This window comes from Gordonia sp. VNK21 (assembly GCF_046098115.1).
In the GTDB taxonomy this organism is placed as follows: domain Bacteria; phylum Actinomycetota; class Actinomycetes; order Mycobacteriales; family Mycobacteriaceae; genus Gordonia.
In genome coordinates, this window is sequence record NZ_JBJURU010000008.1 from 118,079 (window position 1) to 174,730 (window position 56,652).

The 56,652-nt window shown below is 71.5% G+C and carries 54 protein-coding genes and 1 riboswitch (1 of these 55 running past the window's edge); of the genes, 34 read left to right on the forward strand and 20 right to left on the reverse strand.

What is annotated here, in order from left to right:
- The 3 genes from ACJMNC_RS10480 to ACJMNC_RS10490 form a co-directional block, all read left to right on the forward strand.
- Window positions 1-1,101 (forward strand): vitamin B12 dependent-methionine synthase activation domain-containing protein (locus ACJMNC_RS10480; protein ID WP_408947890.1); only part of this gene is annotated, 1,101 nt, incomplete at its 5' end.
- Between the two features lie 81 nt (window positions 1,102-1,182).
- Complete coding sequence (locus ACJMNC_RS10485; RefSeq protein WP_408947891.1) at window positions 1,183-2,112, forward strand: DMT family transporter; 930 nt, start codon at window positions 1,183-1,185, stop codon at window positions 2,110-2,112.
- A complete protein-coding gene (locus tag ACJMNC_RS10490; RefSeq protein WP_408947892.1) occupies window positions 2,109-2,807 on the forward strand; it encodes an HAD family hydrolase in 699 nt (232 codons plus the stop codon). The genes ACJMNC_RS10485 and ACJMNC_RS10490 overlap by 4 nt, the downstream gene beginning before the upstream one ends.
- Here ACJMNC_RS10490 and ACJMNC_RS10495 read toward each other — a convergent pair.
- Both ACJMNC_RS10495 and ACJMNC_RS10500 read right to left on the reverse strand, forming a co-directional pair.
- Window positions 2,783-3,838: a polysaccharide deacetylase family protein gene (locus ACJMNC_RS10495; protein ID WP_408947893.1), complete on the reverse strand. Its 1,056-nt coding sequence runs from the start codon at window positions 3,836-3,838 to the stop codon at window positions 2,783-2,785. The genes ACJMNC_RS10490 and ACJMNC_RS10495 overlap by 25 nt on opposite strands.
- A complete protein-coding gene (locus tag ACJMNC_RS10500; protein ID WP_408947894.1) occupies window positions 3,825-4,595 on the reverse strand; it encodes a class I SAM-dependent methyltransferase in 771 nt (256 codons plus the stop codon). The genes ACJMNC_RS10495 and ACJMNC_RS10500 overlap by 14 nt, the downstream gene beginning before the upstream one ends.
- Window positions 4,596-4,759: 164 nt before the next feature.
- On the opposite strand from ACJMNC_RS10500, the gene ACJMNC_RS10505 reads away from it, so the two are divergent.
- Both ACJMNC_RS10505 and hisG read left to right on the forward strand, forming a co-directional pair.
- A complete protein-coding gene (locus tag ACJMNC_RS10505) occupies window positions 4,760-5,023 on the forward strand; it encodes a phosphoribosyl-ATP diphosphatase (RefSeq protein WP_408947895.1) in 264 nt (87 codons plus the stop codon).
- A gap of 32 nt (window positions 5,024-5,055) precedes the next feature.
- On the forward strand, window positions 5,056-5,904 hold the full coding sequence (gene hisG / locus ACJMNC_RS10510) for an ATP phosphoribosyltransferase (RefSeq protein ID WP_408947896.1): 849 nt from the start codon (window positions 5,056-5,058) through the stop codon (window positions 5,902-5,904).
- A gap of 40 nt (window positions 5,905-5,944) precedes the next feature.
- Here the strand turns inward: hisG and ACJMNC_RS10515 are convergent, their stop codons facing one another.
- Window positions 5,945-6,823 carry a thioesterase family protein gene (locus tag ACJMNC_RS10515; RefSeq protein WP_408947897.1) on the reverse strand — a complete coding sequence of 293 codons (879 nt, stop codon included), beginning with the start codon at window positions 6,821-6,823 and terminating at the stop codon, window positions 5,945-5,947.
- A 71-nt stretch (window positions 6,824-6,894) separates the two neighbouring features.
- Between ACJMNC_RS10515 and ACJMNC_RS10520 the strand changes: the two genes are divergently transcribed.
- From ACJMNC_RS10520 to ACJMNC_RS10585, 14 genes are all read left to right on the forward strand, one after another.
- Window positions 6,895-7,725 (forward strand): tRNA (adenine-N1)-methyltransferase, encoded by an 831-nt coding sequence (locus ACJMNC_RS10520; protein WP_408947988.1) that lies wholly within the window; start codon window positions 6,895-6,897, stop codon window positions 7,723-7,725.
- A 44-nt stretch (window positions 7,726-7,769) separates the two neighbouring features.
- The gene (arc, locus tag ACJMNC_RS10525; RefSeq protein ID WP_408947898.1) at window positions 7,770-9,458 is read left to right on the forward strand and encodes a proteasome ATPase; all 1,689 of its coding nucleotides are present in this window, start codon (window positions 7,770-7,772) and stop codon (window positions 9,456-9,458) included.
- 105 nt (window positions 9,459-9,563) lie between these two features.
- Window positions 9,564-12,173: an ATP-binding cassette domain-containing protein gene (locus ACJMNC_RS10530; protein ID WP_408947899.1), complete on the forward strand. Its 2,610-nt coding sequence runs from the start codon at window positions 9,564-9,566 to the stop codon at window positions 12,171-12,173.
- Between the two features lie 47 nt (window positions 12,174-12,220).
- The gene (gene dop, locus ACJMNC_RS10535; RefSeq protein WP_408947900.1) at window positions 12,221-13,723 is read left to right on the forward strand and encodes a depupylase/deamidase Dop; all 1,503 of its coding nucleotides are present in this window, start codon (window positions 12,221-12,223) and stop codon (window positions 13,721-13,723) included.
- 61 nt (window positions 13,724-13,784) lie between these two features.
- Complete coding sequence (locus ACJMNC_RS10540) at window positions 13,785-13,976, forward strand: ubiquitin-like protein Pup (protein WP_408947901.1); 192 nt, start codon at window positions 13,785-13,787, stop codon at window positions 13,974-13,976.
- Window positions 13,973-14,815, forward strand: coding sequence for a proteasome subunit beta (gene prcB, locus ACJMNC_RS10545; protein WP_408947902.1), 843 nt, complete (start codon window positions 13,973-13,975; stop codon window positions 14,813-14,815). The genes ACJMNC_RS10540 and prcB overlap by 4 nt, the downstream gene beginning before the upstream one ends.
- On the forward strand, window positions 14,812-15,534 hold the full coding sequence (gene prcA, locus ACJMNC_RS10550) for a proteasome subunit alpha (RefSeq protein ID WP_408947903.1): 723 nt from the start codon (window positions 14,812-14,814) through the stop codon (window positions 15,532-15,534). The genes prcB and prcA overlap by 4 nt, the downstream gene beginning before the upstream one ends.
- 5 nt (window positions 15,535-15,539) lie before the next feature.
- A complete protein-coding gene (pafA, locus tag ACJMNC_RS10555) occupies window positions 15,540-16,898 on the forward strand; it encodes a Pup--protein ligase (RefSeq protein WP_408947904.1) in 1,359 nt (452 codons plus the stop codon).
- 73 nt (window positions 16,899-16,971) lie between these two features.
- Window positions 16,972-17,922, forward strand: a complete 951-nt coding sequence (locus ACJMNC_RS10560) for a helix-turn-helix transcriptional regulator (RefSeq protein ID WP_408947989.1) — start codon at window positions 16,972-16,974, stop codon at window positions 17,920-17,922.
- Complete coding sequence (locus ACJMNC_RS10565) at window positions 17,919-18,890, forward strand: helix-turn-helix transcriptional regulator (protein WP_408947905.1); 972 nt, start codon at window positions 17,919-17,921, stop codon at window positions 18,888-18,890. Before ACJMNC_RS10560 ends, ACJMNC_RS10565 begins: the two co-directional genes overlap by 4 nt.
- Before the next feature lie 51 nt (window positions 18,891-18,941).
- Window positions 18,942-19,190: a Sec-independent protein translocase subunit TatA gene (gene tatA, locus ACJMNC_RS10570; RefSeq protein ID WP_408947906.1), complete on the forward strand. Its 249-nt coding sequence runs from the start codon at window positions 18,942-18,944 to the stop codon at window positions 19,188-19,190.
- A gap of 93 nt (window positions 19,191-19,283) precedes the next feature.
- Window positions 19,284-20,222 carry a twin-arginine translocase subunit TatC gene (tatC, locus tag ACJMNC_RS10575; RefSeq protein ID WP_408947990.1) on the forward strand — a complete coding sequence of 313 codons (939 nt, stop codon included), beginning with the start codon at window positions 19,284-19,286 and terminating at the stop codon, window positions 20,220-20,222.
- A gap of 3 nt (window positions 20,223-20,225) precedes the next feature.
- Window positions 20,226-23,042, forward strand: a complete 2,817-nt coding sequence (locus tag ACJMNC_RS10580) for a DEAD/DEAH box helicase (RefSeq protein ID WP_408947907.1) — start codon at window positions 20,226-20,228, stop codon at window positions 23,040-23,042.
- Window positions 23,043-23,092: 50 nt separating this feature from the next.
- Window positions 23,093-23,953 carry a DUF4333 domain-containing protein gene (locus ACJMNC_RS10585; protein WP_408947908.1) on the forward strand — a complete coding sequence of 287 codons (861 nt, stop codon included), beginning with the start codon at window positions 23,093-23,095 and terminating at the stop codon, window positions 23,951-23,953.
- 13 nt (window positions 23,954-23,966) lie between these two features.
- Here the strand turns inward: ACJMNC_RS10585 and ACJMNC_RS10590 are convergent, their stop codons facing one another.
- Window positions 23,967-24,893: a 5'-3' exonuclease H3TH domain-containing protein gene (locus ACJMNC_RS10590; RefSeq protein ID WP_408947991.1), complete on the reverse strand. Its 927-nt coding sequence runs from the start codon at window positions 24,891-24,893 to the stop codon at window positions 23,967-23,969.
- Between the two features lie 66 nt (window positions 24,894-24,959).
- On the opposite strand from ACJMNC_RS10590, the gene ACJMNC_RS10595 reads away from it, so the two are divergent.
- Entirely contained in the window at window positions 24,960-26,090 is a 1,131-nt protein-coding gene (locus ACJMNC_RS10595) for a M24 family metallopeptidase (protein WP_408947909.1), read from the forward strand.
- Between the two features lie 39 nt (window positions 26,091-26,129).
- On the opposite strand, the gene ACJMNC_RS10600 is transcribed toward ACJMNC_RS10595, so the two are convergent.
- Entirely contained in the window at window positions 26,130-26,531 is a 402-nt protein-coding gene (locus tag ACJMNC_RS10600; protein ID WP_408947910.1) for a PPOX class F420-dependent oxidoreductase, read from the reverse strand.
- A gap of 70 nt (window positions 26,532-26,601) precedes the next feature.
- Here ACJMNC_RS10600 and ACJMNC_RS10605 point away from each other — a divergent pair, with 70 nt between their 5' ends.
- The 5 genes from ACJMNC_RS10605 (at window position 26,602) to ACJMNC_RS10625 (ending at window position 31,435) form a co-directional block, all read left to right on the forward strand.
- Window positions 26,602-27,351, forward strand: a complete 750-nt coding sequence (locus ACJMNC_RS10605) for an SDR family NAD(P)-dependent oxidoreductase (protein WP_408947911.1) — start codon at window positions 26,602-26,604, stop codon at window positions 27,349-27,351.
- Window positions 27,348-28,550, forward strand: a complete 1,203-nt coding sequence (gene cbiE, locus ACJMNC_RS10610; protein ID WP_408947912.1) for a precorrin-6y C5,15-methyltransferase (decarboxylating) subunit CbiE — start codon at window positions 27,348-27,350, stop codon at window positions 28,548-28,550. Before ACJMNC_RS10605 ends, cbiE begins: the two co-directional genes overlap by 4 nt.
- Entirely contained in the window at window positions 28,547-29,323 is a 777-nt protein-coding gene (locus ACJMNC_RS10615; protein WP_408947913.1) for a cobalt-precorrin-4/precorrin-4 C(11)-methyltransferase, read from the forward strand. The genes cbiE and ACJMNC_RS10615 overlap by 4 nt, the downstream gene beginning before the upstream one ends.
- Window positions 29,316-30,068, forward strand: coding sequence for a cobalt-precorrin-6A reductase (locus tag ACJMNC_RS10620; protein ID WP_408947914.1), 753 nt, complete (start codon window positions 29,316-29,318; stop codon window positions 30,066-30,068). Before ACJMNC_RS10615 ends, ACJMNC_RS10620 begins: the two co-directional genes overlap by 8 nt.
- A gap of 209 nt (window positions 30,069-30,277) precedes the next feature.
- Window positions 30,278-31,435: an NADP-dependent malic enzyme gene (locus ACJMNC_RS10625; protein ID WP_408947992.1), complete on the forward strand. Its 1,158-nt coding sequence runs from the start codon at window positions 30,278-30,280 to the stop codon at window positions 31,433-31,435.
- A gap of 7 nt (window positions 31,436-31,442) precedes the next feature.
- Here the strand turns inward: ACJMNC_RS10625 and cobJ are convergent, their stop codons facing one another.
- Genes cobJ through ACJMNC_RS10645 form a run of 4 tightly spaced genes read right to left on the reverse strand, consistent with a single transcriptional unit; the run spans window position 31,443 to window position 35,515 of the window.
- Entirely contained in the window at window positions 31,443-32,966 is a 1,524-nt protein-coding gene (gene cobJ, locus ACJMNC_RS10630; RefSeq protein ID WP_408947915.1) for a precorrin-3B C(17)-methyltransferase, read from the reverse strand.
- Complete coding sequence (locus tag ACJMNC_RS10635) at window positions 32,963-33,586, reverse strand: precorrin-8X methylmutase (RefSeq protein WP_408947916.1); 624 nt, start codon at window positions 33,584-33,586, stop codon at window positions 32,963-32,965. Before ACJMNC_RS10635 ends, cobJ begins: the two co-directional genes overlap by 4 nt.
- A 52-nt stretch (window positions 33,587-33,638) precedes the next feature.
- Entirely contained in the window at window positions 33,639-34,775 is a 1,137-nt protein-coding gene (gene cobG / locus ACJMNC_RS10640) for a precorrin-3B synthase (RefSeq protein ID WP_408947917.1), read from the reverse strand.
- A complete protein-coding gene (locus ACJMNC_RS10645) occupies window positions 34,772-35,515 on the reverse strand; it encodes a DUF6319 family protein (RefSeq protein WP_408947918.1) in 744 nt (247 codons plus the stop codon). The genes cobG and ACJMNC_RS10645 overlap by 4 nt, the downstream gene beginning before the upstream one ends.
- Window positions 35,516-35,521: 6 nt before the next feature.
- Window positions 35,522-35,656, forward strand: a riboswitch (cobalamin riboswitch).
- A 36-nt stretch (window positions 35,657-35,692) separates the two neighbouring features.
- Between ACJMNC_RS10645 and ACJMNC_RS10650 the strand changes: the two genes are divergently transcribed.
- Entirely contained in the window at window positions 35,693-39,313 is a 3,621-nt protein-coding gene (locus ACJMNC_RS10650; RefSeq protein ID WP_408947919.1) for a cobaltochelatase subunit CobN, read from the forward strand.
- Window positions 39,314-39,328: 15 nt separating this feature from the next.
- Here the strand turns inward: ACJMNC_RS10650 and ACJMNC_RS10655 are convergent, their stop codons facing one another.
- Window positions 39,329-39,598, reverse strand: a complete 270-nt coding sequence (locus tag ACJMNC_RS10655; RefSeq protein WP_408947920.1) for a hypothetical protein — start codon at window positions 39,596-39,598, stop codon at window positions 39,329-39,331.
- Between the two features lie 85 nt (window positions 39,599-39,683).
- Here ACJMNC_RS10655 and ACJMNC_RS10660 point away from each other — a divergent pair, with 85 nt between their 5' ends.
- The 4 genes from ACJMNC_RS10660 to ACJMNC_RS10675 are packed head-to-tail and all read left to right on the forward strand — an operon-like array spanning window position 39,684 to window position 44,252.
- On the forward strand, window positions 39,684-40,244 hold the full coding sequence (locus tag ACJMNC_RS10660; protein ID WP_408947921.1) for an FxsA family protein: 561 nt from the start codon (window positions 39,684-39,686) through the stop codon (window positions 40,242-40,244).
- Between the two features lie 24 nt (window positions 40,245-40,268).
- Window positions 40,269-41,894: an amidohydrolase gene (locus ACJMNC_RS10665; RefSeq protein WP_408947922.1), complete on the forward strand. Its 1,626-nt coding sequence runs from the start codon at window positions 40,269-40,271 to the stop codon at window positions 41,892-41,894.
- Complete coding sequence (gene lnt / locus ACJMNC_RS10670) at window positions 41,891-43,477, forward strand: apolipoprotein N-acyltransferase (RefSeq protein ID WP_408947923.1); 1,587 nt, start codon at window positions 41,891-41,893, stop codon at window positions 43,475-43,477. The genes ACJMNC_RS10665 and lnt overlap by 4 nt, the downstream gene beginning before the upstream one ends.
- Entirely contained in the window at window positions 43,467-44,252 is a 786-nt protein-coding gene (locus ACJMNC_RS10675) for a polyprenol monophosphomannose synthase (protein ID WP_408947924.1), read from the forward strand. Before lnt ends, ACJMNC_RS10675 begins: the two co-directional genes overlap by 11 nt.
- Before the next feature lie 71 nt (window positions 44,253-44,323).
- Here the strand turns inward: ACJMNC_RS10675 and ACJMNC_RS10680 are convergent, their stop codons facing one another.
- A complete protein-coding gene (locus ACJMNC_RS10680) occupies window positions 44,324-44,668 on the reverse strand; it encodes an RNA polymerase-binding protein RbpA (RefSeq protein ID WP_408947925.1) in 345 nt (114 codons plus the stop codon).
- Window positions 44,669-44,822: 154 nt separating this feature from the next.
- Here ACJMNC_RS10680 and ACJMNC_RS10685 point away from each other — a divergent pair, with 154 nt between their 5' ends.
- Genes ACJMNC_RS10685 through ACJMNC_RS10700 form a run of 4 tightly spaced genes read left to right on the forward strand, consistent with a single transcriptional unit; the run spans window position 44,823 to window position 47,362 of the window.
- The gene (locus ACJMNC_RS10685; protein WP_408947993.1) at window positions 44,823-45,104 is read left to right on the forward strand and encodes a hypothetical protein; all 282 of its coding nucleotides are present in this window, start codon (window positions 44,823-44,825) and stop codon (window positions 45,102-45,104) included.
- Window positions 45,101-46,231 carry a DUF475 domain-containing protein gene (locus tag ACJMNC_RS10690; RefSeq protein WP_408947926.1) on the forward strand — a complete coding sequence of 377 codons (1,131 nt, stop codon included), beginning with the start codon at window positions 45,101-45,103 and terminating at the stop codon, window positions 46,229-46,231. Before ACJMNC_RS10685 ends, ACJMNC_RS10690 begins: the two co-directional genes overlap by 4 nt.
- A gap of 10 nt (window positions 46,232-46,241) precedes the next feature.
- Window positions 46,242-47,075, forward strand: a complete 834-nt coding sequence (locus ACJMNC_RS10695; RefSeq protein WP_408947927.1) for an adenylate/guanylate cyclase domain-containing protein — start codon at window positions 46,242-46,244, stop codon at window positions 47,073-47,075.
- Window positions 47,072-47,362, forward strand: coding sequence for a hypothetical protein (locus ACJMNC_RS10700; RefSeq protein ID WP_408947928.1), 291 nt, complete (start codon window positions 47,072-47,074; stop codon window positions 47,360-47,362). Before ACJMNC_RS10695 ends, ACJMNC_RS10700 begins: the two co-directional genes overlap by 4 nt.
- Window positions 47,363-47,438: 76 nt before the next feature.
- On the opposite strand, the gene ACJMNC_RS10705 is transcribed toward ACJMNC_RS10700, so the two are convergent.
- The 9 genes from ACJMNC_RS10705 to ACJMNC_RS10745 form a co-directional block, all read right to left on the reverse strand.
- Entirely contained in the window at window positions 47,439-47,630 is a 192-nt protein-coding gene (locus ACJMNC_RS10705) for a hypothetical protein (protein ID WP_408947929.1), read from the reverse strand.
- 61 nt (window positions 47,631-47,691) lie between these two features.
- Window positions 47,692-48,483 (reverse strand): ABC transporter ATP-binding protein, encoded by a 792-nt coding sequence (locus tag ACJMNC_RS10710; RefSeq protein ID WP_408947930.1) that lies wholly within the window; start codon window positions 48,481-48,483, stop codon window positions 47,692-47,694.
- Window positions 48,480-49,517 (reverse strand): FecCD family ABC transporter permease, encoded by a 1,038-nt coding sequence (locus ACJMNC_RS10715; protein ID WP_408947931.1) that lies wholly within the window; start codon window positions 49,515-49,517, stop codon window positions 48,480-48,482. The genes ACJMNC_RS10710 and ACJMNC_RS10715 overlap by 4 nt, the downstream gene beginning before the upstream one ends.
- A complete protein-coding gene (locus tag ACJMNC_RS10720; protein ID WP_408947932.1) occupies window positions 49,517-50,695 on the reverse strand; it encodes an ABC transporter substrate-binding protein in 1,179 nt (392 codons plus the stop codon). The genes ACJMNC_RS10715 and ACJMNC_RS10720 overlap by 1 nt, the downstream gene beginning before the upstream one ends.
- Before the next feature lie 10 nt (window positions 50,696-50,705).
- Entirely contained in the window at window positions 50,706-51,737 is a 1,032-nt protein-coding gene (locus tag ACJMNC_RS10725) for an LLM class F420-dependent oxidoreductase (RefSeq protein ID WP_408947933.1), read from the reverse strand.
- A 27-nt stretch (window positions 51,738-51,764) separates the two neighbouring features.
- The gene (locus ACJMNC_RS10730) at window positions 51,765-53,039 is read right to left on the reverse strand and encodes a competence/damage-inducible protein A (RefSeq protein ID WP_408947934.1); all 1,275 of its coding nucleotides are present in this window, start codon (window positions 53,037-53,039) and stop codon (window positions 51,765-51,767) included.
- A gap of 99 nt (window positions 53,040-53,138) precedes the next feature.
- On the reverse strand, window positions 53,139-55,352 hold the full coding sequence (gene katG / locus ACJMNC_RS10735; RefSeq protein WP_408947935.1) for a catalase/peroxidase HPI: 2,214 nt from the start codon (window positions 55,350-55,352) through the stop codon (window positions 53,139-53,141).
- A gap of 125 nt (window positions 55,353-55,477) precedes the next feature.
- Window positions 55,478-55,939: a Fur family transcriptional regulator gene (locus tag ACJMNC_RS10740; protein ID WP_408947936.1), complete on the reverse strand. Its 462-nt coding sequence runs from the start codon at window positions 55,937-55,939 to the stop codon at window positions 55,478-55,480.
- Window positions 55,936-56,652: the 3' portion of a phosphotriesterase gene (locus tag ACJMNC_RS10745; RefSeq protein WP_408947937.1), read on the reverse strand. 315 nt of this gene lie beyond the right edge of the window; 717 of the gene's 1,032 nt are visible here — the last part of the coding sequence; its start codon lies off the right edge, out of view — the gene reads right to left on this strand; its stop codon occupies window positions 55,936-55,938. Before ACJMNC_RS10745 ends, ACJMNC_RS10740 begins: the two co-directional genes overlap by 4 nt.

A 56,652-nucleotide genomic window follows, 5' to 3' on the forward strand; every position in this document is an offset into this window, starting at 1 on the left:
GTCAGGGAGCTTCCGCAGCGCCCGGTCTATCAGGGCGACGTCCGCTACGCCCGCGACGCCTTCGAGGGACTGACCCTGATGGACGAGCTGATGGCCATCAAGCGCGGCGAGGGGCCCGATCCGGACAGCGAGGAGGCCAAGGCGGCCGCGGCGAAGGTGGCCGAGCGCAAGGCGCGCCGGGAGCGGTCCCAGCGCATCGCCGCCAAGCGCAAGGCGGCGGAGGCTCCGGTGGAGGTGCCGGCCCGTTCGGATGTGGCCGCCGACAACGAGATCCCCAAGCCGCCGTTCTGGGGGACCCGCATCGTCAAGGGCATTCCGGTGGCCGACTACGCCACCATGCTCGACGAGCGGGCGCTGTTCCTGGGGCAGTGGGGACTGCGCGGGACCCGCGGCACGGACGGACCCGACTACGACGAGCTGGTGGAGACCGAGGGCCGTCCGCGGCTGCGGTACTGGCTCGACCGGCTCGCCACCGAGGGGATCCTGGCGCACGCCGCCGTGGTCTACGGCTACTTCCCGGCGGTCAGCGAGGGTGACACGGTGCACGTGCTCACCGAACCCGACCCGGCGGCACCGGTGCGGCACAGCTTCACCTTCCCGCGCCAGCAGCGTCCGCGCTTCCTGTGCATCGCCGATTTCATCGCGTCCCGCGAGGCGGCCGTGGCCGCGGGCCGGGTGGACGTGCTGCCCTTCCAGCTGGTCACCATGGGCAGCCCGATCGCCGACTTCGCCAACGCGCTCTTCGCCGAGAACGCCTACCGGGACTACCTGGAGGTGCACGGCATCGGCGTGCAGCTCACCGAGGCGCTGGCCGAGTACTGGCACCAGCGGGTGCGCAGCGAACTGGCCTTCGCCGGCGGCGCGGTGGCCGACGAGGATCCGGACCGGCCGCAGGGCTTCTTCGATCTCGAATACCGCGGTGCCCGGTACTCCTTCGGCTACGGCGCCTGCCCGGACCTCGAGGACCGGGCCAAGATGATCGATCTGCTCGAACCCGAGCGCATCGGCGTGGAGCTGTCCGAGGAGCTGCAGCTGCATCCGGAACAGTCGACCGACGCCTTCGTCCTTCACCACCCCGAGGCGAAGTACTTCAATACCTAGACTGCGGGGTAATCTTCTGCATGCTGCCGCGTATGCGGCATATGCGGGGCGATCGTCGCCCGGAAGGGGAGAGGGTCGATCGTGCATGTGACGGGGACCTCGGTACTGGCCGTCGTCTTGGCGCTGCTGGCAGCGCTGCTGTTCGCCGTGGCCGCAGTGCTGCAGGAGAAGGGGACCGAGGGCATCGCCGACGCCGGACCCGGCGGACTGGGATTCATGAAGACCCTGGCCACCCGCAAGGTGTGGATCGCCGGGATCGTCGCCGACATCCTCGGCTTCGCCGTCCAGGCCGGCGCGCTGGCTCTGGGCAGCCTGCTGCTGGTGCAGCCGCTGCTGGTGACCACGCTGCTGTTCGCACTGCCGCTGGCCGCCCGGACGCAGCGGCGCCGGCTGACCGCGTGGGAGTGGTTCTGGGCGGCGGTGCTGATGGTTTCGCTGATCATCTTCATGGTGCTCGGTGAGCCGACGGAAGGCATCAATCAGCCGTCGGGGCGCGCCTGGATCATCCCGATCGCCGTGCTGGTGCCGGTGGTGGCCCTGTGCGTGTGGCGCGGTGGCCGGATGGCCAACGGGACCGGGCGGTCCCTGGTGCTCGCCCTTGCCGCGGGTCTGTTGCTCGGCTATTCGGCACCGTTCACCAAGACCGGCATGGATGCGTTCGGGCAGAGCTTCCTCACCGGCCTGTCCAGCTGGGAGTTCTGGGCGATGGCCGTCACCGCCACGCTGGGCACCCTCTGGCAGCAGTCCAGCTACCAGGCCGGTGACGTCCAGACCAGCCTGCCCGCGGTGACCGTTCTCAAACCGGTGGTGGCGATGGCGCTGGGCCTGACGATCTATCAGGAACATCTGCGCGTCAACGACATCGGGGACACCGTGGTGATCGCCGCGATGCTCATCATGTTCGTCGCGACCTTCGCGCTCGGACGGCTCGGGGCCCCGGCCGACACCCAGCAGGCTCGGCCGGACGCCGGCGATGCCGCCGACGCCGTAGGGGACGGGAGACCGGCGTGACCGGCCCAGAGGTCGCCGCGGTCGAGTCGCCCGCCGCGGTGCTGTGGGACATGGACGGCACCATCCTCGACACCGAACCGATCTGGGACACCGCACTCGAGGGACTGGCCCGGCGCCACGGCATCGAGATGACGGCCGACCTGCGCAAGGCGACGATGGGCAACAACAGCGTCGACGCCCTCACCAAGGTCTTCGACGCGGCCCGCGTCCCCGAGTCGGGCCGCGACTTCGACGGCGAGGAAGCCTGGATGGTGGAGCTGGTCACCGGGCTCTTCCGCGAAGAGCTGCCCTGGCGCCCCGGTGCCGAGGCCCTGCTGACGCTGATCGCCGGCGCCGAGATCCCGATGCTGCTGGTGACCAACACCATGCGCGAGGTGGCCGACGTGGCCATCGAGACCATCGGCCGCGAGCGCTTCCTGGCCACGGTCTGCGGCGACGAGGTGGCGGTCGGTAAACCGGCCCCGGACATCTATCTGCGCGCCGCGGAACTGGCCGGGGCGCATCCGCACCGCTGCCTGGCCATCGAGGATTCGCCCACCGGCGCCGCTGCCGCGCACGCCGCCGGCGTGCCGACGCTGGTGGTGCCGTCGTTCATCCCCGTCCCGCAGGCCTCCCATCAGGTCTTCCGGGACAGCCTCGAGGGGCTCACCCTGGCGGGCCTGGCCGGGTGCTACCGGGCCGCCCGCGAGACCTGACCGGGCTTGCGGGTGCCGGTGAGCCGGTGCCGCACGCTCAGCATCCGGTCGAACTCGTCGCCGTCGACGTCGGGCACCTGAATCCGGGGCAGCGCGAACGGATCGTCGCCGCCGATCGTCGCCTCCGGTCTGCTGGTGCAGGCGAAGTCCAGGCCGAGTCCGGCCACCGCTCGCCGGGCCGAGGCGTCGTGCCGTCCGTACGGATACGACAGCCGGGTCACCGGTGCCCCGGTGAGCTCGGTGAGCCGGGCGTTGCCGGCGGCGATCTGCGCGTGCTGGCGTTCCGCAGGCCAGTCGATCAGAGACGGATGGTCGAGGGTGTGGCCGCCGATGGTGATCAGCGGATGCCCGGCCAGCTCGAGGAATTCGTCGACGGTCAGCGAGCGGCGGTGCGGGTCGGGGGTGCTGTCGGCCCCGGCCCACCGGGTCAGATGCGCGGTGGCGTCGTCCTGCGCGGCCGGCTCGAGGACGACGATCTCGTCCCACAGGTCGCGGAAGAGCTGCTGGCGGGCGGTGACCGGCGGCTGTTCGTCGGCGCGCCAGCCGGCGAGGCCGGCCGGGTCGTCGTCGACGTGCACCGGCCGGATGCGGGCGCCGGTCCCGAAGGGGAAGTGCAGACGGTCGGGGAGACGGCGGGGCAGCAGGACGGCCCGTTCGAGGGCCTCCCACCAGAAGTCGCGAGGTCGCCCGACGGCGTTGCCGATGACGAAGACCGTTGCCGGGATCTCGTACTTCTCCAGCAGCGGCAGCGCTGCGGTCAGATTGTCGGCGTAACCGTCGTCGAAGGTGACCGCGACGGCGCCGCCGTCGGGTGCGTAGACCTCTCCGGCGGCGATCGCGCCGGCGTCCACCACGCGCCGGCGCTCGGCGAGCACGGCGAGCTGATCGTCGAAGTGTTCGGGCCGCACGCAGATGCCCCACGGGTCGGGATCCTGACGCCGGATCGCGTGATACATGAGGATGCCGGCGCGCGGCCGCCGGCGGCGCACCGCGGACCGCAGCCGGCGGCGCACCAGGTCAGCTCTGTGCACGGGCCCCGGCGTCTTTCCTGGCCGCCACGGTGATGATCATCGGGTACTCGGGATCGGTGACGGCCAGCTCGGCGGAGGTGAGCTCCCCGGCGGCCAGCCCCTGCAGGAAGGCGGTGGCGGCCAGCACGTTCCCGGCGGTGCGCACCGTGACGCCCGCGGCGCCGAAGGCCGTGTCGAAGAGCCGCTGGGCCGAGAGCTCGGTGAACGACCAGTACCAGGTGGGGCCCCACACCGGATCGGAGATCTGGCTGATGCCGGGGAGGGTGCACAGCACCACGCCGCCGGGTTTGAGGATCCGGTGGAGGGTGGCCACCGCGGCCGGCACGTCATAGATGAACTGGAGGGTCTGGGTGATGATCACCGCGTCGTAGCGGTCGTCCGGGATGACCGGCGCATCGGTCAGGTCGGCCACGTAGGTGGCCTCCGGCACGTCGTGGACGTGCAGCATGTCCGAGCCGGTCACGTCGCTGCCGAAACGCTCGGTGTAGGTGCGTTCGCCGATCTCGAGCACCCGGCCGGTGATCAGCTCGCCGTGCCGGCCGAGGAAGTCCTCGATGTAGTGCCGGTCCACCGGTCCGCCGCGCAGATAGCCGTACTCCCGGCAGACCGGTTCGAGGCGCCGCAGGTCGCCGAAGCGGACCTTGCCGATCCGCGGGCGCTGGCGGCGCAGCGCGAGGCGGCGGATGGTCCGCTCGTATCCGTCATCGCCGAGCACACGCCGGGCCAGGGCGGTGCGGGTCTGTTGCAGTCGGGTCATCGACATCCTTCGATCGCAGTCGGCGTCGGCGTTCCTGGGAGAAGCCGGGAGACTAGCAATTAGGGTAACCTAACCTTACGTACGTCTCCGGGGCGGGTCCACCGGGCGGGTTGGCGCCACCCGAGGCGCCCGGCCGACAGCCGCGCATGAGAACATGGACAATCGTGAAAACCTTCGACGAACTCTTCGCGGAGTTGACTGAGAAAGCCGCCTCCCGTCCGGAGGGCAGCGGCACCGTCGCCGCCCTCGACTCCGGGGTGCATACCCTGGGCAAGAAGATCATCGAAGAGGCCGGCGAGGTGTGGCTGGCCGCCGAGCACGAATCCGGTGAGGCGCTCGCCGAGGAGATCTCGCAGCTCGTCTACTGGCTGCAGGTGATGATGCTCAAACGCGGGCTCACCACCGACGACGTCTACCGCTACCTGTAGCCCCACAGCCCACCGCAGAAGGAGTGCCGCACATGCTGCGCGTCGCCGTGCCCAACAAGGGCGCCCTGTCCGAAGCCGCCGCCGGCATCCTCTCCGAGGCCGGTTACCGCAAGCGCGCGGACCCCAAGGACCTCAACGTGATCGACGTCGCCAACGACGTCGAGTTCTACTTCCTGCGCCCCAAGGACGTGGCCATCTACGTCGCCTCCGGCCGCCTCGATCTGGGCATCACCGGCCGCGACCTGGCCGCCGACTCCGGTGCCGAGGTCGACGAGGAGGTGGCCCTGGGCTTCGGCTCGTCCACCTTCCGCTACGCGGCACCGGCCGAAGAGACCTGGACCCCGGCCGATCTGGCCGGCAAACGCATCGCCACCTCGTACCCGAATCTGGTGCGCCGGGATCTGGCGCAGCGCGGCATCGAGGCCGAGATCATCCGGCTCGACGGTGCGGTGGAGATCTCCATCCAGCTCGGTGTGGCCGATGCCATCGCCGACGTGGTGGGCTCGGGGCGCACCCTGCGGCTGCACGGTCTGGCCGCCTTCGGCGAATCTCTCTGCGACTCCGAGGCGGTGCTCATCCGCGGCCAGGACCGGGGGGAGCCGGACAAGGCCGCCAAGCGGTTCATCGCCCGCGTCCAGGGCGTGGTCTTCGGTCAGCAGTACGTGATGATCGACTACGACTGCCCGCGCACGCTGCTCGACCGGGCGGTCGAGATCACCCCGGGCCTGGAATCGCCCACCATCTCGCCGATGGCCGACGACGCCATGGTCGCCGTGCGCGCGATGGTGCCGCGCAAGTCGCACCAGCAGCTGATGGACGAGCTCGCCGAACTCGGCGCCCGGGCCATCCTGGCCTCGGACATCCGGTCCTGCCGCTTCTGAGGGCCCGGCCATCGGCCGGACCCCGGTCGACGGCCGGCGCTCAGCCCTGGGCGCTGAGCAGGGCGGTCTGCGCCGAGCGGCCCAGGAAACCCGTCAGATCGTAGACATCGGTCAGGCTCGCCGCGTAGCCGTCGGCGCCCGCCGCCATATCCGCGTCCACGCCCAGCCACGGCCCGGCAGGCTGGCGCACCAGATGCACGGTGGTGTCGGTGTTCATCCAGCTCCACCGCCGTGGATCGAGGGTGGTGCCCACCCCGTTGGCCACATCGAGCACCGTCATCGCCGATTCCAGGTCGGTGGCCCGTTCACCGGCCACCAGCGGCAGCTGCGGACGCAGCCAGAACGCCGGCGGGGTGCCGCCGTTGCGCGACGGGACCGAGGCCACCGACAAGGTGCCGATGAAGCCGATCCGGCCCCAGGGCACCGCCTCGCCGCCGAGTTCCGGGAAACCGGTGGCCTGCGGAAGCTCGTCGGGGAGCGGGGTGAGCGGCGGCTGCGGCAGCGCCTGCACCGCCGACGAATCGGAGGCGCGCAGCCGCCAGGCACTGGCCCGGGCCGCGGCGCGGTAGGTGCCGTCGGTGCCGCGCACCTCGAGTTCGGCGGCCACCAGCGAGATCTGCCGGCCGGGCCGGGCCACCCAGGCGCGCACCCGGTTCACGTCCAGTCCGACGGCGCCGAGGATGTCGACGGTGATGCGCGAGAACGCCTGGCCGTCGCCGTCGCCGACCAGCCGGCTCATGGCCCGGGTGAGCAGCCCGCTCGGGGGACCGCCGTGCTGCAGCCGGGGCGACCACACGCTGATGGTGCCCTCGGTCGGCTGAAAGTACTCGTAACCGTGCTCGCCTCCGGCCGGCGGGTCGCCGGCGGGTGCCTCGATGGGCCGGTAGTAGCTGCCCGGAGCCGCCTCGTTCACTGCCATGACCGCACTCTATGACAAGCTTGAAGCCCGCGATCACCGCGGTCCGTCCGCCCGAGAGGAAGTACCACCACATGTCGCTCACCGGCCCGTTCGCCGTCGGGGACCGCGTCCAGCTCACCGACGCCAAAGGCCGTAAGTTCACCGTGGTGCTCGAACCCGGCAAGCTCTTCCACACGCATCGCGGGGCCATCGCACACGACGACCTGCTCGATGCGGACGAGGGCAGCATCGTGGCCGCCACCAGCGGCACCGAGTATCTGGCGCTGCGCCCGCTGCTCACCGACTACGTGGTGTCCATGCCGCGGGGCGCACAGGTGATCTACCCCAAGGACAGCGCCCAGATCGTCACCGAAGGCGACATCTTCCCGGGGGCGCGGGTCATCGAAGCCGGCGCCGGCTCGGGCGCCCTCACCCTGTCGCTGCTGCGTGCCGTGGGCCCCGACGGATCGGTGCTCTCCTACGAGATCCGCGAGGATCATGCCGAGCACGCGGTCAGGAACGTGGAGACCTTCCTCGGGCGGCGTCCGGACAACTGGGAGCTGCGCATCGGCGACCTTGCCGACCACGATCGCACCGAGCAGGCCGACCGGATGATCCTGGACATGGTCACGCCCTGGGAGTGTCTGGACACGGTGCGCGGCACGCTGCGCCCCGGCGGCGTGCTGGTGGTCTACGTGGCCACCGTCACGCAGCTGTCCCGGATGGTCGAGGCGCTGCGCGAGCAGGAGTGCTGGACCGAGCCGCGCGCCTGGGAGTCGATGGTGCGGGACTGGAGCGCGGTGGGTCTGGCGGTGCGCCCGGAGCATCGCATGCAAGGTCACACGGCCTTTCTGATCACCGCGCGCCGGCTGGCCGACGGTACGCAAACCCTTCGCGTGCAACGCCGTCCGACGCGCGGATAGAGTGGAGGGATACGAAACGCTCCACATGGGGAGAAGGTGCCAGCATGACTGAGTCGGATCGTTCGACGAACAGCCCCGCCGCACGGCCGGGGACTCCGGCCGAACTCACCGAGCGCGTCGAGCAGCTCACGGCGAGGAACGCGAAACTGCTGGACACCCTCAAGGAGGCGCGGCAGCAGCTGATCGCCCTGCGTGAGGAGGTCGACCGGCTGGGGCAGCCGCCCAGCGGTTACGGCGTGCTGATGGACGTGTACGACGACGAAACCGTCGACGTCTTCACCTCGGGCCGCAAGATGCGCCTGACCCTGTCGCCGAACGTGCCCGGCGCCGAGCTGGCGCAGGGCCAGACCCTGCGGCTCAACGAGGCGCTGACCGTGGTCGAGGCGCTCGGCCACGACACCGTCGGCGAGATCGGTGCGCTGCGCGAGATCCTGCAGGACGGCCGCCGCGCCCTGGTCGTCGGCCATGCCGACGAGGAGCGGGTGGTGCGGCTGGCCGACGCGCTGGTGCACACCGACGACGGCGGCGAGGCCACCCGCAAACTGCGGCCCGGCGATTCGCTGCTGGTGGACACCAAGGCCGGCTTCGCGCTCGAGCGCATCCCCAAGGCCGAGGTCGAGGACCTGGTGCTCGAGGAGGTCCCCGACGTCGACTACGAGGACATCGGCGGCCTGCGGCGGCAGATCGAGCAGATCCGCGATGCGGTGGAGCTGCCCTTCCTGCACGCCGAACTCTTCCGCGAATACGAGCTGCGTCCGCCCAAGGGCGTGCTCCTGTACGGCCCGCCCGGTTGCGGTAAGACCCTGATCGCCAAGGCCGTCGCCAACTCGCTGGCCAAGAAGATCGCCGAGGCCCGCGGCGATGATGCGCGTGAGGCCAAGTCGTACTTCCTCAACATCAAGGGCCCCGAGCTGCTCAACAAGTTCGTCGGCGAGACCGAACGGCACATCCGGCTGATCTTCCAGCGCGCCCGGGAGAAGGCCTCCGAGGGCACCCCGGTGATCGTCTTCTTCGACGAGATGGACTCGATCTTCCGCACCCGCGGGTCGGGCGTCTCCTCGGATGTGGAGACCACGGTGGTCCCGCAGTTGCTCAGCGAGATCGACGGCGTCGAAGGCCTGGAGAACGTGATCGTGATCGGCGCCTCCAACCGGGAGGACATGATCGATCCGGCGATCCTGCGGCCGGGCCGGCTGGACGTGAAGATCAAGATCGAGCGGCCGGACGCGGAGTCGGCGATCGACATCTTCTCCAAGTACCTGACCTCGGAGCTGCCGCTGCACCCGGACGATCTCACCGAGTTCGGCGGGGACCCGAAGGCCTGTGTGCGCGCGATGATCGAGCGCATCGTCGAGCGGATGTACGCCGAGTCCGAGGACAACCGGTTCCTGGAGGTCACGTATGCCAACGGCGACAAGGAAGTCATGTACTTCAAGGACTTCAACTCCGGCGCGATGATCCAGAACGTGGTCGACCGGGCCAAGAAGTACGCGATCAAGGAGCAGCTCGAGTCCGGCAAGCCGGGACTGCGGATCGGTCACTTCCTCGATTCGATCCTCGACGAGTTCGCCGAGAACGAGGACCTGCCCAACACCACGAACCCGGACGACTGGGCGCGGATCTCTGGCAAGAAGGGGGAGCGGATCGTGTACATCCGCACCCTGGTCACCGGCAAGAATGCGGGGGCGGCCCGGGCCATCGACACCGAATCGAACACCGGCCAGTACCTGTAGACGCCGGCGCGGCCGCCCGGGTGTGAGCACCGCACGCAACCGGGTGCGTCGTTCGGTCGGTTCTTCGACGGACCCGGGCGCAGGAGCCGGATAGAGTACCCGGTGATGAACACGACTGCGCCGACGCCGCTACGCATCCAGGTGGACCGGGGGACGCCCCAGGTCATCACCGTCTCTCCGGCCACCCTGGGGCGGACTCCGGAGAACTCGGTGGCCGTGATGCACCCGCTGGTCTCCCGGACCCACCTGGCGTTCGAGTGGACGGCCACCGGCTGGACGGTCATCGACCGCGGCAGCACCAACGGCTTCTACCACGAGGGCACCCGAGTGGCCTCGCTGCAGCTGACCGGCCCCACGGTGATCCGGCTCGGCGACGCCGACACCGGACCACTGCTCGAACTCGCACCCCAGCCGGCCGCCCGGCCGTCGACCCCGCCGCCGTCGGCCCCCGTGCGGCCCGCGCCCCCGCCCGCGCCGGGTCCGGTGCGCCAGGGCCGGCCGCCGTCGTCCGGGCCGATGCGGCAGGGACCGCCGCCGTCGCATCCGGTGCCCGCGCAGCGTCCGGCCGGCCCTGCGCCCGACCGCCGGCTGCCCGCGACCGCCGGCCCGGGCGCGCAGGAGCTGGCCCAGGCGCCGCACCTGGCGGCGCTGCACCAGAACGTGTCCGCGGTCTTTCAGGTGCCCGGTCATCTGCGCGGGCGGGAATCGATCGCGCTGACCGGGGTGCAGACCATCGGCCGCACCCCCGACAACGACATCGTCGTCTCCGATGTGCTCGCCTCACGGCGTCACGCACGCCTGTCGACCGGGCCGCAGGGCCTGGTGATCGAGGACCTCGGCAGCGTCAACGGCACCTTCGTCAACGGCCAGCGCATCAGCCGGCGGGGGCTCACCGACAACGACATCGTCACCATCGGCAACAGCGACTTCGTGGTCGCCGGCGGCACCCTGCTGCGCGGCCAGGCCAAGGCCGTGGTCAGCGGCGGACTTGAGGTCGATGCGGTGGGTCTGACCGTGGACGGCGGCAAGCAGCTGCTGCAGGACGTGACCTTCCAGTCCGGGCCGGGCACGCTGACCGCCATCATCGGCCCGTCCGGTGCGGGCAAGTCCACCGTCTCCAAGATCGCGGCCGGTCTGAACAGTCCCACCTCGGGTCTGGTGCGCTTCGAGGGGCGCGGTGTGCACGACGAGTACGAGGCGCTGCGCACCCGTATCGGCATGGTTCCGCAGGACGACGTGCTGCACCGCAAACTGACCGTCCGGCAGGCACTCCGGTACGCCGCCGAACTGCGGCTGCCCGCCGACCTGAGCACCGCCGACCGCGATCAGGTGATCGACGGGGTGCTCGCCGAGCTCGGCCTGACCGATCACGTCGACACCCGCATCGACAAACTCTCCGGCGGCCAGCGCAAACGTGCCTCGGTGGCGATGGAGCTGCTCACCGGACCGTCGCTGCTCATCCTCGACGAGCCCACCTCCGGTCTGGATCCGGCGCTGGACAAGCAGGTGATGCAGACGCTGCGGAACCTGGCCGACGCCGGCCGCGTCGTGCTGGTGGTGACGCACTCGGTGGCGAATCTGGGGCTGTGCGATCAGGTGCTGATGCTCGCGCCGGGCGGCCGGACGGTCTTCTGCGACGATCCGCGCAAACGCCGCGCCGAACTGGGTACCGACGACTGGGCGGAGCTCTTCGCCCGGGCGGCCGAGCAGCCCGAGCAGATGTTCGCCGCCTACCGGGCCCGGCATCCGCATCAGCCGGCGCCGCCCGCCCCGCCGGCCGGACCGCCGGTGGTGGTGCATCCGGCCAGCGCTGTGCGGCAGACCTCCACGGTGGCCCGGCGCCAGGTCCGGCTGATCTTCAGCGACCGGGGCTACCTGGCCTTCCTCCTGGCCATGCCGATCGTGCTGGGCCTGCTCACCCTGGTGATCCCCGGCTCGGACGGCTTCGCGACCAAGATTCTCAACCCCGCGCTGCCACCGGGCGCCGTGCCCGACGATCCCACCGAGGGGCTGCAGCTGCTGGTGGTGCTGGTCATCGGGGCGGTCTTCATGGGCACCGCACTGACCGTCCGCGACCTGGTGGGCGAGCGGGCCATCTTCGAGCGCGAACGCGCCGTCGGCCTGCGCCCCAGCGCCTACCTGGGCGCCAAGATCGTGGTCTTCTTCGTGCTGGCGATCGTCCAGGCGGCCATCATGATCGGCCTGACCTTCGCACTGCGGGCGATGCCCGACGCCGGTGAGATGGGGGACGGCCTGGGCAAGGACGGGCCGGCGTGGCCGCCGGCGCCCATGCTCTTCGTGGCGATCGCCGTACTCGCCTGCGTGAGCACCCTGGTGGGGCTGGCGATCTCGGCCGCGGTCCGCTCCAACGAGCAGACCATGCCGCCGCTGGTGATCGTGGTGATGGTGCAGATGGTCTTCTGCGGCGGGCTCTTCCCGATCTCCACCGAGGGCGCCAAGCAGCTGGCCTGGCTGTTCCCGAGCTACTGGGGCTATGCGACGGCGGCGCAGGCGGTGAACCTGCCGGTCACCGCCGAGCAGGGCCGCGCACCGCAGGTGCAGCCGGTGGACGACGGCGACCAGAACAGCCCCATCCTGTACTCGATCTGGGAGCCCACCGTGGCCAACGCCGCGCTGGCCTACGGGGTGCTGCTGCTGATGAGTGTGCTGCTCATCCTGTTCATCTACAGCCGGCTGCGGCTCAAGCGGCGGTGACCGGGCCGGGCCGCCCGGCCCGGCCACGGCGGCACTAGGCTGAGGATATGGATCGCATCATCGGCACCGAGGTGGAGTACGGGATCTCCGCCCCCGGAGACCGCACCGCCAATCCCATCCTGACCTCCACCCAGGCGGTGCTCGCCTACGCCGCGGCCGCCAATGTGCCGCGCCGCGACAAGCGCACCCGCTGGGACTACGACGTCGAATCCCCGATGCGCGACGCCCGAGGCTACGACCTGGGCCGGAACACCGCGCAGGCGCCCATCATCGACGCCGACGAGATCGGTGCGGCCAACATGATCCTCACCAACGGGGCCCGGCTCTACGTCGATCACGCTCACCCCGAGTACTCGGCGCCCGAGGTGCGCGATCCGCTCGACGCGGTGATCTGGGACAAGGCCGGCGAACGGGTGATGGAACAGGCCGCCCAGTACGTGGCCAGCGTGCCCGGCGCACCGCGACTGCAGCTGTACAAGAACAACATCGACGGCAAGGGCGCCTCCTACGGCACCCACGAGAACTATCTGATGGACCGCAGCACGCCGTTCGAGTCCATCATCACCGGCCTGATGCCGTTCTTCGCCTCCCGCCAGGTGATCTGCGGTTCCGGCCGGGTCGGTCTCGGCCAGACCGGGGAGGAGGCCGGCTATCAGCTCTCCCAGCGCGCCGACTACATCGAGGTGGAGGTGGGGCTGGAGACCACCCTCAAGCGGGGCATCATCAACACCCGCGACGAGCCGCACGCCGAACCGGACAAGTACCGCCGGCTGCACGTGATCATCGGCGACGCCAACCTCGCCGAGACCGCCACGTACCTCAAGGTGGGCACCACGGCGCTGGTGCTGGATCTGATCGAGGCCGGTATCGACCTGTCGGACCTGGCGCTGGCCTGGCCGGTCCAGGCGGTGCACACCATCAGCCACGACCCCACGCTGACCGCGGCGGTGGCGCTGGCCGACGGCCGGGAGCTCACCGGGCTGGCCCTGCAGCGCGAGTACCTGGCCCGGGTGAGCGCCTTCCACGACAAGCACCACAGCGACGACGCGCGTGCCGCACATGTGATCGAGACCTGGGCGGACGTGCTCGACAAACTCGAACGCGACCCCGCCGAATGCGCCGGCATCCTCGACTGGCCGGCCAAACTCCGCCTGCTCGAAGGCTTCCGGCAGCGCGAGGGCCTGTCCTGGTCGGCGTCCCGGCTCGCCCTCATCGACCTGCAGTATTCGGACGTCCGCCTCGACAAGGGCCTGTACAACCGTCTGGTCAGCCGCGGCTCCATGCACCGGATGGTCACCGAGGAGCAGGTGATGCGGGCGGTCACCACCCCGCCGGAGGACACCCGCGCCTACTTCCGCGGTGAGTGCGTGCGCCGTTTCGGCGCCGACGTGGCCGCGGCCAGCTGGGATTCGGTGATCTTCGACCTCGGCGGCGACTCGCTCATCCGGATCCCCACCCTCGAGCCACTGCGCGGAACCCGCGAGATGGTCGGCGAGCTGCTCGAGGCGGCCGAATCGGCGGCCGAGCTGGTCGACTCGCTCACCGGCTAGGACCCGCCCGCACCGTCCACCCCGGTAGGGTGGACACCAGAACCGTTCCAGGAGGCGAACAATGGCGCAAGAGCAGACCACACGCGGCGGTGGCGGCGGCGACGACGAGGTGCCCGGCGGCGGTCCGGCCGGCCAGGAGCGCCGCGAGAAGCTCGCCGAGGACACCGACGATCTGCTCGACGAGATCGACGACGTGCTCGAGACGAACGCCGAGGACTTCGTGCGCGCCTATGTGCAGAAGGGCGGCCAGTGAGCGCCGCCCGGCGCGGCACCGAACCCAGCGACATCTCGTCGTTCAGCGAATTCCTGGCGCGCCATGCACCGGAGAAGTTGCCGCACACCATGATCCAGGCATCGGCGATCAGCCCGGAGGGGGCCGAGAGCATTCCGCACGGCACCACCATCGTGGCCGTCGCCTACCCGGGCGGGGTGCTGCTGGCCGGTGACCGGCGTGCCACCATGGGCAATCTCATCGCCACCCGCGATGTGCAGAAGGTCTTCGTCACCGACGACTACTCGGCCGCCGGGATCGCTGGCACCGCGGGCATCGCGGTGGAGATGATCCGGCTGTTCACCGTCGAACTCGAGCACTACGAGAAGATCGAGGGCGTACCGCTCACCCTCGACGGCAAGGTGTCCCGGCTGGCCGGGATGGTGCGCAGCAACCTCGGGGCGGCCATGCAGGGGCTGGCGGCGCTTCCGCTGCTGGTCGGCTACGACGCGGACGGGGCGGCCGAGGGCGATCCGGGCCGCATCTTCTCCTTCGACGTCGCCGGCTCCCGGCACGAGGAGCATGCGGGCTACGACGCGATCGGCTCCGGCTCGGTCTTCGCCCGGTCGGCCCTGAAGAAGCTCTACCGCGGCGACCTGACCGCTGCTGAGGCGCTCGCCGCCGCCGTCGAAGCCCTCTACGACGCCGCCGACGACGACTCGGCGACCGGCGGGCCCGACCTGGTGCGCCGCATCTTCCCGACCGCGGTACGGGTGGACGCCGGCGGTGCCGTCGAGGTGCCGGTCGGCGAGATCGAAGAGGCCGCGGAGTCGGTGATCGCCCGGCGCACGGCCGCCGGACGGGATCAGGAGGCGCGATGACCTTCCCGTACTACGCCAGCGCCGAGCAGATCATGCGCGACCGCTCCGAGCTGGCGCGCAAGGGCATCGCCCGCGGCCGCAGCGTGATCGCCATGACCTACGCCGACGGGGTGCTCTTCGTCGCGCACAATCCCTCCCGCACCCTGCGCAAGGTGAGCGAACTCTACGACCGCCTCGGCTTCGCCGCCGTCGGCAAGTACAACGAGTTCGAGTCGCTGCGCCGGGCCGGGATCCAGATGGCCGACCTGCGCGGGTACAGCTACGACCGGGCCGATGTGACCGGGCTGTCGCTGGCCAGCGCCTACGCCAACACCCTCGGTGCGGTCTTCTCCGATCAGGCGAAGCCGTACGAGGTGGAACTGTGCGTGGCCGAGGTGGCCCGCGCCGGGCAGGACACGCCCTCGCAGCTCTACCGCATCACCTACGACGGCTCGATCACCGACGAGACCTCGTTCCTGGTGATGGGCGGCGCGACCGAACCGATCGTGGCCGCCATGCGCGAGGCCTACCAGCCGGAGCTGCCGCTCGAGGAGGCGTTGCGGGTGGCCGTCGACGCGCTCTCGGCGACCGCCGCCGGCGGGCAGACCGACAACGGCCGCACCGGCGAGCCGGTCGGTGCCGACCAGCTCGAGGTGGCACTGCTCGACCGGACCCGGCCGCGCCGGGCCTTCCTGCGCTGCCCGCGGAGCCGGGTCGCCGAACTGCTCGGACGGGAGTGACCGCGATGGAACGCCGCATCATGGGCATCGAGACGGAGTTCGGGGTGACCTGCGTCTTCAACGGACAGCGCCGGCTCAGCCCCGACGAGGTGGCCCGCTACCTGTTCCGCCGGGTGGTCGCGTGGGGACGATCGTCGAACGTCTTCCTCACCAACGGCTCGCGGCTCTACCTGGACGTGGGCTCGCACCCGGAGTACGCGACGGCCGAATGCGACTCGGTCACCCAGCTGGTGACCCACGACCGCGCCGGTGAACGCATCCTCGAGGACCTGCTGGTCGACGCCGAGGAGCGGCTGGCGGCCGAAGGCATCGGCGGCGACATCTACCTGTTCAAGAACAACACCGACTCGGCCGGCAACTCGTACGGCTGCCACGAGAACTATCTGGTCTCGCGGACCGGGGAGTTCGGCCGCGTCTCGGACGTGCTGCTGCCGTTTCTGGTGACCCGGCAGCTGATCTGCGGCGCCGGCAAGGTGCTCACCCTGGGCCACGAGGCCAAATTCTGTCTGTCGCAGCGCGCCGACCACATCTGGGAGGGCGTGTCCTCGGCCACCACCCGGTCGAGGCCGATCATCAACACCCGCGACGAGCCGCACGCCGACGCCGAGAAGTACCGGCGGCTGCACGTGATCGTCGGTGACTCCAACATGTCCGAGACCACCACCATGCTCAAGGTGGGTTCGGCGCTGCTGGTGCTCGAGATGATCGAGTCGGGCATCTCGTTCCGGGACTTCGCCCTGGACAATCCGATCCGCGCGATCCGCGACATCAGCCACGATCCGACCGGGCGGCACGAGGTGCGCCTGGCCGGCGGCCGGACCGCGACCGCGCTGTCCATCCAGCGCGAATACCATGCGCGCGCGGTCACCCACCTTCAGCAGCGGGCGCCCGACGAGACGATGGACAAGGTGGTGGACCTGTGGGGCCGCACCCTCGACGCCGTCGAGTCGGGTGACTTCGGCAGCGTCGACACCGAGATCGACTGGGTGATCAAGCGCAAGCTGCTGGCGCGCTACGAGGACCGCTACTCGATGAGCCTGGCCGATCCCAAGATCGCTCAGCTGGATCTGGCCTACCACGACATCCGGCGCGGACGCGGCGTCTTCGATCTGCTCACCCGCAAGGGACTGGCGCAGCGCCTCACCACCGACGAGGCGATCGACGCGGCGGTGTCGACGCCGCCGCAGACCACCCGGGCCAAACTGCGCGGTGAGTTCATCAGCGCCGCCCAGGCCGCCGAGCGGGATTTCACCGTCGACTGGGTGCATCTCAAGCTCAACGATCAGGCTCAGCGCACCGTTTTGTGCAAAGATCCGTTCCGCAATGTGGACGAGCGCGTCGAACGTCTGATCGCCGCCATGTGAGCCGTAGAGTGAGGCTGTGGCACCTGCAAAAACGGCCAAGACCGAGCGTCTGCTGAACCTGGTCATCTGCCTGATGGCCTCCCGGCAGTTCGTGACCGCGGAGTTCCTCCGCGCCAACGTGATCGGCTACAAGGGCTCCGAGCAGAGCGCGGACTCGTTCAAGCGGATGCTCGAACGCGACAAGAGCGAACTGCGTGAACTGGGCATCCCGGTCGAGACCGGCCGCAATCCGGCCGGCGAGGAGGGCTACCGGATCACCCCGGAGCACTACAGCCTGCCCGATATCGCCCTCGACCGCGACGAGGCCGCCGCGGTGGCCGCCGCCGCCGCGCTGTGGCACGACCCGGACGTGGCCGCCGAGACCCAGTCGGCGATGCTCAAACTCCGGGCCGCCGGCCTCGAGGTGTCCTCGCCCGAGGAGCTCGGGCTGGGCCTGGGCGGCACCGCACGGGTGATGGGCGACGAGAGCGTGGTGCGCGCCCTGCTGGCCGCCATCGAGGCCGGCCGGGCGGTCACCTTCACCCATCGCAGCGGTGCGAGCACCGCCGAGCGCACCGTGGAACCGTGGGGAGTGGTGAGCAACTCGGGCCGCTGGTACCTGGTCGGTCACGACCGCGACCGCGCCGACACCCGCACCTTCCGGCTCTCCCGGATCCGGGAGGTCCGGACCATCGGCCGCGACGGCGAGGTGCGCACCCCCGACGGGCTGGACCTGGCCGCGGTGGTGGCCGACTCTCTGCGCCGCGCCCGCAGCGCCGAGACGCCGGCCCGGGCAGAGATCTGGCTGGCCGCCGGACGCGCCTACGGGCTGCGCCGGATGGCCGCCGAACTCACTCCCGCGCAGCGCCGCGGACGGCCCGGCGATCGAGCCGTCATCGACATCGCCTCACGTTCGGGCCTGGTGCGGGCCGTGCTCGCCGCCGGCCCCGACGCGGTGGTGCTCTCGCCGCCGGATCTGGTCGAGGCCGTCGTCGCCGGCCTCGACGACCTGTCCGCCTCCCTCGCGCAAGGAGCCGCACGATGAGCCGACCCGCCCGCAGCGCCGACACCGGCCGGCTCAGCCGGCTGCTGGCGATGGTGCCGTATCTGCAGGCCAGGCCCGGCATCAAGATCGACGAGGCGGCCGCCGACCTGGGACTGACCGAAGACCAGCTGATCAAAGACATCGAGCAGCTCTTCGTGTGCGGCCTGCCCGGATACTCCACCGACGACCTGATCGACATCCAGTACTGGGAGGAGGACGGCCGCATCACCGTCCTGTTCACCGCGGGCATCGATCGGCCGCTGCGGCTGACCGGGACCGAGGCCAATGTGCTGCTGGTGTCCCTGCAGACCCTGCTCGACAGTCAGGGCGCACTCGACGGCGACGCCATCCGGCGGGCGATCGCCAAGATCGAGGGTGCGCTGGGCACCGTCCCGGCCGTCGCCGACGCCGACGAGGAGGCCGCCGACCTCCCGGTGGCCGGCACCATCCGCCGTGCGCTCGAGCAGGGGCGCGCACTGAAGATCCGCTACTACACGCCGGGCCGCGACGCCGTCGGCGAGCGCATCGTCGACCCGATCCGGGTGCAGCTGGTCGATGCGCAGGCCTACCTCGACGCCTGGTGCCGCAACTCCGACGGCCGCCGGCTGTTCCGTTTCGACCGCGTCGAGGACGCGCAGATCCTCGACGAGCCGTCCCGGCCCCCGGCCGACGCGAGCGGCGGCGAGGTGCCGATGCCCTCGGCCAACCGGGAACTGCCCAGCGCGCGACTGGAGATCGACCCCGAGGTGATCTGGCTGCTCGAGTACTACGACGTGGAGCCCGAAACCACCGGATCCGGGGATACGGCGCCGGTCCGGGCCCGGATGAGCTACGGTTCGCCGGCCTGGCTGGCCCGCCTGCTCAGCGGTTTCGGTGGCCGGGTACGGCTGCTCGGGGACGATCCGGACACGGTGGCCGTGCGGGAGCTGATGGCCTCCGCCGCGGCTGCGGCCCGCGCCGAGTACTGAATCAGGGGGTAGGATGGCAGCGGTTGCAACGCGCAGATTGGGAGTAGAGACATGGGTGCAATGAGCTGGTGGCACTGGGTGATCGTGCTGATCGTCCTGGTGATCCTGTTCGGCTCGAAGAAGCTTCCCGAGGCGGCCCGCGGATTGGGGCGGTCGCTGCGGATCTTCAAGTCCGAGATGGAAGAGATGCAGAACGACGGCAAGTCGTCGTCGGCGGAGACGCCGCAGCGCGAGCTGCCGACCGCCACCGACACGGATCGGGTCGATCGGGAGAGCTCGCAAGAGAAGAAGTCCGCGTAGCGCGCGCGACGCTGCCTGCGAGTGCGCACACCTTCCGTCCTGCGCCGCCTGGATCCACGCCTGCGGCGCAGCAAAGTCAACCCCGACGGCTCCATGCCGTTGATGGAGCACCTCTACGAACTGCGCTACCGTCTGGTGCTGTCGATCCTGGTCATCGTGGTCACCACGGTGATCGGCTTCATCTGGTACAGCAACGGCGTCCCGGGCATCGCCCCGCTGGGCGAGCTGCTCCGGCGCCCGTACTGTGAGCTGCCCCCGGACACCCGTGCCACGCTGACTCCCGACGGCGAGTGCCGGCTGCTGGCCACCGGGCCGTTCGACCAGTTCATGCTGCGCATGCAGGTGGCGCTGACCGCCGGCATCGTGCTGGCCTGCCCGATCTGGCTGTATCAGCTGTGGCAGTTCATCACTCCCGCGCTGAAGAAGAACGAGCGCCGTCCGGCGCTGCTGTTCGTCACCAGTGCGACCGTGCTCTTCGTCGGCGGCGCACTGCTGGCCTACTTCGTGGTGACCAAGGCCTTCGAGTTCCTGCTGCAGGTGGGCAAGGACTTCCAGGTCACCGCGCTCACCGGTGACAAGTACTTCTCGTTCATGCTGCACCTGCTGATCATCTTCGGCGTCAGCTTCGAGCTGCCGCTGCTGATCATCGCGCTGAACATGACCGGGATCCTCACCTATGCCCGGCTCAAGAGCTGGCGGCGCGGACTGATCTTCGCGGTCTTCGTCTTCGCCGCCGTGGCCACCCCCGGCCAGGACCCGTTCACCATGCTCGCCCTGGCGCTCGCGCTGTGCGTGCTGCTGGAGCTGGCCATCCAGATCTCCCGGCTGCACGATCGCCGCAAGGCGCGCCGCCGGCCGGAATGGGCGGATCTGCCCGACGATCAGGCCTCCCCGCTGGGCGGTCCCGGTGACGGCCCAGGGCGCCCGGACGAGGTGGGCCGGGCCGCACCGGTGGCGCCGGCCGAGCCGATCGGCGCGGGCCGCCGCCGGGAATCCGTTCGCGACCCGGGCGACTTCGATGACATCCTGTAGGCGATGAACACACCGCATGGCGCCGACGGCGACGACGGTCCGGTCCTGCAGCGATTCCTGACCACCCTGGACTTTCCGCTCGACGGTTTTCAGCGCCGCTCGTGCCGGTCCCTCGAGGACGGCCGGGGTGTGCTGGTGTGCGCGCCCACCGGCGCCGGGAAGACCGTGGTCGGCGAATTCGCCGTGTATCTGGCGCTGCACCACGGCAACAAGTGCTTCTACACCACGCCGATCAAGGCGCTGAGCAATCAGAAGTACCACGACCTGGTGGCCGTGCACGGCGCCGAACAGGTGGGTCTGCTCACCGGCGACAATGCGATCAACTCGTCGGCGCCGGTGGTGGTGATGACCACCGAGGTGCTCCGCAACATGATCTACGCCGATTCGGCGGCCCTGCACGGGCTCTCGCACGTGGTGATGGACGAGGTGCACTTCCTGGCCGACCGCTTCCGCGGTGCGGTCTGGGAGGAGGTGATCCTGGGTCTGGACCCGGACGTGTCGGTGGTCTCGCTGTCGGCCACGGTGAGCAACGCCGAGGAGTTCGGCGACTGGATCGGCACCGTCCGCGGTCACACCGACGTCGTCGTCGACGAGCACCGGCCGGTGCCGCTGCACCAGCACATGCTGGTGGGCACCCGGCTCTTCGAGCTGTTCGACCGGCGGCGCGCCGACGGCGCCAAGCGGCAGGTGAATCCGGAGCTGAGCCGCTACATCAAGCATCGGCTGCTCAGTGAGCCCGGCGATCCGCGCGGTCGCGGCCGGGACCGCCGGCGCGGCGGCCGGTCCACCGGGGTGGGCCGGCCCCGCCTGATCGCCCTGCTCGACGCCGAGGGGCTGCTCCCGGTGATCACCTTCATCTTCTCCCGGGCCGGCTGCGAGGGGGCGCTGGCTCAGTGCCTGCGCAGCGACCTGAACCTGCTCGAGCCCGCCGAGTCGGCCCGTGTGGACACGATCGTCGACCGGCATCTGAGCGACCTGGCCCCGGGCGATGCCGACGTCCTCGGCGTGGACGAATGGCGGGCCGGGCTGCGGCGCGGTTTCGCCGCGCATCACGCCGGCATGCTGCCGACCTTCCGGCAGGCGGTGGAGGAACTGTTCGTCGCCGGCCTGATCAAAGCCGTCTTCGCCACCGAGACCCTGGCGCTGGGCATCAACATGCCGGCCCGCTCGGTGGTTCTCGAACGGCTCGTCAAATACAACGGCGAGGCACACGTGGACCTCACCCCCGGCGAGTACACCCAGCTCACCGGCCGGGCCGGTCGGCGCGGCATCGACGTCGAGGGGCACGCCGTGGTGGTCTGGACGCCCGAGGTGATCCCGGAGCGGGTGGCCGGACTGGCCGGCGCCCGCACCTTCCCGCTGCGCAGTTCGTTCGCACCGGAATACAACATGAGCCTGAATCTGATCGACCGCGTGGGCATCGACGGTTCGGTGGACCTGCTGCGCCGCTCGTTCGCCCAATTCCAGACCGATCGGTCGGTGGTCGGTCAGGCCCGGCGGCTCGACGATGCGCGCCGGCAGCTGCGGCGCGCCGACCTCGAGCTGATCGCCGCCGCCGAGAAGCGCGGCGTGGATCCGGGACGCATCGACGACGGGGTGACCGACGGCGGGGACGCAGGGGACCGGTACGCGGGTTTCCTCGGCTATGCGGCGTTGCGTGAGGACATCCGGGCCCGTGAGCGCGAGGTGCGCTTCACCCGGCGGATGGCGTCGGGCGAGGCGGTCGCCGACGACCTGGCCGCGCTCAAACGCGGCCAGGTGATCGCGGTCAGCTCGCGGCGGCATCGCGGACTCGCCGTGGTCCTCGAACCGGCGGTCTACCGCAACGATCCCAAACCGCTGGTCCTGGTCGACGACGGCTGGGCCGGCCGGGTCGGGGCCGACGACTTCGCCGATCCGCCGGAGGTTCTCGGGCACCTGCGCATCCCGAAAGGGGCGGACCGGCGCAGCGGACGCGGGCGCCGGGAGATCGCGGCGGCGCTCACCGCCTCGGGCATCACCCGGCCGGTGGGCCGGGGCGGCAAGCGCAAACGGCACGACGGACCCGACCGGCAACTGCAGGCGATGCGCGACCGACTGCGGGCGCATCCGGCGCACCGGCTGACCGGCGTCGAGGAGTTGCACCGGGCGGCCGAACGCCGGAACCGGCTGCTGCGCGAGATCAGTGCGCTCGAGAACGCGGTCGGGGAGCGGACCTCCAAACTGGAGAACGACTTCCGGAGCGTGGTCGACGTCCTCGCCGAACTGGGCTATCTGGAACCGGACCCGGCCGGCGGGTTGCGGGTGACGCCCACCGGAGACGTGCTCCGCCGCATCTACTGTGAGACGGACCTGCTGGTGGCCGAGTGCATCCGGGCCGGAATCTGGCATCGGCTCTCGGCGGTGGATCTGGCGGCGGTGGCCTCGGCGATGGTCTATCAGTCGCGCCGGGATGCGTACGGCGGCGGGGTGGACTCGATGCCGGGCAACCGGGGGCTGCGTGAGGCCCTGACCGAGACGATGACGGTGTGGCAGCGGGTCGACGAGGTGCAGCGGCGCCACGGCGTCTCCGAGGTCATTCAGATGCGCGAGCCGGACACCGGTTTCTGTGCGGCGGTCGCTTCCTGGGCCTCCGGACGGTCGCTGGCCGAATCGCTGACCGCCGCCGCGGCGGGCGGTCAACTGCTCTCACCGGGTGATTTCGTGCGCTGGAACCGGCAGGTGATCGATCTGCTCGAGCAGATCCGGGCCGGGGTGGACCCGCAGGATCCGCTGGCGCATACCGCCCGGCGGGCGGCGAAGAGTCTGCGCCGCGGGGTCGTTGCTGCCGAGCTGGACTGACCTGCTGCGGTAACCTACCGGCAGCAACCGCGATGGAGGATGGGTACGAGATGACGACGCCGAACGATCCGCAGCAGCCCGGTGCCGATGCGCAGGCGAATCAGCCCGCCGCACCGGGCGCCTCGGAGCCCACCGAGATCGTGGACAACCAGCAGTGGGCGCCCGGCTACGGTCAGGGCCAGGCCGCCGGTCAGCCTCAGCAGTCGTACCCGGCCGGGGGGCAGGCCGCGCCGACCTCCCCGTACACCCAGCCCCAGTACGGTCAGCAGCCCCAGTACGGCCAGCAGCCCCAGTACGGCCAGCCGCAGCAGCCGCAATACGGCCAGCCGCAGCAGCCCCAGTACGGTCAGCAGGCCCAGTACGGTCAGCAGGCCCAGTACGGTCAGCAGGCCCAGTACGGTCAGCAGCCCCAGTACGGTCAGCCGCCCCAGTACGGTCAGCCGCAGCAGTACGGTCAGCCGCAGCAGGCCCCCTACGGTCAGCCCCAGTACGGTCAGCAGGGACAGTACGGTCAGGCCGCCGCCGGTGCCACCCAGTTCGACCAGCAGGGGGCGGGCAAGCGCTCGCGCAAGACGCTGGCACTGGTCAGCGGCGTGGTCGGGGTGCTGGTCATCGCCGCGGCGGTCGTGCTGATCACCGCCTTCGTGGCACCCGGCTGGGCCGGTAAGACCCTCGACCAGAAGGCGGTCCAGGAGGGCGTGGTCAAGATCCTGTCGGACACGAACTCCGAGACCGGCTACGGGGTGGCCACGGCCGACCAGATCACCGACGTCTCGTGCCCGGCGGACCAGAAGGTCGAAGCCGGCCACACCTTCACCTGCTCACTCAAGGTCAAGGGCGAGAGCAAGCATGTGACCGTCACGGTCAAGAACAGCGACGGCACCTACGAGGTGTCGCGGCCGACCAACTGAGGGACCGTGCCGGTCAGTCCGCCCAGCCCAGAGCCGTGCGCAGCCGGCCGACGCTGGCCGCGATACCCAGCTCCGCGGTGAGTTCGGCGAGCCGGGCGGCGTCGGCGGGGGCGGTCGGGAGCCGATCGTCGGCGGTATCGGATCGGACCGGTGCGTCGGTGCGGACCGCCACCACGACGCGGGCGGCCCGCAGATAGTCGCGGGCCTGCTCCAGGCTCGCCTTGATCCGGGGTGAGATCCCCGGATCATCTTGTGCCACCGCCGATTCGAGGCCGTCGAGGCCGCCGAACGCGGTGATCAGCTTCGCCGCAGTCTTGTCGCCGATGCCCTTGACCCCGGGCAGCCCGTCCGAGGGGTCGCCGCGCAGGATCGCCATCTCGGCGTAGGCGATGCCGGCCCGCTCGGGCGGGACCGCGTACTTGGCGGCGACCTCGGCCGGGCCCATGAGTTCGGCTCTGGCCAGGCCCCGGCCCACGTACAGCACCTGCACGGGCACCGGATCGTCGGCCACCACCTGGAGCAGGTCCCGGTCGCCGGAGACCACGATCACCCGGTCCCGGGCCTCTTCGAAGGCCAGTGTGCCGATCACGTCGTCGGCCTCGCAGTCCGCGGCCCCGGCGCTGGTGATCCCGGCGGCGGCCAGCACCTCGGCGATCATCGCGACCTGCGGGGTGAGGGTGTCGGGCACCTCTTCGAGGCCGGCCTGCTCGTCGGCCACCCGGTGCGCCTTGTAGGAGGGGATCTCGGCGACGCGGAACGCGGGCCGCCAGTTCACGTCCAGACACACCACCAGTCGGTCGGGTCGATGGGTGGTGACCAGCGCGGCGATGGTGTCGAGGAAGCCGCGGACGGCGTTGACGGGGCGGCCGTCCGGGGCGGTCATCTTCTCCGGCAGGGCGAAATACGACCGGAACCAGAGGCTGGCGCCGTCGAGGAGCATCACAGAACCCATGCGGACAACTGTTCCACACTCTCTGCGGGTGCGGCCGGACGATAGGCTGGCGGCATGGCTGAAGCGAATGGGAGCAGGTTCGGGGCGGACGTCTACGCGCGGCGGCTGGCCCGGGCGGCGGAACTGACCGCCGGTGCCGGACTCGACGCCCTGGTGGTGGGCACCGGACCGGACCTGCGCTACCTGACCGGCGCGGTGGCCGACACCTTCGAACGGCTCACCGCACTGGTGATTCCGGCGTCGGGCCGCCCGTGGGTGGTCACCGCCCGGCTGGAGCTGGCGTCACTGCGCGAGTCCGCGATCGGCGAGCTGGGCCTGACGGTACGCGACTGGGTGGACGGGCAGGATCCGTATGCGCTCGCCCTCGACGGACTCGGCCCGGCGCCGCGCCTGGCCGTCTCCGACGCCCTGCCCGCCCTGCATGTGATCCCACTGGCCGCGCGGGCCGGCACCGAGCCGACGCTGGCCACCGCGGTGCTCCGGGAACTGCGAATGATCAAGGACCAGGCGGAGATCGACGCGCTGCGGGCGGCCGGTGCAGCCATCGACCGCGTCCACGCGTCCATGGGCCGCTGGCTGCGGCCCGGCCGTACGGAGGCGGAGGTGGCGGCCGACATCGACGCCGCGATCCGCGCCGAGGGCCACCACGAGGCCGAGTTCATCATCGTCGGCTCCGGACCGAACGGCGCCGACCCGCATCACGAGCACTCCGACCGGCTGATCCTGCCCGAGGACATCGTGGTGATCGACATCGGCGGCCCGATCGGTCCGGGCTACAACTCGGACTCCACCCGCACCTACTGCTTCGGCGAGCCGCCGGCGGAGATCGCTCACGCCTACGCGGCGCTGCAGCGGGCCCAGGCCGCGGCGGTCGCGGCGGTACGGCCGGGGGTGAGCGCGGAGAGCATCGACGCCGCCGCCCGCGAGGTGCTCGCGGAGGCCGGCCTGGCCGAGCAGTTCATCCACCGGACGGGGCACGGTATCGGATTGTCGGTGCACGAGGAGCCGTACATCGTGGCCGGCAACGACATCGAGCTCCGGGCGGGCATGGCCTTCTCGGTGGAACCCGGGGTGTACTTCCCGGGCCGCTGGGGTGCGCGCATCGAGGACATCGTGGTGGTCACCGACGACGGTGTGGAACCGCTCAACACCCGCCCGCACGAACTGGTCGTCCTCGGGGACTGACGCGATGGCGAAGACCCTCCGGGGGTGAGGCGGCTCCGGTCAGCCGAACATCGCGGCCGACCCGAGCACCCGGGTGATCGACACCTCGATCACCACGCGGCGCGGATTCTCCTTGGGCTGCCGATAGCGCCGGGCGTAGCGCTGCTCGGCGTCGCGCACCTGCTCGGGTTCGCGGCAGATCCGGGCCGGGCCTTCGACGGTGAGCCAGCGCGGGCCGTCGACGTGGGTGAGCGCGGCATAGCCGGCGCGCTCCACATTGCGGACCTTCTGGCTGCCCTCGACGGTGATCACCCGCGCCAGTGCCGCGTCGGCGTCGAAGGTGAAGCCCACCGCCACCGCATGCGGTGTGCCGTCGGCGCGCAGAGTGGTCAGTGAGGCGAGGTGATACTCGCCGAGCAGCTCGTGCGCCGCAGCGCTCAGGTCGTCCGCCGTCCGTGCCATGCCAGCCGACTCTAGTCGCCGCGTCCCACCGCCGGACGGACCGGGCGCGGTGCAATGCGATACTGGCGCGGTGGGAACGATCGTGGTCTTCGGCGGACGCAGCGAGATCGGGGTGGCCACCGCGGTGCGGTTGGCGCCCGGACGGAAGGTGGTGCTGGCGGCCCGGCGCAGCGGCGAGCTCGCCGAACCCACGGCGGCACTGATCGCCGCGGGCGCCGCCGAGGTGGTGCCGGTGGAATTCGACGCGAACGACGTCGCGAGCCATCCGGCGCTCGTCGACGCGATCTTCGCCGGGCACGGCCCCGTCGAGGCCGCGATCGTGGCCTTCGGCATCCTCGGGGACGCTGCGCGCGCCGAAACCGATGTGGCGCACGCCCTGCAGATCGCGCACACCGACTACTACGCGCAGGTCAGTGTCATCACCCTGCTGGCCAACGCCTTCCGCGCGCAGGGATCGGGAACCATCATCGCCTTCTCGTCGGTCGCCGGAGTGCGGGTCCGCCGGGCCAACTACGTGTACGGCTCCACCAAGGCCGGTCTCGACGGTTTCGCCAGCGGCCTGGCCGATGCGCTGCACGGCACCGGTGTCCGGCTGCTCCTGGCCCGGCCCGGCTTCGTGGTCGGTGCCATGACCCGCGAACTGATGGACTCGGGGGTCACGCCCGCGCCGTTCTCGCGCACCGCCGACCAGGTGGCCGACGCGGTGGCACGCGCCTACCGGCGGGGCCGCACCGAGGTGTGGATCCCGGCGGTGCTGCAGCCGGTCTTCTTCGGCATGCGTCTGCTGCCGCGGCGGATCTGGCGGAAGCTGCCGCGGTGACCGGCCCGCGGTTCGTGGTCGTCGGGATCGGCGCCGACGGCTGGGACGGTCTCACCGCGGCCGCTCAGGACGCCCTGTCCGGCGCCGAGACGATCTACGGCTCGGCGCGGCAGCTCGGCCTGATCGCCGGGCGGGTCGGCGCGGAACTGCAGCCCTGGCGGTCACCGATGTCCGGGCACCTGGCGGACCTGCTGGCGCAGCCGCCGGCCGTCGGCACCGTCCACCTGCTCGCCAGCGGAGATCCGATGTTCCACGGGCTCGGCGCCAGCCTGATCCGCCGGGTCGGGGCCGAGCGTGTGAGCGTACTGCCGGCGCCGTCGAGCGCCTCGCTGGCCGCGGCCCGGCTGGGCTGGGATCTGGCGCAGACCACCGTGGTGAGCCTGGTGACGGCCGCCACGGAGACGCTGCTCACCGAACTCACCGACGGTGCCCGGCTGCTGGTGCTGTCGAAAGACGGCACCGGTCCCGGGCAGATCGCCGACCTGCTGCGCCGCCACGGCTTCGGCGGCTCGACACTGACGGTGCTCGCCGGGCTGGGCGGTCCGGCGGAGAGCCGCACCGGTGGGCCCGCCGACGACTACCGCGACCCGTCCGCGCCGACCCCCAACATCGTGGCGATCGAGGCACACGGCCCGCGGTGCGGCCGCGCCCCCGGTCGTCCCGACACCGAATACGCCTCCGACGGCCAGCTCACCAAGGCGCAGATCCGGGCACTGACGGTGTGCGCGCTGGCCCCGGCCGAAGGGGGTCTGCTCTGGGATGTGGGGGCCGGCTCGGGCAGCATCGGCATCGAATGGCTGCGCCTGACCCGGACCGGCCGTGCCGTGGCCTTCGAAGCCGATCCGGTGCGGGCCGAACGCATCGCCGGCAACGCCGCCGCGCACGGCGTCGGCGACCGGCTCACCGTGGCCGGGGCCGCCCCCGACGGGTTCGCCGATGCCCCGGCCCCCGACACCGTGTTCATCGGCGGCGGGCTGACCGCCGCGGTACTCGACCGGTGCTGGACGGCGCTGGGGAGCGGTGGACGGCTGGTCGCCAACGCGGTGACCCTTCAGAGTCAGCAGCTGCTCGCGCAGGCTCACCACAGCCACGGCGGCCGGCTGACCCGCATAGCGCTCGAACACGCCGCCCCGCTCGGCGGCATGACCACCTGGCGGCCGGTGCTGCCGATCGTGCAATGGGAGGCGGACACACCGTGACCGTGTTCTTCATCGGCGCCGGTCCCGGCGCCGCCGACCTGATCACCGTGCGCGGCGCCCAACTGCTCAGCCGATGCGACACCTGCCTGTACGCGGGATCCCTGGTCCCCGGCGAGCTGCTCATGCTGCTGCCCGACGACGCCGCGCGCATCGACACCGCCCGGATGCCGATCGAGGCGATCATCGACCGCATCGCCGAGGCCGATGCCGCCGGCCACCACGTGGCCCGGCTGCACTCGGGTGACCTGTCGGTCTATTCGGCCCTCACCGAGCAGCTGCGCCGGCTCGACGAACGGGGTATCGACTGCGAACTGGTTCCCGGGGTGCCGGCCTTCGCCGCGGCGGCCGCGGCGCTGCGCACCGAACTGACCGTGCCCGGAGTGGGTCAGTCGCTGCTCATCACGCGGGTCTCGACCCTGTCGACCGATATGCCGCCGGGGGAGGACCTCGCCTCCCTGGCGGCGGCCGGGGTGACCCTGGCGCTGCACTTGGCGGCGCACCGCACCGACGAGATCGTCGACGCTCTGACCCCGCACTACGGCGCCGACTGTCCCACCGCGACGGTCGCCTTCGCCTCCCGCGACGACGAGCGGATCGTGCGCGCGCCGCTGCGGGAGCTCCCGGAGGCGCTGGCCGCGGCCGGCATCACCAAGACCGCGGTGATCTTCGTCGGCGCGGTCCTGGCACCCGAGGCGGGCGCCGTGACCGACAGCTACCTGTATTCGCAGGCCCGGATGAGCAAGCTGCGCCGCGACGGACGCCGTCATGACTGAGCGCCGCACCGTCCTGATCCTCGGCGGCACCGGTGAGGCCCGCGCACTGGCCGCCCGGCTGCTCGACGATCCGGCGGCGCCGACGGTGATCACCTCGCTGGCCGGTCGCGTCCAGCGCCCGCGGCTGCCGCGCGGGCAGGTGCGGATCGGCGGCTTCGGCGGCTTCGAAGGACTCCGGGACTACCTGGCGGACACCGGGATCGACGCGGTCGTCGACGCCACTCACCCCTTCGCCGCCCGCATCACCGCCAACGCGGTGGCCGCCGCCGGGCAGGCCGGGGTGCCGCTGCTGCGGCTGCGCCGCCCGCCGTGGACGCCCGGCCCGGCCGATCGCTGGACCACGGTCCCGGACATCACGGCGGCCGCCGCGGCCGTCGCCGATCGCGGCGGCCGGGTCTTCCTGACCACCGGTCGCCAGGATGTGGGCGCCTTCGCCGACATCGACGACGCCTGGTTCCTGATCCGGGTGGTCGATCCGCCGACCGTCCGGCTGCCGGCCCGGCACCGGATCCTGTCTTCGCGCGGACCGTACGAACCGGCCGGCGAACGCGCCCTGCTGGCCGAGCACGGCATCACCGTGCTGGTCACCAAGAACAGCGGGGGAGAACTCACCCGGGCCAAACTGGCCGCCGCCGCCGAGGCCGGTGTCGAGGTGATCATGGTGGCCCGGCCGGCCGAACCGGCGGGCCTGCGCGCCGTCGACCGGGTCGAGGCCGCCGTCGCCTGGGCTCTCGATCCGGGCTGACCGCCGCCGGTCTCACGCAGCGCCGCCGCCCGCGGTGAGCATCTGGACCCCTCACCGTCATCGGCGGACTCATGGCCGTCATCCGCCGATGGAACGCTCTCGGCATGGACAAGCAGGTGACACCGAACACGCGGCCGGCCGGCGAACGGACGAGCGGGGCCGGGCCCGCACCGGGCGACGAGGCCCTCGCCCAGCCCACCCTGGCCGAGATGCCGCTGACCGACGACGAGATCCTCCTCGCGCACAGCGGCGGCAAACTCAGCGTGGAACTGCGCGCGCCCGTCGTTACCCAGCGCGACCTGTCGATCGCCTACACCCCCGGTGTGGCCCAGGTGTCCCGGGCGATCGCCGCCGACCCGGCCCTGGTCGACGACTACACCTGGACCGACCGCCTGGTCGCGGTGGTCAGCGACGGTTCGGCGGTCCTCGGTCTCGGCGACATCGGGCCGCGCGCCGCACTGCCGGTGATGGAAGGCAAATCCGCACTCTTCCGCAGCTTCGCCGGGCTCAACTCGATCCCCATCGTGCTCGACACCGGCGACCCGGACGCGATCGTCGAGACCCTGGTGCGGCTTCGCCCGAGCTTCGGTGCGGTCAACCTCGAGGACATCTCCGCCCCGCGCTGCTTCGAGATCGAGCGCCGGGTGGTCGAGGCGCTGGACTGCCCGGTGATGCACGACGACCAGCACGGCACCGCGATCGTGGTGCTGGCCGCCCTGCGCGGTGCCACCACCGTCCTGGGCCGTGAGCTGACCGCGCAGCGGGTGGTGATCTCCGGCGCCGGCGCCGCCGGCGTGGCCTGTGCCCGGATCCTGCTGGCCGCGGGCGTCGAGGACATCGTGGTGCTCGACTCGGTGGGCATCGTCGACGCCGGCCGCACCGGACTGGGCGAGGTCAAACGCGAGATCGCCGCGCAGACCAATCCGCGGGGACTGAGTGGCGGGCCGGCGGTTGCACTGGCCGCTGCGGACGTCTTCATCGGCGTCTCGGCCGGCACCGTCGCCGAAGAGCTCATCGCCGCCATGGCCCCCGATCCGATCATCTTCGCGCTGTCCAACCCGGATCCGGAGATCGCCCCGGACACCGCGGCCCGGTACGCCTCGGTCGTGGCCACCGGCCGCAGCGACTACCCGAACCAGATCAACAACGTGCTGGCCTTCCCCGGAGTGTTCGCCGGTGCGCTCGACGCCGGTGCCTCCCGGATCACCGAGGGGATGAAGATCGCGGCCGCCGAAGCCATCGCGGCGGTGGCGGCCGACGACCTCCGGCCCGACCGGATCGTGCCCAGCGCGCTGGACCCGCGGGTGGCGCCGGCCGTGGCCGCCGCCGTCGCCGAGGCGGCCCGGCGCGACGGAGTGACCGGCTGACCCCCGGTTACGGCGCGGGATAGTGCCGGGGGGTGAACACCAGATCCCCGGCCGGCCTGCGCACCACCCGGGTCTGCGAGGATCCGACGATCAGCAGGGTGCGCATGTCCACCACCGACGGATCGAAGCCGCCGACGGTGGTGACGGTCAGCGCCTGCCCGGGACCGCCCACATCCCGGCCCAGGACCAGCGGCCGGTCGGCCGGCAGCAGTTCCGCGAGCAGTGCCGCGAACGCCCGGATCTGCTCGGTGCGGCGGGTCGACGCCGGGTTGTAGACGGCGATGACCAGATCCCCGGCGACCGCCGCGCGGATGCGCGCTTCGATCACCGACCACGGTTTGAGCAGATCCGACAGGGACAGCACGGCGAAGTCGTGGCCGAGCGGCGCGCCGACCGCGGCGGCCACGGCCTGCGAGGCGCTCACGCCCGGCACCACCCGGAGCCGGACCTGCCGGTAGCTCTCCTGCGCAGCCGCCTCGGCGACGGCCGAGGCCATCGCGAAGACCCCGGGGTCGCCGGAGGAGACCACCGCGACCCGGGCGCCGCGGGCCGCCAGGTCCAGGGCGAACTCGGCGCGCTGCGCCTCGACCCGGTTGTCGCTGGCGTGCACCCGCTGACCGGGGCGGGCGGCCACCCGGCGGAGATAGGTGGTGTAACCCACCAGATCGGTGGCCGCCGCCAGCTCGGCCGCCACCTGCGGGGTGGTCTGGTCCACCGGCCCGGGGCCCAGACCCACCACCACCACCTCGCCCTCGCCGCCGTCGGCGGCGGCCAGGGGATTGTTGCGCCGACCGGGCACCACGATCAGCGAGAAGTACGGCACCTGGTCCGGATCGACGTCCACCACCGGTGCGATGCGCTGGCGTCCGGTGGAGGCGCGCTCGACGTACCAGGCCTCGTCGGCCCGGCCGGCATCGGTCAGCGCCTGGCGCACCTTGCCGAAGGTGCGGCCGAGCTTGAGCACCGCCAGCGCTTCGCCGGAACGGAAGTGCGCCACCAGTTCACCGGGCTCGGCGGTGCCCGGAAGCACGGTGAGCGTCTCCTCACCTTCGACCAGCGGAATGCCCAGCGCGGCCGAGGCCGCACTCACCGAGGTCACACCGGGAACGATCTGGGCGTCGAAGCGGTCCGCGAGCCGTTTGTGCATGTGCATATACGAACTGAAGAACAGCGGATCGCCTTCGGCCAGCAGCACCACGTCCCGGCCTGCCGCCAGGTGCCGGGCCAGGCGTTCGGCGCTCTCGGTGTAGAAGTCGGCCATCGCCCCGGCGTAGCCGCCGGGATGGTCGGTGGTCTCCACGGTGAGCGGATACATCAGCTGCTCTTCGATCTGACTGCCGGAGAAGTACGGCTCGGCCACCGATCGGGCGATCGAATTGCCGTGCCGGGCACAGTGATAGGCGATCACATCGGCGCCGGCGATGATCCGGGCGGCTTTGACGGTGACCAGCTCGGGATCGCCCGGACCGAGGCCGATGCCGTAGAGGGTGCCGGCCGGTCCGGCGGCTGCGGGGGTCGGGCTCACGCTCACTCCTCGGTGCTGGCCAGGGCGTTGACGGCCGAGGCGGTGATCGCCGAGCCGCCGCGCCGCCCGGTCACGGTGATGAACTGCAGATCGGTGCGCAGCGCCAGCGCCGCGCAGGACTCGGCGGCACCGACGAAGCCGACCGGTGCGCCGACGATCGCGGCGGGCGCCGGGGCGCCGGCGTCGATCAGATCCAGCAGGGCGAACAGCGCCGTCGGGGCGTTGCCGATCGCCACCACGGACCGCGGCAGGTCGTCGAGCCAATACTGCAGCGCGGCAGCGGTTCTGGTGGTTCCGGTGCGTTCGGCGAGCTCGGCGAGACCGGGCTCGCCGAGATGGCAGCGGACGGCGTTGCCGGCCGGAAGCCGCCGCCGGGTGATCCCGGAGGCCACCATGTTGGTGTCGCACAGGATGGGGCCGCCGCCGGCGAGGGCGGTGCGTGCGGCCGCCACGACCCCGTCGGTGGCCACGATGTTCTCGGTCAGGTCGGTCTGCCCGCAGCCGTGGATCATCCGCACCACCACCGGTTCGAGGTCGGCGGGGAAGGCCGACAGGTCGGCCTCGGCGCGGATCGTCGCGAAGGACTGACGGTAGATGGCGGCGCCGTCGCGCAGATAGTCGCTCATGATCTGCTCACCGTACTGTGCCCGCCGGGACCGGCCGGTGCAGGGGATGAGCTCACCGCGGCGATCGGCGGTAGCCGTCGAGTGAGGCCTCCACCCGCAGGTGGGGCCGGGCCGGCGAGCCGCAGCCGCGCCGGCAGCCCACCCAGTGCTCGACGAGCAGCTCGCTGCCGGCCGCGGCGGCCGAGGCCACATGCGCGGCCAGATCCGTGCGGACATCGGCGTGCGACTGGGCGCAGCCGGGCGCCCCGGTGCAGGCGGTCACCCGTGTCCAGGGCGAGTTCGCGTCGAAGACGAAGCCGCGCGGCGCCAGCACCCGCACCACCGTCTCGGCGACCGGCTCGGTCAGGTCGGGCAGCAGCAGCTCGCGTTCGGCGGTGATGATCACCGGGCCGCCGACGGCCGCGGCGAAGCGGGCCTGCTCACCGGTGAGCCGGCCGAAGGGGACCACCGCGCCGAGCAGTACGGCGCCGTCGTGCTGGTCGAACCAGCCGACCCGCGGTTCCGGGGCGGCGGAGACGGGGCTCGCGCCGCCGGTGGCTCCGCCTGCCGCGTCGAGCAGTTCGGCCCGCAGCGGCCCGGGCAGATCGGCGATGCGCCAGCGGCCCTCCGCCAGCGACAGGAAGGTCCGGGCCAGGGCCGGCATGATCTCGGGCAGCGCGGCCAGCGGCCGGGCGGGGCCGGCCTGCTGCCCGTCGATCACCAGGACCGCGGTCTGCCCGTCCACGGCGAGCGCGGTGACATCCGGGCGCCGGGACAGGACGTCGCCGCGGCCGTCGTCGAGCCCGAACCAGAACCGTCCGGACAGGCCGACGATGCCGGTGTCGCCGCGAAGGGACCGGTCCAGCTCCCGCGCGATACCGCGCAGGTCGGCCAGGCCGCCGACCCGGCCGGTCAGCGGCGAGAGCGCCACATTGCGCACCCGGTCGTGCTCGGCGTCGGCGGTCAGACCGGCCGCGCTCATCGCCGCGGCGAACGCCGGCACCGCATCGGCGGCGATTCCCCGCACCTGCAGATTGCCGCGCACCGTGATCTCCACGGCGCCGTCGCCGAACTCCTCGGCCGCGCCGGCGAGGGCCTCGAGTGCGGGCGCGTCGATCACCCCGCCGGGCACCCGGATCCGCGCCAGCTCGCCGTCGGCGGCGGTGTGCGTCCGGAAGACGCCCGGGCAGCGGTCGGGGGCGGCGGTCACGACGACGGCTCCCCGCCGAGCTCGTAGAGGGTCCGGCGGGCGGCCTCGAGTTCGGCGGCGAGCTCCTCGACGCGCCGCTGCGCCGCCTCGCGGGCATGGTTGAGCACCGCCGAACCGGCCGCTAAGGCGGCGTCGTCGCCGAGCGCCGCCAGCGCCGCGTCCACCGCCTCAGGGGTCACCGGCCGGGACCGCGGCGGTTTGCGCCCGCCCCGGCCGACCGCCACCGACCACTGGTTGTCCGACGAACCGAAGATCGTGACCGTGACCGCCGAGGGGGCGCGCCGGCCACCGGCGGCCGGGCGTGCCGGCGGCTTCGCGGCCCGGACCGGTGCCGCGGCGGTCTTCGGGGCCGCAGTTTTCGGGGCCGCGGCTTTCGGGGCCGCAGTCTTCGTCGGACTCGGTGTCTTCTTCGGGGCCGCAGACTTCTTCGGAGCCGCCGTCTTCGTCGGGGCCGCCTTCTTCTTCGGACTCCTCGCCGGCGGTTCAGGGGCGGTGCGGGTCATCCGCACCTCGTCGGCCTCGAACGGCAGCTCGTCGTTCACCCCACGCGGTTTGAGCAGCAGCGTGGTTCCCGACACCGAGATCACCCGGGCCGAGCTGCCCGGTTCGAGCCCCAGACTCGGGGTGCCCTCCCGCAGATAGACGGTGGCCCGGCGGCCCTGAGCCACGGCTTCGGTGAGCGCGGCGAGATCCTCGGGAGTGAGCGACGGTGCGTGCGGGGAGCGGCGGCGTGGGGGCATGTCCCGATTTTCCCACATCGCCTAAGCTGATCGCCGAGAAGATCGACGCGGAAGCCGGTGCGATTCCGGCGCGGTCGCGCCACTGTGTGGGCCTCCCTCGCGGAGCCCGGAGCCAGACCCGCCGATCACCACCGACCACGCCGGGCGCGCATCCCCGGCAGAGAGCCGAGTATCGCCGTGATCACCCTGCTGTCCACCTCGGACACCGATCTGCGTACCGCCGCCACCAGCGGCGCCGACTACACCGTCGCCAATCCCGCCCGGCTGCTGCTCGACGAGGTGCCCGGCCTGATCGCCGACGCCGACCTGGTGGTGGTGCGTATCCTGGGCGGCAAGCGAGCCTGGGAGGAGGGCCTCGAGGCGGTGCTGGCCGGTCCGGCGCCGGTGGTGGTGCTCTCCGGTGAACTCAACCCGGACCCGGATCTGATGGCGCTGTCGACGGTGCCCGCCGGGGTCGCGGCCCAGGCGCACAGCTATTTCGTGGCCGGCGGACGGGACAACCTGCTCGCGGTGCACAACTTCCTCTCCGACACGGTGCTGCTCACCGGGCTCGGTTTCGAGCCGCCGGTGCAGACGCCGGCCTGGGGGCTGCTCGATCGCCCGGCGGCCCCGGCCGAGGACCGGCCGCGGATCGGGGTGCTCTACTACCGCGCCCAGCACCTGGCCGGCAACACCGACTACGTCGCCGCTCTCTGCGATGCGATCGAGACGGCCGGCGGCCGCGCCGAAGGCGTCTTCTGCGCCTCACTGCGCGCCGCGCCGGACGAGCTGATCGAGCACCTCGGCGGTTACGACGCGCTGATCGTCACGGTGCTGGCCGCCGGCGGCACCACGCCGGCCACCGCGGGCGCCGGCGGCGACGACGAGGCCTGGAACGTCGAACGTCTTGCCGCCCTGGACATCCCGATCCTGCAGGGACTGTGCCTGACCGGATCGCGGGAGGACTGGGCGGCCAGCGACGACGGCATGTCTCCGCTGGACGTGGCTTCCCAGGTGGCGGTGCCCGAGTTCGACGGCCGCATCATCACCGTGCCCTTCTCGTTCAAGGAGTTCGACGAGAACGGTCTGCCGTATTACGCACCGGACCGCGAACGCTGCGCCCGGGTCGCCGGGATCGCACTCGCGCACGCCCGGTTACGGCACATCGCGCCGCCGGAGAAGCGGCTGGCGCTGCTGCTGTCGGCCTATCCCACCAAACACGCCCGGATCGGCAACGCCGTCGGCCTGGACACCCCGCGGTCGCTGGTGCATCTGCTGCGGGCGCTGCGGGCGGCCGGCTACGACATCGGCGAACCCGGCGCGATCGCCGGTCTCGGCGAGACCCCGGACGACGACGATCCGGATGCGCTGATGCACGCGCTGATCGACGCCGGCGGGCAGGACCAGGACTGGCTGACCGAAGAGGCCCTGGCCGCCAACCCGATCCGGGTGGGCGCCGCCGACTACACCGCCTGGTTCGACCGGCTGCCGCAGCAGCTGCGCGAGGACGTCGTCGAGCACTGGGGCCCGCCGCCGGGGGAGCTGTTCGTGGACCGCAGCGCCGATCCGGCCGGCGAGATCGTCATCGCCGCCATGACCTTCGGCAACGTCGTCCTGCTGGTGCAGCCGCCGCGCGGCTTCGGCGAGAACCCGGTGGCGATCTACCACGACCCCGATCTGCCGCCGAGCCACCACTACCTGGCGAGCTACCGCTGGCTGGCCTCACGCACCGACACCGACGGCTGGGGCTTCGGCGCCGACGCGATCGTGCACATCGGCAAACACGGCAACCTCGAATGGCTGCCGGGTAAGACCCTGGGGATGTCCGCCGACTGCGGCACCGACGCGGCACTCGGCGATCTGCCGCTGATCTACCCGTTCCTGGTCAATGATCCGGGCGAAGGCACCCAGGCCAAACGGCGGGCGCATGCGGTACTCGTCGACCATCTGATTCCGCCGATGGCGCGCGCCGAGAGCTACGGCGACATCAACCGGCTCGAGCAGCTGCTCGACGAGCACGCCAACATCTCGGCCCTCGACCCGGCCAAGCTGCCGGCCATCCGGCAGCAGATCTGGACGCTGCTCACCGCGGCCAAGATGGACCACGACCTGGGCCTGACCGAGCGTCCCGACGAAGAGGTCTTCGACGACATGCTGCTGCACGTCGACGGCTGGTTGTGCGAGATCAAGGACGCCGCCATCCGCGACGGGCTGCACGTGCTGGGGCAGGCCCCGGACCCGCAGATGGAGGTGGACCTGGTGCTGGCCATGCTCCGGGCCCGCCAGCTGTGGGGCGGCGCGCAGACCCTGCCCGGCCTGCGTGAGGCCCTCGGCCTGGTGGAGAACGGCTCGGCGCGCGGCGAGGTGGACCGTATCGAGGCGATCGCCCGCGAGCTGGTCACCCGGTGCGCGGACGGCGGCTGGTCCGATCAGGCCGTCGCCGAGGCGGCCGAAGGCCGGCCGGAGGCGGTGCGGCAGATCCTGGCCTTCGCCGGCAACGAGGTGGTGCCGCGGCTGCGGGCCACCGACTGCGAGATCGACCGGGTGCTGCACGCCCTGGCCGGGGGGTTCATCCCGGCCGGTCCGAGCGGTTCGCCGCTGCGCGGCCTGATCAACGTGCTGCCCACCGGACGCAACTTCTACTCCGTCGATCCCAAGGCGGTGCCCAGTGCGCTTGCCGCCGAGACCGGCCGGGCGATGGCCGACTCGCTGCTCGAACGCTACCTGGCCGACCACGGCAGCTATCCGGCGTCGGTGGGACTGTCGGTGTGGGGCACCAGCGCCATGCGCACCTCCGGCGACGACGTGGGTGAGGTCCTGGCCCTGCTCGGGGTGACGCCGGTCTGGGACGAGGGCTCGCGCCGGGTCACCGGGCTCGAACTGATCCCGCTCGCCGAGCTGGGCCGCCCCCGCATCGATGTGACGGTGCGCATCTCCGGCTTCTTCCGCGATGCCTTCGGGCACGTGATCACCATGCTCGACGATGCGGTGGCGCTGGCCGCCGGCGCGGACGAGCCCGACGAGCAGAACTTCGTCGCCGCCCACGCCCGCGCGGCGCTGGCCGATCACGGTGACCGGCGGCGGGCCACCACCCGGGTCTTCGGGTCGCGGCCGGGCACCTACGGCGCCGGCCTGCTGCAGCTGATCGACTCCAAACAGTGGCGCACCGACGAGGACCTGGCGGCGGTGTACACCGAATGGGGCGGCTACGCCTACGGCCGCGACCTGGACGGGATCCCGGCCGTCGACGACATGCGGGCCGCCTACCGGCGGATCGCGGTGGCGGCCAAGAACACCGACACCCGCGAACACGACATCGCCGACTCGGACGACTACTTCCAGTTCCACGGCGGCATGGTGGCCACGGTGCGCGCGCTGACCGGCCAGTCGCCGGAGGCCTACATCGGCGACTCCACCCGCCCGGATTCGGTACGCACCCGCACCCTGTCGGAGGAGACCGCCCGGGTGTTCCGGGCGCGGGTGGTCAATCCCCGCTGGCTCTCGGCGATGCGCCGGCACGGCTACAAGGGCGCCTTCGAGATGGCGGCCACCGTCGACTACCTGTTCGGCTACGACGCCACCACCGAGGTGGTGGCCGACTGGATGTACGAGAAGCTCACCGAGTCGTACGTGCTCGACGAGCAGAACCGCGACTTCCTCGAACAGGCCAACCCGTGGGCGCTGCACGGCATCACCGAACGGCTGCTCGAGGCCACCGAACGCCGGCTGTGGCAGGCGCCGCCGCCGGAGATGCTCGAGCAGCTGCGGCAGATCTACCTCGAGACCGAGGGACAGATCGAGGGCCGCGCCGACGACTGAGCCGTCGCGGGCGGCTCAGGCCAGCCCGTCGCGGCGCTTCTGCTCCTCGAACTGCTGCGCCGGCGACTCGTGGTCGGGGTTCACCGTGACGATCGGTCCGCCCGCCGCCATCCGGTAGACGGCCGTCACGATCAGCACGATGCCCAGCGCCCCGGCCACCCAGGTGCTTCCGGCGACGTTCCCGGCACCATCGTCGACGACGTCGACCAGCGCCCAGACGATGCCGATCGCACCGAGGACGATCATCAGGACTTCGAAACCGTTGCCGTGCCGCATGACGGCCATCCTGCCATGATCGATTCGGTGAGCCGGGAGCAAAACCGGCGGTTCGTACGTTGTACCGATAACCGCTTCTGAAGAAAGGCCGGATATGACGCGCTGGATCGTCGCCGGATACCTGATCGTCGAGATCGCCGCCTTCTGGGCCATGGTGCACTTCCTCGGCTGGGGCTGGGCCATTCTGATCACCGTCGCCGCCGCCGCGGTGGGCTTCGCCGTCCTCGGCCGGCGCACCCGGGAGATCTTCACCCGCGCCCGGACCGGCACCGGCGACTCGCCGGGCGCCGCCCTCACCGACTCGGCACTGCTGACGGTGGCCGGCGTCCTCACCGTGCTGCCCGGCGTGGTGACCACCGTGCTCGGGCTGATCCTCACCGCCTCGCCGGTCCGTCGCCGGCTGCAGCCGGTGGTGGTCGCCGGGGCCGCGCGGCAGGCCGGGCGGCTCGCCGAACGGGTGAGCGTGGTGCGGATGGCCCCCAACGGTTACGTCGACGGCAGCGTGGTCGACGGCACCGTCGTCGACGACGGCCGGGTGACCGGCGACGTGGTGGATGTGACGGTCCGCAACCCCGACGGATCGGTCCACGTCGACATCCCGGAACTGACCGATCACCCCTACGGCGATCCGGATCGCCGCACCGGCGGCCGCTGACCGCGCATCTGACAGACTGGTGAGGTGACAACGAAGCTTCTGCTCGGCGGTGCCGTCTACTCCTCTCCGGCCGTTCCCGATGCCACGGCGATGGCCGTCACCGACGGGACGATCGTGTGGGTGGGTTCGGACGAGGTGGGCCGGGCACTGCACCCGGATGCGGAGATCGTCGACCTGCAGGGACGCTTCGTCAGCCCCGCATTCGTCGACTGCCACGTCCACCTCACCGACACCGGGCTGGCCCTGCGCGGACTGGACCTGACCGGCGCCGTCAGCCGCACCGACTGCCTGCGGGCGCTCTCGGCGTACGCCGACGCCCACCCCGACGAGGAGATCATCTGGGGTCTGGGCTGGGATGCGTCGGCCTGGGCGGGCGCCGGCGACGGTGAGGACTCGCCGCCGACCACCGCCGACCTCGACGCGGCGGCCGGGGGCCGCGCCGTCTACCTCTCCCGCATCGACGAGCATTCGGCGGCGGTCTCGACCGCGCTGCGCGCCCGCATCGACGGACTGCGCGCGGCGTCCGGCTTCGACGAGCAGGCCCCGCTGATCGCCGAGGCGCACCACCTGGTGCGGGCCGGGGCGCGCGGGATGATCTCCCCGCAGGCCCGCCGCCGCGCCCAGCTGCACGCACTCGACCACGCCGCCTCCCGGGGTGTGGCCGCCGTCCACGAGAACGGCGGCCCGGAGATCTCGGGCCTCGACGACTTCACCGCACTGGCGGACATCGATCATCCGGTCCAGATCCGCCGCTACTGGGGACAGGCGGTCGGTTCCCCGGAGGAGGCACTGGCGGTGGTGGCCGCCACCGGCGCGCACGCGATCGGCGGAGACCTGTTCATCGACGGCGCCCTCGGCTCCCACACCGCGCTGCTCGCGCGGCCCTACACCGACCGGCCCGACACCTGCGGGGTGGCCTATCTCACCCACGACCAGATCTACCAGCACCTGCGCGCCACCACGCTCGCCCAGGTCCAGGCCGGCTTCCACGTCATCGGCGATGCCTCCGCGGCGATGGTCGCCGAGGCGGTCTCGCGGCTGATCGACGAACTGGGCACGCCGGCGCTCGCGCGCTGCGTGCACCGGCTCGAACACGCCGAGATGGTCACCGCCGAGCAGGCCGAGCTCTTCGGCCGGGCCGGGATGGTCGCCAGCATGCAGCCGCTCTTCGACGCGCTCTGGGGCGGCGACGGGCGGCTCTACCAGCAGCGGCTGGGGGAGCGCGCTCCGGCGCTCAACGATTTCGCCGCGCTGGCCAGGGCCGGGCTGACTCTGGCGTTCTCCAGCGACTCGCCGGTCTGCGCCATCGACCCCTGGGCGAGCGTGCGGGCCGCCGCCCACCACCACACCGAGCACAGCGCGATCTCGCCGCGTGCCGCCTTCGCGGCCGCCACCCGCGGCGGCTGGCGCGCCGCCGGGATCAATGACGGCATCACCGGGACCCTGGTGCCCGGCGCACCCGCCCACTATGCGGTGTGGGAGGCCGACGAACTGGTGGTCGCGCCCTCGCACGCCGGGGTTCAGCGCTGGTCCACCGATCCGCGGTCGCGGGTGCCCGCCCTGCCGGATGTCGCACCGCAGGCGCAGTTGCCGACCTGCGTGGAGACGGCGGTGGCCGGCGAGGTGATCTTCTCGCGGGCGGCCGGGTGAACTGGTTCTGGTGGCGGCTGGCGGGCTCCGCCGCCGCGGGCGGACTGCTGTTCGCGGCCTTCCCGCCCCGCGATCTGTGGGCGCTCGCGCCGCTGGCGATGGGCCTGCTCTACGCCTGCCTGCGGCTGGGGCGGCCGTCGGCGCGCACCGGTGCGGCCTGCGGGGGCGTCTTCGGACTGGCCCTGTTCCTGCCGCTGCTGCCGTGGATCGGCGTCTACGTGGGCCCGCTGCCCTGGATTGCGCTGGCCGTGGTCAGCGCCCTGTACCTGGTCCTGTTCGGGGCGATGGCCACCGTCACCATGCGGCTGCCCGCCGCACCGCTGTGGTTCGCGCTCTGCTGGGTCGCGGTCGAGGCCCTGCGCTCGTCGTTCCCTTTCGGCGGATTCCCGTGGGGCGCTGTGGCGTTCAGTCAGAACGAGGGCTGGTTCCTGCCCCTGGCCCGGTGGTTCGGGGTGCCCGGGCTCTCGTTCGCGGTGGCGCTGTCCGGTGCGGCGCTGGCCGCGCTGATCGCGCTGCCGGCCACCACCGCCTGGCGCCGGGAGCTGCCGGCCGTCGGCCTGGCGGCGCTGGCGGTGATCGCCCCGCTGGGGGTCGCGGCGATCGCCGCCGCCACCGCGCCGGCCCCGGACGGCGGGCGCACCGTGCAGGTGGCCGCCGTGCAGGGCAATGTCCCGCGTCTGGGCCTGGAGTTCAACGAGCAGCGGCGCGCGGTGCTCGACAATCACGTCCGGCAGACGCTGCGCCTGGCCGACGAGGTCCACGAGGGCCGGCGCCCGCAACCGGATCTGGTGCTGTGGCCGGAGAACGCCTCGGACATCTCCCCGCTGAGCAACCCGGATGCGGCCGCGGTCATCCAGACCGCCGTGAACGCCGTGGGCGCTCCGATTGTCTTCGGCACCCTCGACTACCGTGCCGACGGACGATCGACCAATACGGTGCTGGTCTGGGAGGCCCCGGGCGGGCGGGCGGCACCGGCGCCCACCGGCCGCTACGACAAGCACATCGTGCAACCGTTCGGCGAATACCTGCCGTGGCGCGGCTTCTTCTCGAAGTTCTCCTCGTACGCCGACCAGGCCGGGGACATCGCACCGGGCACCGGGCCGTCCGTGCTCACCGTGCCCACCGATGCCGGTCCGGTGGTGCTCGGCGTCTCCACCTGCTGGGAGGTGGCCTTCGACCGGTCGCCGCAGCAGGCGGTGCGCGACGGGGCCCAGCTGCTCTTCGTACCCACCAACAACGCCACCTTCGGCCGCACCGATATGACCTACCAGCAGCTGGCGATGTCGCAGGTGCGGGCGGTGGAGACCGGCCGGGCCACCGTGGTGGCCGCCACCAGCGGGGTCAGCGCGATCATCGCGCCGGACGGGACGGTGCTGAGCCGCTCGGAGAGCTTCACCCCGGCCGACCTGCAGGCCGCTCTGCCGCTGCGCGACGGCCGGACCCTGGCCGTGCGGCTGGGGCCCTGGCCGCAGCGACTCGCCATCATCTGCGCGGTCGGCGGGTTTTTGTACGCGCTGGCGCAACATACTAGGTTCAAGAGGTTGCTCGACAGAACAGCCCCGAAGGAGCACGATGACGACTGATCAGAGCGGAGCCGGCGACAGCGGCCAGGTGGTCGGCCCCGATGGTGCCGGCGCACTGGTCGTCATTCCCACGTATAACGAGCGCGAGAATCTGCCGCTCATCGTCGGCCGGCTGCAGGCCGCACTGCCGCAGGTACACGTCCTGGTCGTCGACGATTCCAGCCCCGACGGCACCGGCGAGGTGGCCGACGGGCTGGCCGCCGACGGTGCCGGACGGGTGCATGTGCTGCACCGCACCGTCAAAGACGGTCTGGGCAAGGCCTACCTGACCGGGTTCGCCTGGGGGCTCGAGCGGGACTATCCGGTGATCGTGGAGATGGACGCCGACGGCAGCCACGCCCCCGAACAGCTGCACCGCCTGCTCGAGGGCATCAACGCGGGCGCCGACCTGGTGATCGGCTCGCGCTACGTGCCCGGCGGTGAACTGGTGAACTGGCCCAAGCGGCGGGAACTGCTCTCCAAGGGCGCCAACACCTACGCCCGCCTGGCCCTGGGCGCCAAGATCCACGACATCACCGCCGGCTACCGCGCCTACCGGGCGGCGGTGCTGCGCACCATCGGACTCGACCAGGTGGAGTCGGCGGGCTACTGCTTCCAGATCGACCTGGCCTGGCGGACCCTGCAGAACGGATTCGTGGTGCGCGAGGTGCCCATCACCTTCACCGAACGCGAGATCGGCGAGTCGAAGATGGACGGCGGAGTGATCGCCGAGTCGTTCATCAACGTCGCCCGCTGGGGCGTGCAGGGCAGGCTGGCCCGCCGCCGCGCCCGCTAGGCCGGCGAACCGCACAGCAGTGCGCCCCGGACGCAGGTCCGGGGCGCTCTGCTGTGGTCAGCGTGCGGCGATCAGGCGGTGCCGCCGCGGCGGCGCTGCTTGAGCAGGTCCAGCCGCTCGGCCAGCAGCACCTCGAGCTCGTCCTCGCTGCGCCGCTCGAGGAGCATGTCCCAGTGCGTGCGCGGCGGCTTGCCCTTCTTCTCCTCGGGTTCGGCGCCTTCGAGGATCGTGCCCTCCATGCCGTTCTTGCAGGGCCACTTCGACGGCACCTCGGCATCGTCGGCGAACGGGATGTCGAAGATCTCACCGTTGTCGGTGCGGTACTGCACGATCCGGCGCGGCGCGAGGTCGTGATCGCGGTCGGTCTCGTAGCTCACCGCGCCCAGGCGGCTCCCTCGCAGTACTCGATCAGCCATGTCGCGTCTTCCTCTCACAGTCGGCGGGCAGAGTTCTATTCTACGCGAGTCCGGCGGCAGGTGCTCCGGCCGCCGGGTCCGGGGTAGTACGGTCGGAGTCGTGCCCGACACCGACCGCCGCCGTCCGTACGCCTGCGCCTGGTGCGGGCGCGAGATGGTCGACTCCGAACTGGGCCGCCGGCGCAAGTACTGCAAGCGCTCGTGCCGGCAACGCGCGTACGAACAGAGAACGCTCACCGAGGGCACCGCTATTCCCGCCGACGCGCTGATCCTCTCGCCGGCCGAGGCCGCCGACCTCGGCGACCGGATGTTCGTCCTGCGCTGCGCCGCCGAAGACCTGCAGACGGCGATCGGCGAGCAAGCCGACGCGCAGACGCTGTCGGTGCTGGCCGAGGAGCTGGTGGCGCTGGCCAAGGATGCGGAACGGCTGCGATGATCCTGCGCGTCTTCGGACTCTCCGGTGTGGTCACGGTGGCGGCGCTGGTGGCGGCCTTCCTCTACGGCGGCTGGGAGGGGGCGGTCGTCTGCCTGATCCTGGGCATCCTGGAGATCTCGCTGTCCTTCGACAACGCGGTGATCAACGCGACGGTGCTCGAACGGATGAGCGTCTTCTGGCAGCGGATGTTCCTCACCGTCGGCGTCCTGATCGCCGTCTTCGGCATGCGGGTGCTGTTTCCTCTGGTGATCGTGTGGGCCACGGCCGGACTCAATCCCAAGGAGGCCCTCGACCTGGCCCTCAACCCGCCGCCCGACGGCGCGGAGACCTTCGCCGACGGCAGCCCGAGCTACGAGACGCTGCTCACCGACGCGCACCCGCAGATCGCCGCCCTCGGTGGGATGTTCCTGCTCATGCTGTTCCTGAACTTCGTCTTCAGTCAGGACCGGCTGCACTGGATGCGGCATGTGGAGCGGCCGCTGGCCCGGATGGGCCTGCTGCCGAACATCTCGGTGATGGTCGCGCTTGCGGCGCTGCTCACCACGGCCTCCCTGATGCCCTCCGACCAGCGGGCCACCGTGCTGATCGCCGGCATCGTGGGCCTGCTGCTCTACCTGGTGATCAACGGGCTCACCTCGCTCTTCGAGAGCGGCGACGCCCTCGACGACGCGGACGACGAGAATCCGGCCGACCCGACGGCCGCCGGCCGCCGGCCCAAGCCGGTGCAGGTGGCGGGCAAGGCCGCCTTCTTCCTCTTCCTCTACCTCGAGATGCTGGACGCGTCGTTCTCCTTCGACGGGGTGATCGGCGCCTTCGCGATCACCTCCGATCCCATCCTGATCGCCCTCGGACTCGGTTTCATCGGCGCGATGTTCGTGCGCTCGATCACCATCTACCTGGTGCGGGCCGGGACACTCAGCGAGTACCGCTACCTGGAGAACGGGGCGCACTGGGCGATCGGGGCACTGGCGACCATCCTGCTGGTGAGCCTGCACGTGGAGGTCAGTGAGCTGGTGACCGGTCTGGTCGGGGTGTGCTTCATCGGTGCGGCGGTGATCTCGAGTATTCGCGCCAACCGGACCGAGGCGCGCTCGGCAGCCCCGGCCACCCCGGCCGGCCGGGCCTAGAATCGTGAACGTGCACGGCCAGCGCGAACCAGGCGAGCCGGCGCCGGGTGACTCCGGCGCCGTCCCGGCGCGCCGCAGCGACGGACTGCTGGCCCGTACCGATTCGAGCGCCGCCTTCGTCCGGGCCGCACAGCTGGCCCGTCGGCTGGCCCCGGAGGACCTGCCTTCGGCGCGCGGGGCCGGCACCCTCGACCGGCTGACCCGGGTGATCGAGGACACCAACCCCGAACGGCCCAGCGCGATGCGCGAACTGGGACTGGCCTCAGTGGCGGTGTGGCGCTCGCTGCTGCGCCGCCGCCCGCCCGACCCGTCCCGTCCGCTCCCGGCGACGATTCTGTTCACCGATCTGGTGGACTTCTCGCGCTGGGCGCTGCGGGTGGGCGACGATCAGGTGCTCGCGCTGATCGGTGAGGTGAACCGGGTCTGCGAGGAGACGGTGCGGGCTCGCGGGGGACAGGTGGTGAAAACTCTCGGCGACGGGATGATGGCGGTCTTCGTCGACGGACAGCAGGCCATCGAGGCCGCGCACGAGGCGACGGTCGCGGTGAGCGCGGTGCACCTGGCCGACTACCGCCCGGCGCTGCGGGCCGGTCTGCACACCGGGGCGCCGCGCGCGGTGGGCGACGACTTCCTCGGCGTGGACGTGAACATCGCCGCCCGGGTCTGCGCCGCCGCCGGGGCCGGTGAAGTGCTGGCCAGTGCCACCACTCTGGAGGTGGCCGGCGTCGATCACTACGCGATCCGGCGGCGTCGCTTCCGGGCCAAGGGGGTGCCGCGCGAGTTGCGGGTGTACCGGGTGCTGCCGCGCTATGACGATCGGCCGCCGGGCGGCGAGGGCCGGTGACCGGCGCGGGCGGCCCGCCGTTCGACGACGACGAACTCGAGGAGTACTACCGCCGCATCGAGTCGGCCACCGCCGCGCGCGATGCTCCGCCGCGCCGGGCGCGCCGGGGTGGGGTGTACTACGCGCCGCCGGAGTGCCCGACGCCGGAGAAGATCGGCTATCCCACGCTGGCCGCGGTCACCGGCGCCATCCTGGCCGTGAGCGGCCCGGGCCGGGCATCGGCGCGGCTGCGCTGCTACGAGTGCCGCTGTGGTTTCTGGCATCTGACCAGTTCGCTGCGCGGCTGACCGGGCTCGCCACGCGGCGGATGCGACGAACCCCGGCCGGGGCCGGGGTTCGTCGGAGTGAAGGGTGTGCGGCGGCTCAGTGGGCCGGTCGTCCGGCGCCGAGCACGCCGACCGGCGAATGGGACAGTTGCAGGTTGAGCCGGTCGGCCGGGCTGAGGTGCATGCGAGCACTCAGGCGGCGGGTGTAGCCGCGCATCTTGGATGTGAGATCGGGACTCGTGCGCTGGGGCATGGTGTCCTCCTCTTCTTTCATTTCGCTGCTGTCCACTCATTTGTAACCACAAAGACAGCGGCCGTCAAGTTTCATTGTCCGCGTGTTCACCGTGCGTTCACCTTTGGGCGTCGATGATGCCGAACTGCATCTCCGCCGGACGGAAGCGCAGCCGGCCCCGGTCGAAGACCGCACCGATATGGGGTGCGACCTGGGCGGCCGTACCGGATTCGAGGCGTCCGCCGCCGGTCATCAGCCAGAGCCGGTCGGCCAGCCGCAGTGCCAGGTCCAGCTCGTGGGTGGAGATCAGCACGGTGATGTCGGCCTCGCGGGCCAGAGTGGCGAGCAGGTCGAGCAACTCCATCCGGGACGGCATGTCCAGGAATGAGGTCGGTTCGTCGAGGACCAGCACCCGCGGTTGCTGGGCCAGCGCACGCGCGGTCATCACCCGCTGTCGCTGGCCGTCGGACAGCTCGGCGGCCCGGCGCCCGGCCAGACTGTTCACCCCGGTGGCGTCGAGCGCCCAGTCGATCACCGTCTGGTCGCTCTCGCGCAGCCGCCCGGAGATGCCCAGGTGCGGGGTGCGGCCGAGGGCGACGATCTCCCGGACGGTGAGGAAGCCCGGGTCGATCCGCTCGGTGAGCACCACGGCGACCGACCGGGCGAGCTCGGCCGGGCCCACGCCGGTGACGTCCGCGCCGTCGATCAGGGTGCGCCCGGACAGGGCCGGCTGCAGCCCGGTGACGGTGCGCAGCAGTGTGGACTTGCCGCAGCCGTTGGGGCCGAGCAGTGCGGTCAGCGCGCCGGCCGGCGCCTGCGCGCTGAGCCCGGAGGCGACGATGCGCGGGGCGCGCCGCCGCGAACCGTGATAGCCGACGGTGAGCGCGTCGAGCCGAACCCCGGCGGTCACAGGCCCACCCCGCTGAGCCGGCCGCGGGCGGACCGCACCAGCACCACGATCACCACCGGCGCGCCGAACAGGGCGGTCACCGCACCGAGGGGCAGTACCTGTTCGGCGCCGGGGAGCTGGGCGATCACCCCGCACAGCAGCGCCAGCAGCGCACCGATCAGGATGGTCGCCGGCATCACCGAGCGGTGGTCGGAGGTGCCGACGGCGAACCGCGCCAGATGCGGCACCACCAGGCCCAGAAAGCCGATCGGTCCGCAGTAGGCGGTGGTGACCCCGGCCAGCAGGGCGGCCGAGACGACGATGGCCAGCCGGGTGCGGCCGACGTTGATCCCCATGGTGCGGGCATAGCCCTCACCGAGCAGCAGCCCGTTGAGCGGGCGGATGGTGATCGCCGCCAGAGCGATGCCGGTGGCCACCAGCGGGACCATCACGGTCAGATCCCGGTAGGAACTGGTCCGGAAGGTGCCCATGCCCCACACCAGGAACTGCTGGGCCAGCTGCGGCTGGGTCATGGTGAGCAGCACCGAGACCACCGCCGTGGTGACCGACGACAGCATCACGCCCACCAGCAGCAGCGAGACCGCCGAGTGCACCCACCGGGAGAGCACCGCGATCACGGCCAGCACCAGCGCCGCACCGATCGCCGCGGCGATCACCGTCCCGCCGCGGCCCATCGCCGTGAGCCCGGCGGTGAAGCCCCCGGCCGCGGTGCCGCCGACCAGTACCACCAGGGCCACGCCCAGCGAGGCGCCGGAGCTGGCGCCCAGAATGTACGGGTCGGCCAGGGGATTGCGGAACAGGGTCTGCATCTGCATGCCCGCCACACCGAGGGCGGCGCCGACCACGATGGCGGTGATGGTGCCCGGAATCCGGAAGTCGCGGATCACCGCCGCGTAGGGCGCGTCCGCATGCAGCAGTGCCGCCCAGGTCTGCCCGGGCGGCACCGCGGTGGAGCCGACGAAGACCGACAGCACGGTGGCGGCGAGGACGGCCAGCACCAGCAGCGGCAGCACCCAGCGGGCGGAGGCGGTCATCAGCCCCGGCTCAGCCGACGGAAGAAGGTGAAGGTGTGATCGGGCATGAGTTCCGGGTGCAGGATCGCGAGGACGTCGGCGAGCACCAGATCCGGCCGGGCGCTGCCGCGCTCGAAGTAGTCGTTGCCGCCGCCGGGGCCGATCACCAGATTGGCGTTCCACACCTGCCCGTCGCGGACGGCGGCGAGCGCGCGGTACCGCGGATCCTGCCTCAGGACGTCGTCGATCGAGGTCCACTGGTTGTCGCTGACCAGCCAGATCGGCAGCTCGCCGGCCCCGGTCACGATGTCCTCGAAGCTCAGCTGCACGGAGTTGCCGGTGCGGCTGCTCCACGGCCAGTCGCCGCCCGCATCGCGGACCAGGACGCCGGCCGCGCTGTCCCCGGCCGGCACCGTCCAGGTGCCCTGGAATTCGGTGCCGTACAGCACGTCGGTGTCGGTGACGCTGCGGGCCCTGGCGGCCAGCTCGTCGTACCGGCGGCTGATGTCGCCGAAGACCCGGTCGGCGGTGGCACTCGTGCCGGTGAGCAGCCCGAGCACCTTGATCCATTCGGCCTTGCCGAGCGGCGTGGACTCGAGCCAGTCGGCGAAGGCCAGCACGGGGATCCCGGCCTTGCGCAGCACGGGATAGACGTCGCTGTCGGTGCCGTCGGTCAGCAGCACGTCGGGCCGGGCGGCGAGCACCGCCTCGGTGTTGACCACACCGCCCGCGCCGTACTCGGCGATCTTCTTCTCGGCCACCCGGCTGCGCACCTGCGCATCGGTGACCAGACCCGCGTCCGCGACCCCGGTGAGCGCATCGAGGACGTCGAGTTCACCGAAGAACGGCAGCTGGGTGGTCGATCCGGAGTAGACGGTCCGGACCGGGACCTCGATCCGTGTCGCCTGTGCCGCCGCCCCGGACAGCTGCGGATCGGGCACCCCGCACCGCACCAGCAGATAGCTCTGCGGGCTGCCGCCGGGGAACGGCTGCTTGACGGTCAGCAGCGCGTAGTCGTCGTGGTAGTCGACGGTGAAGTTGGTGGCGTGGGTGATCGCCGACCGGTCGGGGAAGTAGTCCGTGCCGGCCCGATAGTCGTCGACGCAGCTCCGGTCGCGTCCGGTGGCGGCGGGCTGCGCGGTGCAGCCGGCCACCAGCAGGGCGACCGCCGAGAGTACCGCGACGAGTGCGCGCGTCATTCCCGATCCCTCAGATCAGCGAGGCCAGACGCTCGATCTCGGCCACCGAGCCGGGGGAGACCAGCATGGTGGTGACCCCGGCCGCCTCCCAGCGCGCGATCTCGGCGCGGACATGCGCCTCGTCGCCGATGATGGCCGCATCGTCGACCACGGTGTCCGGAATGATCTGGGCCGCTTCGTCTTTGCGTCCGGCACGGAACAGAGCGGTCACCTCGTCGACGAGGTCGGCGTGGCCCATCCGCCGGTAGACCTCGGCGTGGAAGTTGGTGTCCTCGCTGCCCATGCCGCCCATGTACAGCGCCAGGAAGGGCTTGACAGCGGTGTAGGCGGCCGCCGGATCGTCGGTGAGCACGATCTGGGCGGTCGCACAGATCTCGAAGGTCTCCCGGGTGTGCCGGGCGCCCTCCCGGGCGAAACCCTCGTCGAGCCAGGCGTTGTACTGGTCGGCCATCCGCGGGGTGTAGAAGAGGGGCAGCCAGCCGTCGGCGATCTCGGCGGTCAGGGCGATGTTCTTGGGGCCCTCCGCGCCGAGGAAGATCGGGATGTCGCTGCGCAGCGGGTGCACGATCGGCTTGAGCGGCTTGCCCAGTCCGCTCGCGCCCGGGCCGTCGTAGGGCAGGCGGTAGGCCGGGCCCTGCGAGACCACCGGCTCCTGGCGGGCCCACACCTGGCGCATGATGTCGACGTACTGGCGGGTGCGGGCGAGCGGGCGGGCGAACGGCTGCCCGTACCAGCCCTCCACGACCTGCGGCCCGGAGACGCCGAGGCCCACGATGTGCCGGCCGCCGGACAGGTGGTCCAGGGTCAGCGCGGCCATCGCACACGCGGTGGGTGTGCGGGCGGACAGCTGCAGCACCGAGGTGCCCAGGCGCAGGGTGCTGGTCTCGCGCCCCCACCAGGCCAACGGAGTGTACGCATCCGAGCCCCACGCCTCGGCGGTGAAGACCGCGTCGAAGCCGCAGCGCTCCGCGGCGGCCACCAGGTCGCCGTGATCAGTCGGGGGCTGTGCGCCCCAATAGCCGAGTTGCAGACCGAGTTTCATAGATCACATCCTGGCATGCCGGGGCATTCAGCGGGTCAATGCGTCGTAGACCAGGTGCAGCGCGTAGACGGTCGCCAGCGTCCGGACGGCGGCGCGGTCGCCCGGGAACTGCCGGGTGACGGTCTCGGTGGGCCGGCCGTCGACGGCCAGACCGAAGCACACGGTGCCGACCGGCTTGCCGGGCACCGCGCCGCCGGGGCCGGCGATCCCGGTGGTGGAGATGCCGATCTTGGCCCCGGTCACGCGGCGGGCGCCCTCGGCCATCGCGGCGGCGACCGGTTTGCTGACGGCGCCGACGTCGCCGATCATGTCGGCGGGCACGCCCAGAACGCCGCTCTTGACCTCGTCGGCGTAGGAGACGATGCCGCCGAGCATGTACACCGACGAGCCGGCCCGGTCGGTGATCCGGGCGGCGACCATGCCGCCGGTGCACGACTCGGCCGTCGCGATCGAGTGCCCCTCGAGAGCATCCGAGAGCAGGTCGTCGAAGCGGCGGCCGTCCGGGGAGAAGAACTGGTCGCCGTGCTCGGCGAGCAGCGCCGACTTGAGCTCTGCGAAAGCGGAATCGGCGGTCTCGCGGTAGCGCACGTCCACGTCGAGCTCGCCGGCGCGGATACAGGTGGTGATCTCCAGGTCGGTGAAACCGGTGATCGACGGCGCCACCGACTCCAGGGTCGCGGTCAGGTCGGCCTCGGACAGGCCGTAGGCCCGCACCGTGGCCATCCTCACCGATTCCCGCCCGGCCAGCGCCGCGGCGACCGCAGCCGTGGACAGCGCCGCGCCGAACATCTTCTGCAGCTCGTGCGGGGGACCGGGCAGGATCAGCACCGCCGGCCGGCCCGCGGCGGCCGGGATCGCCAGGCCCGGCGCAGTGCCGGCCGGGCGCAGCGGCTCGGCGCCGGCCGGTACCAGTGCCTGCTTGTCGACGGCCGCCCGCACGTTCTCCGGCAGCGGCTCATCGTCGTCGTAGCGGCGCCAGTCCCGGATGATCCCGGTGATCTGGTCCGCGAGCTGCGGATCGTGGTCGAGACCGAGGCCGCAGAACGCGGCCACCGTGGCCACGGTGAGATCGTCGGCGGTCGGGCCCAGACCGCCGGTGGTGATGATCAGATCCAGACCCTCGTCGGCGAGGAACTGCAGCTGCGCGGTCATGTCGGCGGGCCGGTCGCCGCACTGCAGCAGATGCGGCACCTCGGCGCCGAGCGCCAGCAGCCGGTCGGACACCCAGGGGCCGTTCCGGTCGGCGATCTGCCCGCTGATCACTTCGGTGCCAGTGACGATGATTCCCACACGTGCGCTCACCCAGCCGAGCATAGGTCAGTGCCGGCGCCGACGGGACGGGCCCCGGGGCACGCGCTGGTCGGCGTGTCCCGGGGCCCGGTCATGCGGGTGCGGCGGTGCTCAGCGCCGCAGCTCGAAACGGTCGGCGTCCATCACCGTGTTCCAGGCGGTGACGAAGTCGGCCACGAACTTCTCGTGGGCGTCATCGGCGCCGTAGACCTCGGCGAGGGCGCGCAGCTGCGCGTTGGAGCCGAAGACCAGATCGGCACGGGTGCCGGTGAACTTCTGCTCCCCGGTGGCCCGGTCGGCGCCGGCGAAGGTGCCGTCCGGTTGCGCCGTCCACGCGATGTCCATGTCGGTGATCGTGGTGAAGAAGTCCGTCGACAGCACCTCCGGACGATCGGTGAAGACGCCGTGGCTGCTGCCGCCGTAGTTGGCGCCCAGCACGCGCAGTCCGCCGATCAGCACGGCCATCTGCGGTGCGGTCAGGGTCAGCAACTGCGCCCGGTCGACGAGCAGCGCCTCGGCGGGCACCGAGGTGTCGTCGGCGACGTAGTTGCGGAAACCGTCCCAGCGCGGGCGCATGGCGTTGAACGAGGCCACGTCGGTGGTCTCCTGGGTGGCATCGGTGCGGCCCGGGGTGAAGGGCACCTCGATCTCCACTCCGGCGTTGCGGGCGGCCTGCTCCACGCCGGCCGCGCCGCCGAGGACCACCAGATCGGCGAACGAGATCCGGGTGCCGTCGGTGGCCGAGGCGTTGAAGTCGTCGGCGATCTTCTCCAGCACGGGGATGACCTTGTCGAGTTCGGCGGGTTCGTTCACCTCCCAGCTGCGCTGCGGCTCGAGGCGGATGCGGCCGCCGTTGGCGCCGCCCCGGTGGTCGCTGCCGCGGTACGAGGCCGCGGCCGCCCACGCCGTCTTGACCAGCTGGGAAACGCTCAGCCCGGACTCGAGCAGGGTGGCCTTCAGCGCGGCGATCTGGCCGGCGTCGACCAGCCGGTGGTCCACGGCCGGCACCGGGTCCTGCCAGATCAGGGTCTCGGTGGGAGCCAGCGACCCGCGGTAGCGCGAGACCGGGCCCATGTCGCGGTGGGTGAGCTTGAACCAGGCCCGCGCGTAGGCGTCGGCGAACTCCTGGGGCTTCTCGAGGAAGCGCCGGGAGATCTTCTCGTAGATCGGATCGAAGCGCAGCGCCAGGTCGGTGGTCAGCATCATCGGCTGGTGCTTGCGTTCGGGGTCGGCCGGATCCGGCACGCTGGTGGCGCCGGCATTGTCCTTGGGGTGCCACTGCTGGGCGCCGGCCGGGCTCTTGCCCAGCTCCCACTCGTAGCCGAAGAGCGTCCAGAAGAAGTTGTTGTCCCAGGTGGTGGGAGTGCTGTTCCAGGCACCCTCGAGTCCCGAGCTGACCGCGTCGGCGCCGACGCCGGTGCGGGTGGGGTTCTTCCAGCCCAGACCCATCTCCTCGAGGCCCGCGCCTTCGGGCTCCGGGCCGAGCACATCGGCCGGGCCGTTGCCGTGGGTCTTGCCGAAGGTGTGGCCGCCGGCGATGAGGGCGACGGTCTCCTCGTCGTCCATCGCCATCCGGGCGAAGGTCTCACGGATGTCGACGGCCGCCTTGAGCGGATCCGGATCGCCGTTGGGGCCTTCGGGATTGACGTAGATCAGGCCCATCTGGACGGCGGCGAGGGGATTGTCCAGGTCCCGTTCGCCGGTGTAGCGGTTGTCGCCGAGCCACTCGGTCTCCGGACCCCAGAACACCTCTTCGGGCTCGTACTTGTCTTCGCGTCCGCCGGCGAAGCCGAAGGAGGTGAAGCCCATCTCCTCCATGGCGAAGGTGCCGGCCATGATGATCAGGTCGCCCCAGGACAGCTTGGCGCCGTACTTCTTCTTGATCGGCCACAGCAGGCGCCGGGCCTTGTCCAGGCCGGCGTTGTCGGGCCAGCTGTTGAGTGGGGCGAAGCGCTGCATCCCGTGCCCGGCGCCGCCGCGGCCGTCGGTGATCCGGTAGGTGCCGGCCGCGTGCCAGGCCATCCGGACGAACAGCGGACCGTAGTTGCCGTAGTCCGCCGGCCACCACGACTTGGAGTCGTGCAGGAGTTCGTAGAGGTCGGCGCGGACGGCCTCGAGGTCGAGGGTGTCGAACTCGGCGCCGTAGTCGAAGTCGGCGCCGTACGGGTTCATCTCAGCGGGATTCTCGGCGAGCAGCTTGAGGTTGAGCTGGTCGGGCCACCAGTCGCGGTTGCCTCCGCCTTCGGCCGGAGGTTTCATGCCGCCGTGAACGGGGCATCCGGCCGAGGAGTCGTCGATCTTGTCGAGGGGCTGTTGGTCGGACATCGGATTTCTTTCCTTTCGGTCGGCCGAGGGGTGCTCGGCCTGTCGCCCGGTCTGGGCGGTCAATCGGAGTGGGGCTGGAAATCGGTGGGAGGGCTGGTCTTCGGTGGGAGGAATTGGACGTGCGGTCAGGCGGGATCGGCGTCGGGACTGGTCTCGGCGCGGGTGGCGCAGTCGGGGCACAGGCCCCAGTACACGACCTCGGCCTCGTCGATGGTGAAGCCGTGGGTCTCGGAGGCGGTCAGGCAGGGGGCGTGGCCGATCGCGCAGTTCACGTCGGCGACGGCGCCGCAGCTGCGGCAGACCACGTGGTGGTGGTTGTCGGCGATCCGCGTCTCGTAGCGGGCCACATGCCCGGAGGGCTGGATGCGCCGGATCAGGCCGGCGTCGGTGAGAGCGTGCAGGACGTCGTAGACGGCCTGCCGGGACACCTGGGGCAGCTCGGCGCGAACACTGTGCAGCACCACGTCGGCACCCGCGTGCGGGTGGGCGGCGACGGCGCTCAGCACGGCCAGCCGCGGGCGGGTCACTCGGAGTCCGGCGGCGCGGAGCCGTTCGGAGTTCGATGTTTCGTGCACGCCCTCAATCATGCCCCAGTTTCTGTACTGAATCCAGATATTGGCGAAATAGGGGTCACAAGTCCCGGATTCCGCCGTTCGCCGGTGAGGAACCGGCGGGGCAGATCGACGGTCATCGCGGCGATGATGGACTCGTCCACGCCGCGAGCGCGCAGATCCGGCAGCACCCGGCCGTAGACCTGCAGGTAGTTCCAGTCCGGCAGCTCGGCGGCCAGGCGCTCCTCGTCGAACCAGTCGCTGGTGCAGAAGGCACCCTGCGAGAGGGCGAGCTGGCCGGCCAGGCCGCGCTCGAGGAGCGCCTCGAGCACCCGCAGGCGCTGTTCGTAGGGCTGCAGCAGATCCACGCCGAACCGGTCCAGACCCAGAATCGACCCGGCGTCGGCGAGCCGGATCAGGTAGTCCAGATCGGTCGTGTCGCCGCAGTGCGCCAGCATGACCCGGGTCAGGTCCACCCCCTCGGAGGCGAGGATCTGCTGGGCCACCAGGCCGGACTGGGTGTGCGGGTTGGTGGCCACCATGATCGGGGCCCCGGTGGCCACGGCCGCGCGCCCGGTGGCGCGCAGGATGCGCTCGACGCCGGCGGTCGGTCCCTCGGCCTCGATTACGCAGACCAGGAAGGCGGCCCGGATGCCGGTGTTCCCGATGCCCTCGGTGAGGTCGCGTACGAAGAGCTCGTCGAGCGGGTCCGGCCCGGAGAAGCCCAGCGCGGGTCCGGTGTAGTGGAA

Coding starts and splice junctions, on each gene's coding strand:
- tatC (WP_408947990.1), top strand. CDS start 19,284: ATGCCGTTGATGGAGCACCTCTACGAACTGCGCTACCGTCTGGTGCTG.
- ACJMNC_RS10720 (WP_408947932.1), bottom strand. CDS start 50,695: ATGACGCGCGCACTCGTCGCGGTACTCTCGGCGGTCGCCCTGCTGGTG.
- dop (WP_408947900.1), top strand. CDS start 12,221: ATGGATCGCATCATCGGCACCGAGGTGGAGTACGGGATCTCCGCCCCC.
- ACJMNC_RS10600 (WP_408947910.1), bottom strand. CDS start 26,531: ATGGCACGGACGGCGGACGACCTGAGCGCTGCGGCGCACGAGCTGCTC.
- ACJMNC_RS10595 (WP_408947909.1), top strand. CDS start 24,960: ATGGCTGAAGCGAATGGGAGCAGGTTCGGGGCGGACGTCTACGCGCGG.
- ACJMNC_RS10740 (WP_408947936.1), bottom strand. CDS start 55,939: ATGATTGAGGGCGTGCACGAAACATCGAACTCCGAACGGCTCCGCGCC.
- pafA (WP_408947904.1), top strand. CDS start 15,540: ATGGAACGCCGCATCATGGGCATCGAGACGGAGTTCGGGGTGACCTGC.
- ACJMNC_RS10675 (WP_408947924.1), top strand. CDS start 43,467: ATGACGACTGATCAGAGCGGAGCCGGCGACAGCGGCCAGGTGGTCGGC.
- tatA (WP_408947906.1), top strand. CDS start 18,942: ATGGGTGCAATGAGCTGGTGGCACTGGGTGATCGTGCTGATCGTCCTG.
- ACJMNC_RS10620 (WP_408947914.1), top strand. CDS start 29,316: ATGACTGAGCGCCGCACCGTCCTGATCCTCGGCGGCACCGGTGAGGCC.
- ACJMNC_RS10520 (WP_408947988.1), top strand. CDS start 6,895: ATGTCGCTCACCGGCCCGTTCGCCGTCGGGGACCGCGTCCAGCTCACC.
- ACJMNC_RS10500 (WP_408947894.1), bottom strand. CDS start 4,595: ATGACCCGACTGCAACAGACCCGCACCGCCCTGGCCCGGCGTGTGCTC.
- ACJMNC_RS10685 (WP_408947993.1), top strand. CDS start 44,823: ATGGTCGACTCCGAACTGGGCCGCCGGCGCAAGTACTGCAAGCGCTCG.
- ACJMNC_RS10635 (WP_408947916.1), bottom strand. CDS start 33,586: ATGAGCGACTATCTGCGCGACGGCGCCGCCATCTACCGTCAGTCCTTC.
- ACJMNC_RS10680 (WP_408947925.1), bottom strand. CDS start 44,668: ATGGCTGATCGAGTACTGCGAGGGAGCCGCCTGGGCGCGGTGAGCTAC.
- prcA (WP_408947903.1), top strand. CDS start 14,812: ATGACCTTCCCGTACTACGCCAGCGCCGAGCAGATCATGCGCGACCGC.
- ACJMNC_RS10645 (WP_408947918.1), bottom strand. CDS start 35,515: ATGCCCCCACGCCGCCGCTCCCCGCACGCACCGTCGCTCACTCCCGAG.
- ACJMNC_RS10565 (WP_408947905.1), top strand. CDS start 17,919: ATGAGCCGACCCGCCCGCAGCGCCGACACCGGCCGGCTCAGCCGGCTG.
- ACJMNC_RS10715 (WP_408947931.1), bottom strand. CDS start 49,517: ATGACCGCCTCCGCCCGCTGGGTGCTGCCGCTGCTGGTGCTGGCCGTC.
- hisG (WP_408947896.1), top strand. CDS start 5,056: ATGCTGCGCGTCGCCGTGCCCAACAAGGGCGCCCTGTCCGAAGCCGCC.
- ACJMNC_RS10530 (WP_408947899.1), top strand. CDS start 9,564: ATGAACACGACTGCGCCGACGCCGCTACGCATCCAGGTGGACCGGGGG.
- ACJMNC_RS10590 (WP_408947991.1), bottom strand. CDS start 24,893: ATGCTCCTCGACGGCGCCAGCCTCTGGTTCCGGTCGTATTTCGCCCTG.
- katG (WP_408947935.1), bottom strand. CDS start 55,352: ATGTCCGACCAACAGCCCCTCGACAAGATCGACGACTCCTCGGCCGGA.
- ACJMNC_RS10515 (WP_408947897.1), bottom strand. CDS start 6,823: ATGGCAGTGAACGAGGCGGCTCCGGGCAGCTACTACCGGCCCATCGAG.
- ACJMNC_RS10655 (WP_408947920.1), bottom strand. CDS start 39,598: ATGGCCGTCATGCGGCACGGCAACGGTTTCGAAGTCCTGATGATCGTC.
- ACJMNC_RS10580 (WP_408947907.1), top strand. CDS start 20,226: ATGAACACACCGCATGGCGCCGACGGCGACGACGGTCCGGTCCTGCAG.
- ACJMNC_RS10585 (WP_408947908.1), top strand. CDS start 23,093: ATGACGACGCCGAACGATCCGCAGCAGCCCGGTGCCGATGCGCAGGCG.
- ACJMNC_RS10540 (WP_408947901.1), top strand. CDS start 13,785: ATGGCGCAAGAGCAGACCACACGCGGCGGTGGCGGCGGCGACGACGAG.
- arc (WP_408947898.1), top strand. CDS start 7,770: ATGACTGAGTCGGATCGTTCGACGAACAGCCCCGCCGCACGGCCGGGG.
- ACJMNC_RS10725 (WP_408947933.1), bottom strand. CDS start 51,737: ATGAAACTCGGTCTGCAACTCGGCTATTGGGGCGCACAGCCCCCGACT.
- ACJMNC_RS10660 (WP_408947921.1), top strand. CDS start 39,684: ATGACGCGCTGGATCGTCGCCGGATACCTGATCGTCGAGATCGCCGCC.
- ACJMNC_RS10560 (WP_408947989.1), top strand. CDS start 16,972: ATGGCCTCCCGGCAGTTCGTGACCGCGGAGTTCCTCCGCGCCAACGTG.
- ACJMNC_RS10625 (WP_408947992.1), top strand. CDS start 30,278: ATGCCGCTGACCGACGACGAGATCCTCCTCGCGCACAGCGGCGGCAAA.
- ACJMNC_RS10690 (WP_408947926.1), top strand. CDS start 45,101: ATGATCCTGCGCGTCTTCGGACTCTCCGGTGTGGTCACGGTGGCGGCG.